This is a genomic window from Vibrio sp. B7 (assembly GCF_963888765.1).
Lineage (GTDB): Bacteria > Pseudomonadota > Gammaproteobacteria > Enterobacterales > Vibrionaceae > Vibrio > Vibrio anguillarum.
Window position 1 is genome coordinate 1 of the sequence record NZ_CAWPKR010000040.1, and the last position, 57671, is coordinate 57671.

Annotated in this window: 46 protein-coding genes and 1 pseudogene (1 of these 47 running past the window's edge); 27 read left to right on the top strand and 20 right to left on the bottom strand. The window is 45.8% G+C overall.

Features of this window, described 5'->3' with window-relative positions; genetic code table 11:
• A partial coding sequence (locus tag AACV32_RS16865; protein ID WP_170895494.1) for a transposase occupies window positions 1–195 on the top strand: 195 nt, incomplete at its 5' end.
• 90 nt (window positions 196–285) lie between these two features.
• On the opposite strand, the gene AACV32_RS16870 is transcribed toward AACV32_RS16865, so the two are convergent.
• Entirely contained in the window at window positions 286–465 is a 180-nt protein-coding gene (locus AACV32_RS16870) for a DUF3545 family protein (protein ID WP_010318284.1), read from the bottom strand.
• 710 nt (window positions 466–1175) lie between these two features.
• Between AACV32_RS16870 and AACV32_RS16875 the strand changes: the two genes are divergently transcribed.
• The 9 genes from AACV32_RS16875 to deoD all read left to right on the top strand — a co-directional run bounded on the left by AACV32_RS16875 (window position 1176) and on the right by deoD (window position 10804).
• On the top strand, window positions 1176–2600 hold the full coding sequence (locus AACV32_RS16875) for an alanine/glycine:cation symporter family protein (RefSeq protein ID WP_013856119.1): 1425 nt from the start codon (window positions 1176–1178) through the stop codon (window positions 2598–2600).
• A gap of 109 nt (window positions 2601–2709) precedes the next feature.
• Complete coding sequence (yaaA, locus tag AACV32_RS16880) at window positions 2710–3483, top strand: peroxide stress protein YaaA (RefSeq protein ID WP_026027382.1); 774 nt, start codon at window positions 2710–2712, stop codon at window positions 3481–3483.
• Between the two features lie 16 nt (window positions 3484–3499).
• Entirely contained in the window at window positions 3500–3631 is a 132-nt protein-coding gene (locus AACV32_RS16885) for a DUF5363 family protein (protein WP_170895495.1), read from the top strand.
• Window positions 3624–4412 carry a TatD family hydrolase gene (locus AACV32_RS16890; RefSeq protein WP_170895496.1) on the top strand — a complete coding sequence of 263 codons (789 nt, stop codon included), beginning with the start codon at window positions 3624–3626 and terminating at the stop codon, window positions 4410–4412. Before AACV32_RS16885 ends, AACV32_RS16890 begins: the two co-directional genes overlap by 8 nt.
• A 208-nt stretch (window positions 4413–4620) precedes the next feature.
• Window positions 4621–5880 (top strand): NupC/NupG family nucleoside CNT transporter, encoded by a 1260-nt coding sequence (locus tag AACV32_RS16895; RefSeq protein WP_170895497.1) that lies wholly within the window; start codon window positions 4621–4623, stop codon window positions 5878–5880.
• 646 nt (window positions 5881–6526) lie between these two features.
• Window positions 6527–7303 (top strand): deoxyribose-phosphate aldolase, encoded by a 777-nt coding sequence (gene deoC, locus AACV32_RS16900; protein WP_094145491.1) that lies wholly within the window; start codon window positions 6527–6529, stop codon window positions 7301–7303.
• Between the two features lie 95 nt (window positions 7304–7398).
• Window positions 7399–8760: a thymidine phosphorylase gene (deoA, locus tag AACV32_RS16905; protein WP_017046546.1), complete on the top strand. Its 1362-nt coding sequence runs from the start codon at window positions 7399–7401 to the stop codon at window positions 8758–8760.
• Between the two features lie 21 nt (window positions 8761–8781).
• A complete protein-coding gene (locus AACV32_RS16910; RefSeq protein WP_047691612.1) occupies window positions 8782–10005 on the top strand; it encodes a phosphopentomutase in 1224 nt (407 codons plus the stop codon).
• Between the two features lie 79 nt (window positions 10006–10084).
• Window positions 10085–10804: a purine-nucleoside phosphorylase gene (gene deoD / locus AACV32_RS16915; RefSeq protein WP_170895498.1), complete on the top strand. Its 720-nt coding sequence runs from the start codon at window positions 10085–10087 to the stop codon at window positions 10802–10804.
• A gap of 59 nt (window positions 10805–10863) precedes the next feature.
• Here deoD and AACV32_RS16920 read toward each other — a convergent pair whose 3' ends face one another.
• A complete protein-coding gene (locus AACV32_RS16920) occupies window positions 10864–11481 on the bottom strand; it encodes a YtjB family periplasmic protein (protein ID WP_026027378.1) in 618 nt (205 codons plus the stop codon).
• Between the two features lie 187 nt (window positions 11482–11668).
• On the opposite strand from AACV32_RS16920, the gene serB reads away from it, so the two are divergent.
• Complete coding sequence (gene serB / locus AACV32_RS16925; RefSeq protein ID WP_170895499.1) at window positions 11669–12649, top strand: phosphoserine phosphatase; 981 nt, start codon at window positions 11669–11671, stop codon at window positions 12647–12649.
• A gap of 102 nt (window positions 12650–12751) precedes the next feature.
• On the opposite strand, the gene AACV32_RS16930 is transcribed toward serB, so the two are convergent.
• Complete coding sequence (locus AACV32_RS16930) at window positions 12752–15097, bottom strand: PilZ domain-containing protein (RefSeq protein ID WP_017050439.1); 2346 nt, start codon at window positions 15095–15097, stop codon at window positions 12752–12754.
• A 191-nt stretch (window positions 15098–15288) separates the two neighbouring features.
• Here AACV32_RS16930 and radA point away from each other — a divergent pair, with 191 nt between their 5' ends.
• Both radA and fusA read left to right on the top strand, forming a co-directional pair.
• The gene (gene radA / locus AACV32_RS16935) at window positions 15289–16668 is read left to right on the top strand and encodes a DNA repair protein RadA (protein ID WP_013856131.1); all 1380 of its coding nucleotides are present in this window, start codon (window positions 15289–15291) and stop codon (window positions 16666–16668) included.
• Between the two features lie 162 nt (window positions 16669–16830).
• Window positions 16831–18924 (top strand): elongation factor G, encoded by a 2094-nt coding sequence (gene fusA, locus AACV32_RS16940; RefSeq protein WP_017043055.1) that lies wholly within the window; start codon window positions 16831–16833, stop codon window positions 18922–18924.
• Window positions 18925–19092: 168 nt separating this feature from the next.
• Here fusA and AACV32_RS16945 read toward each other — a convergent pair whose 3' ends face one another.
• The 5 genes from AACV32_RS16945 to AACV32_RS16965 all read right to left on the bottom strand — a co-directional run bounded on the left by AACV32_RS16945 (window position 19093) and on the right by AACV32_RS16965 (window position 25304).
• Window positions 19093–19305 carry a VF530 family protein gene (locus tag AACV32_RS16945; RefSeq protein ID WP_017046551.1) on the bottom strand — a complete coding sequence of 71 codons (213 nt, stop codon included), beginning with the start codon at window positions 19303–19305 and terminating at the stop codon, window positions 19093–19095.
• A gap of 154 nt (window positions 19306–19459) precedes the next feature.
• Window positions 19460–21148 carry an AMP-binding protein gene (locus tag AACV32_RS16950; protein ID WP_013856134.1) on the bottom strand — a complete coding sequence of 563 codons (1689 nt, stop codon included), beginning with the start codon at window positions 21146–21148 and terminating at the stop codon, window positions 19460–19462.
• Between the two features lie 176 nt (window positions 21149–21324).
• Window positions 21325–22473 carry an HD domain-containing phosphohydrolase gene (locus tag AACV32_RS16955; RefSeq protein ID WP_017046553.1) on the bottom strand — a complete coding sequence of 383 codons (1149 nt, stop codon included), beginning with the start codon at window positions 22471–22473 and terminating at the stop codon, window positions 21325–21327.
• A gap of 224 nt (window positions 22474–22697) precedes the next feature.
• Complete coding sequence (chrA, locus tag AACV32_RS16960; protein ID WP_170895500.1) at window positions 22698–23846, bottom strand: chromate efflux transporter; 1149 nt, start codon at window positions 23844–23846, stop codon at window positions 22698–22700.
• Between the two features lie 114 nt (window positions 23847–23960).
• Complete coding sequence (locus AACV32_RS16965; RefSeq protein WP_373568410.1) at window positions 23961–25304, bottom strand: MATE family efflux transporter; 1344 nt, start codon at window positions 25302–25304, stop codon at window positions 23961–23963.
• Between the two features lie 259 nt (window positions 25305–25563).
• Between AACV32_RS16965 and galE the strand changes: the two genes are divergently transcribed.
• From galE to galM, 4 genes and pseudogenes are all read left to right on the top strand, one after another.
• Window positions 25564–26577: a UDP-glucose 4-epimerase GalE gene (gene galE, locus AACV32_RS16970; protein WP_094144444.1), complete on the top strand. Its 1014-nt coding sequence runs from the start codon at window positions 25564–25566 to the stop codon at window positions 26575–26577.
• A gap of 53 nt (window positions 26578–26630) precedes the next feature.
• A complete protein-coding gene (locus AACV32_RS16975) occupies window positions 26631–27683 on the top strand; it encodes a UDP-glucose--hexose-1-phosphate uridylyltransferase (protein WP_170895501.1) in 1053 nt (350 codons plus the stop codon).
• A gap of 189 nt (window positions 27684–27872) precedes the next feature.
• A pseudogene (gene galK / locus AACV32_RS16980) lies at window positions 27873–29021 on the top strand (galactokinase); the annotation flags it as partial.
• Window positions 29022–29054: 33 nt separating this feature from the next.
• Window positions 29055–30089 carry a galactose-1-epimerase gene (galM, locus tag AACV32_RS16985; RefSeq protein ID WP_249339511.1) on the top strand — a complete coding sequence of 345 codons (1035 nt, stop codon included), beginning with the start codon at window positions 29055–29057 and terminating at the stop codon, window positions 30087–30089.
• 69 nt (window positions 30090–30158) lie between these two features.
• Here galM and AACV32_RS16990 read toward each other — a convergent pair whose 3' ends face one another.
• The 4 genes from AACV32_RS16990 to AACV32_RS17005 form a co-directional block, all read right to left on the bottom strand.
• Entirely contained in the window at window positions 30159–31157 is a 999-nt protein-coding gene (locus AACV32_RS16990; protein ID WP_026027964.1) for a substrate-binding domain-containing protein, read from the bottom strand.
• 156 nt (window positions 31158–31313) lie between these two features.
• Complete coding sequence (locus AACV32_RS16995; RefSeq protein ID WP_170895532.1) at window positions 31314–31865, bottom strand: gamma-glutamylcyclotransferase family protein; 552 nt, start codon at window positions 31863–31865, stop codon at window positions 31314–31316.
• A 10-nt stretch (window positions 31866–31875) separates the two neighbouring features.
• On the bottom strand, window positions 31876–32817 hold the full coding sequence (locus AACV32_RS17000) for a zinc transporter ZntB (RefSeq protein WP_170895503.1): 942 nt from the start codon (window positions 32815–32817) through the stop codon (window positions 31876–31878).
• A gap of 66 nt (window positions 32818–32883) precedes the next feature.
• Window positions 32884–34335, bottom strand: coding sequence for a RimK family protein (locus AACV32_RS17005; RefSeq protein ID WP_017046561.1), 1452 nt, complete (start codon window positions 34333–34335; stop codon window positions 32884–32886).
• Between the two features lie 70 nt (window positions 34336–34405).
• Here AACV32_RS17005 and AACV32_RS17010 point away from each other — a divergent pair, with 70 nt between their 5' ends.
• Together AACV32_RS17010 and AACV32_RS17015 are read left to right on the top strand one after the other, a co-directional pair.
• The gene (locus AACV32_RS17010) at window positions 34406–35521 is read left to right on the top strand and encodes a GNAT family N-acetyltransferase/peptidase C39 family protein (RefSeq protein WP_017050433.1); all 1116 of its coding nucleotides are present in this window, start codon (window positions 34406–34408) and stop codon (window positions 35519–35521) included.
• Window positions 35522–35700: 179 nt separating this feature from the next.
• Entirely contained in the window at window positions 35701–36885 is a 1185-nt protein-coding gene (locus tag AACV32_RS17015; protein WP_094500451.1) for an NnrS family protein, read from the top strand.
• A 120-nt stretch (window positions 36886–37005) separates the two neighbouring features.
• Here the strand turns inward: AACV32_RS17015 and dapD are convergent, their stop codons facing one another.
• From dapD to AACV32_RS17030, 3 genes are all read right to left on the bottom strand, one after another.
• On the bottom strand, window positions 37006–38037 hold the full coding sequence (gene dapD, locus AACV32_RS17020) for a 2,3,4,5-tetrahydropyridine-2,6-dicarboxylate N-succinyltransferase (RefSeq protein WP_013856147.1): 1032 nt from the start codon (window positions 38035–38037) through the stop codon (window positions 37006–37008).
• A gap of 248 nt (window positions 38038–38285) precedes the next feature.
• Window positions 38286–38585, bottom strand: coding sequence for a YebG family protein (locus tag AACV32_RS17025; protein WP_010318120.1), 300 nt, complete (start codon window positions 38583–38585; stop codon window positions 38286–38288).
• A gap of 97 nt (window positions 38586–38682) precedes the next feature.
• Window positions 38683–39576 (bottom strand): LysR family transcriptional regulator, encoded by an 894-nt coding sequence (locus AACV32_RS17030; protein WP_013856148.1) that lies wholly within the window; start codon window positions 39574–39576, stop codon window positions 38683–38685.
• A 117-nt stretch (window positions 39577–39693) separates the two neighbouring features.
• Here AACV32_RS17030 and AACV32_RS17035 point away from each other — a divergent pair, with 117 nt between their 5' ends.
• From AACV32_RS17035 to recD, 4 genes are all read left to right on the top strand, one after another.
• A complete protein-coding gene (locus AACV32_RS17035; RefSeq protein ID WP_013856149.1) occupies window positions 39694–40710 on the top strand; it encodes a TDT family transporter in 1017 nt (338 codons plus the stop codon).
• A gap of 98 nt (window positions 40711–40808) precedes the next feature.
• Complete coding sequence (gene recC / locus AACV32_RS17040; protein ID WP_170895504.1) at window positions 40809–44252, top strand: exodeoxyribonuclease V subunit gamma; 3444 nt, start codon at window positions 40809–40811, stop codon at window positions 44250–44252.
• Window positions 44253–44531: 279 nt separating this feature from the next.
• Entirely contained in the window at window positions 44532–48143 is a 3612-nt protein-coding gene (recB, locus tag AACV32_RS17045) for an exodeoxyribonuclease V subunit beta (protein ID WP_170895533.1), read from the top strand.
• On the top strand, window positions 48140–50266 hold the full coding sequence (recD, locus tag AACV32_RS17050) for an exodeoxyribonuclease V subunit alpha (RefSeq protein WP_170895505.1): 2127 nt from the start codon (window positions 48140–48142) through the stop codon (window positions 50264–50266). The genes recB and recD overlap by 4 nt, the downstream gene beginning before the upstream one ends.
• Window positions 50267–50380: 114 nt before the next feature.
• Here the strand turns inward: recD and AACV32_RS17055 are convergent, their stop codons facing one another.
• Entirely contained in the window at window positions 50381–50560 is a 180-nt protein-coding gene (locus AACV32_RS17055) for a hypothetical protein (RefSeq protein WP_013856153.1), read from the bottom strand.
• Between the two features lie 257 nt (window positions 50561–50817).
• Window positions 50818–52155: an amino-acid N-acetyltransferase gene (argA, locus tag AACV32_RS17060; protein ID WP_026027647.1), complete on the bottom strand. Its 1338-nt coding sequence runs from the start codon at window positions 52153–52155 to the stop codon at window positions 50818–50820.
• Window positions 52156–52306: 151 nt separating this feature from the next.
• Between argA and AACV32_RS17065 the strand changes: the two genes are divergently transcribed.
• The 4 genes from AACV32_RS17065 to csdE all read left to right on the top strand — a co-directional run bounded on the left by AACV32_RS17065 (window position 52307) and on the right by csdE (window position 55284).
• A complete protein-coding gene (locus tag AACV32_RS17065) occupies window positions 52307–52774 on the top strand; it encodes a DUF2850 domain-containing protein (protein ID WP_017046570.1) in 468 nt (155 codons plus the stop codon).
• Between the two features lie 69 nt (window positions 52775–52843).
• Window positions 52844–53947, top strand: a complete 1104-nt coding sequence (gene mltA, locus AACV32_RS17070; protein WP_170895506.1) for a murein transglycosylase A — start codon at window positions 52844–52846, stop codon at window positions 53945–53947.
• A 90-nt stretch (window positions 53948–54037) separates the two neighbouring features.
• Complete coding sequence (tcdA, locus tag AACV32_RS17075; RefSeq protein WP_017049732.1) at window positions 54038–54847, top strand: tRNA cyclic N6-threonylcarbamoyladenosine(37) synthase TcdA; 810 nt, start codon at window positions 54038–54040, stop codon at window positions 54845–54847.
• A gap of 5 nt (window positions 54848–54852) precedes the next feature.
• Window positions 54853–55284, top strand: a complete 432-nt coding sequence (csdE, locus tag AACV32_RS17080) for a cysteine desulfurase sulfur acceptor subunit CsdE (RefSeq protein ID WP_017047340.1) — start codon at window positions 54853–54855, stop codon at window positions 55282–55284.
• Window positions 55285–55316: 32 nt separating this feature from the next.
• On the opposite strand, the gene csdA is transcribed toward csdE, so the two are convergent.
• The 3 genes in view from csdA to panE are tightly spaced (each overlapping or abutting the next) and all read right to left on the bottom strand, a layout consistent with a single transcriptional unit that may run on beyond the window.
• A complete protein-coding gene (csdA, locus tag AACV32_RS17085) occupies window positions 55317–56528 on the bottom strand; it encodes a cysteine desulfurase CsdA (protein WP_170895507.1) in 1212 nt (403 codons plus the stop codon).
• Window positions 56528–57127 carry a DJ-1 family glyoxalase III gene (locus AACV32_RS17090; protein WP_064625831.1) on the bottom strand — a complete coding sequence of 200 codons (600 nt, stop codon included), beginning with the start codon at window positions 57125–57127 and terminating at the stop codon, window positions 56528–56530. The genes csdA and AACV32_RS17090 overlap by 1 nt, the downstream gene beginning before the upstream one ends.
• A protein-coding gene (panE, locus tag AACV32_RS17095; protein ID WP_170895508.1) for a 2-dehydropantoate 2-reductase crosses the window boundary here: on the bottom strand, window positions 57124–57671 show its 3' portion. Its footprint extends 343 nt past the window's final position; 548 of the gene's 891 nt are visible here — the last part of the coding sequence; the start codon falls outside the window, past its right edge — the gene reads right to left on this strand; its stop codon occupies window positions 57124–57126. The genes AACV32_RS17090 and panE overlap by 4 nt, the downstream gene beginning before the upstream one ends.

Sequence of the window (57671 nt, forward strand, 5' to 3'; positions counted from 1 at the left end):
GAATCCCTCAACAGCGTTATTAGAAAAGCGATTAAGAAGCGCAAGCTCTTCCCAACGGATGAATCAGCTAGAAAGGTGATCTACCTGGCTATCCGAGATGCTTCCAAGAAATGGACGATGCCGATCAAAAACTGGCGACAAGCTCTAAACCGCTTTATGATTATGTTCGAAGACCGACTCACTCAATACATGTAACCCTGACAGTTACACAGAATTATTTACAGGGTCCCAGTAATCTCTGCTGATTCAGTTAAACAAAAAGGCACTGTTGAAGTGCCTTTTTACTCAGAGTTTTATTTGATCAGCCTCGAAGCAGACATCCATCTCCATCAATTCTCTTTGTAACCGTTTTTGATCCTGAATCGCTTCAATTTCTCGCCACATTCTTTTGACTGGTTTAGTGCGACTAGAGCGGAGTTTTGTGATTTCCATTTCCAACATTTCGTCAAATTGCAAGCTTTCCATAAGCAACCTCTTGTTGTTGTTATTACGCCATGTCGTGCTCTCTAGATAGCACAGTTTTCGCTAGCCTAGCTATGATTTGTTTCTCATTTGTTTCCTTTTGATGAACCTTTTATTGGATTTTGACCAGAATTTCACAGTTTCAGTGGGATTCTTTAGTACAAAAAGGGAGCGGTTAAGCGACGCAAACGATTTTATTTGCATTTTGAAATGTTAAATAAATGTTGTTTTGAAAATTTACAATTGCCTGGTTGGTTGTTTTATGACCATTCAATAAAAAATTATCATAAATTTATGCAAGATTTAGTGGTGAAACTGATTAGCCCTTTATTCTCAAGGGGTGAGATTAAGTGAGTGCAACTGGGTTTTTATGGTTGTTTTTTATCTTTCAATGTTTCCAGTTTGGTTTTTTTTGGTTGCCAATTTGTTGATGTGTTGGTTTGTTAAATGTTAATTAAAGGTGATTTTATAGTGAAAAATAACATTTTAACTAAACTTGTTGCATATTGATTTTTGTTCTTTCAGGTTGCATTATCCGCCCGTCAAAAATACGTTGCCCCTTCAAAAGTTGAGACTCCTCACTTTTTGGACGAATAAAATGCATTGCATAATATCGATAAAAACATGCTGGTTAGAACGTTGACTCGCAGCATGTGCATTTTTTCGTGAAGCTTTTCGCTTAGGTCAGCGCTATCACTCTATGAGAGGTTCTTGTGACAGACTTAATCAATTTAATGAATGATTTACTTTGGGGATCCATCCTTGTTTATCTTTTAGTCGGTGTTGGTGTGTACTTCACCGTTCGCCTAGGATTCATTCAATTTCGCCATTTCGGCCACATGTTTAGTGTGTTGAAAAACAGCCGCAAAGCAGATAAAGCCGGTATTTCTTCTTTCCAAGCACTTTGTACTAGCCTTGCTGCGCGTGTTGGTACGGGAAACATGGCCGGTGTAGCCGTTGCTTTAACGGCGGGTGGTCCAGGCGCGATTTTCTGGATGTGGTTGATTGCTATGCTTGGTATGGCGACTTCATTTGCTGAAAGCACGTTGGCTCAGCTATACAAAACCCGTGACAAAGATGGTAACTACCGCGGTGGCCCTGCGTACTATATGGAAAAAGGCCTTGGTATGCGTTGGATGGGTGTCCTGTTTTCCATCTTCCTGATTATTGCTTTTGGCCTAGTATTCAATGCCGTTCAAGCTAATTCAATTGCAGGAGCTATGAAAAATGCTTTTGGATTTGATCCGCTGTATGTCGGTATCTTCATCGTTGCAATTTCGGCTTTCGTCATTTTTGGTGGTATCCGTAAAATTGCGCGTACCGCTGAGTTGATTGTACCTTTCATGGCATTAGCTTACTTAGCGATTGCGATGTTTGTCATGGTCACTAATATAGAAAAGCTACCAGCCGTATTAAGCCTTATTTTCAAAAGTGCATTTGGCCTTCAAGAAGCGGCCGCAGGCGGTTTAGGTTACGCGATTGCTCAAGCCATGATTAACGGCATCAAACGCGGTCTGTTTTCCAATGAAGCGGGTATGGGTTCAGCACCTAATGCAGCGGCTTCTGCAACGCCTTATCCGCCGCATCCTGCTTCTCAAGGTTACGTGCAAATGTTGGGTGTTTTTATTGATACGATTGTGATCTGTTCAGCAACCGTCGCCATTATTTTGATGTCGGGTGAATATGTACCGCACGGTGAAATTACCGGTATCGAGCTGACTCAGCGCGCATTAAGCTCACAAGTGGGCAGTTGGGGTGGGATTTTTGTTGCTTTTGCGATTTTCTTCTTCGCCTTTACTTCAATTATTGCCAACTACTCTTATGCCGAAACGAACCTGATTTTCTTAGAGCACAACAATAAGAAAGGGTTAACGTTGTTCCGTATTGTTTTCCTTGCCATGGTGATGTTTGGTTCATTGGCGACCTTGCCTACCGTATGGGCAATGGCGGATGTCTCGATGGGGTTAATGGCGATTGTTAACTTGGTGGCGATCATTCTGCTCTCTGGCATTGTGATTAAGCTCGCGAAAGATTATAACCGTCAGCTAGCCGCGGGTAAGGTTCCCACCTTCGATGCTAATGATTACCCTGAGTTAAAATCTCAGTTGGAAGATGGCATTTGGTACAACAACAAATAGCCTGTTATCGTTACTGACGATTAAATAGATTGAAAAAGCCATGCAGACACCGCATGGCTTTTTTTGTACTCTGTGAGTCATAAAATAAGAATAGAAAGGAAGGAATATCATGCTCATTGTTGTTTCCCCAGCCAAGACGTTAGATTACGAATCCCCGTTGGTGACAAGCAAATATACTCAGCCGGAGCTTATTGACCATTCAGCTCAGTTGATCGATGTTTGCCGTCAATTGACTCCTGCCGACATCTCAGCGTTGATGAAAGTGAGCGATAAAATCGCTGGGCTCAACGTGGCTCGCTTTGCGCAGTGGAGCCCAACCTTCACGTTGGATAATGCACGCCCCGCCATTTTGGCGTTTAAAGGGGATGTTTATACAGGATTTGAAGCAGAAACATTATCGGATGCCGGATTTGAACATGCACAACAGCATTTAAGAATGCTCTCTGGCTTGTATGGTGTACTGAAACCACTGGATCTGATGCAACCATACCGTTTAGAGATGGGCACGAGATTGGGTAACCCGAGGGGGACTAACCTGTACCAGTTTTGGGGGGATATCATTACCGATAAACTCAATCAAGCTCTGAAAGAGCAAGGCGATGATGTGTTGATTAATCTCGCTTCCAACGAGTATTTTAAAGCGGTTAATCCGAAAAAGCTTAAGGGGAGCATCATTACTCCGGTATTTAAGGATTGTAAGAAAGGGCAATACAAAGTCATTAGCTTCTATGCTAAGAAGGCTCGTGGCATGATGGCGCGCTACATTATCGATAAACAAATCTCTTCTGTAGAGCAATTGGCTCAGTTTGACAGTGCTGGCTACTATTTTGTAGAACAGGAGTCATCAGCAACTGAGTTGGTCTTTAAACGCGAAGAGCAGTGATGTAAGAGAGGCGGTTATGTGGCAGTGGTTGAAAAAGCAGGTTGCGCGTTATGATCGCTGGTGTGAGAACATGGGTTTAACACCAGATAAAAAACGTAGCTGTGTTCCTTATCGTCAAGATCCTGTTCAGAGTAAAGAACGTGAGTGAGAATAAGAAGCTGCGTTTATTTGATACGCATTGCCATCTCGATTTTCCTATCTTTGAGCGTGAGTTTGAACACCATTTACATTTAGCTCGCCAGCAGGGGGTTGAGAAAATAGTGATTCCCGCCGTTGGTCCAAGTAACTGGCAACGAGTGGCCGAGCTTGCTAACGGTTATCCTGAACTCTACTTTGCTCTCGGTTTCCATCCCTGTTTTTTATCAACCTCTTCCCCTGCGGATATCGACGAGCTTGAGCAAAAGTTACTTCAAAAACCAGCTCAATGCGTGGCTCTGGGGGAGTGTGGCTTAGATTTTGCGACTGATATTGCTCCCGCTTTGCAAGAAACAATGTTTGAAATGCAACTAGAGCTTGCGAAACGAGTCAGACTTCCATTGATATTACACAGCCGTAAAGCGCACAACCGCCTAATACAACTGTTAAAAAAGCATCAATTTAACCAAGGTGGAGTGCTGCATGCTTTTTCTGGCAGCGTTCAACAGGCAAACCAGTTTATTGAACTGGGTTTTAAGATTGGCGTGGGTGGTGTTATTACCTATCCAAGAGCCAACAAAACCCGTCTTACTATTGCGGCACTCCCCATCGAAAGTTTAGTGCTAGAAACAGATGCTCCTGATATGCCACTCAATGGTTTTCAAGGGCAAGCTAATCACCCACAAAAACTGCCGATTATCCTGCAAACGCTTGCGTTGCTGAAGAACCAATCAGAGCAAACGGTTGCTGATGTTTTGTGGAAAAACAGCCATTCTCTGTTCTTTCCGGTGTGAATAAATTCGAAATGAAATGTAGGTTTAATGATTCTAGTATCAGTAAATATTGAACGTGCTCACATAAATGAGTGAATGGGCAGTGAATCTTATAAGAAAGTGTGAGGCTGGCATTACTTTATCTTAGTGGTGATGAGTATAATCACCCCGCTTCATGAGCTCCATTTTATAACACGCCAACAATAACCTAATAAGGAAATCATAAACTATGAGCCTGTTTATGAGCCTAGTCGGTATGGCAGTTCTGCTAGGACTTGCAGTTCTACTGTCTGATAACCGCAAAGCTATCAATCTAAGAACAGTGGGTGGCGCTTTTGCTATCCAATTTATTATCGGTGGTTTCGTTCTTTACGTACCATGGGGTCGTGATCTCCTTGCAGGTTTCTCTGCGGGTGTTCAAAACGTCATCGACTTCGGTAAAGACGGTACTGGTTTTCTATTCGGCAGCCTAGTTAACTTTTCAGTTGACGGTATTGGCTTCATCTTTGCTTTCCAAGTTCTACCTACTCTAATCTTCTTCTCGGCACTTATCTCTGTGCTTTACTACATTGGCGTTATGCAATGGGTAATTAAGATTCTAGGTGGTGGTTTACAAAAAGCACTCGGTACCTCTCGTGCGGAATCGATGTCTGCTGCAGCCAACATTTTCGTAGGTCAAACAGAAGCGCCACTCGTGGTTCGTCCGTTTGTACCTAAAATGACTCAATCTGAGCTGTTTGCAGTAATGTGTGGTGGTTTGGCTTCAGTTGCGGGTGGTGTACTTGCTGGTTACGCATCGATGGGTGTACCGCTAGAGTACCTTGTTGCGGCCTCTTTCATGGCAGCACCGGGTGGTCTACTGTTTGCAAAAATCATCAAACCAGAAACCGATACTCCAGATGAAGAGCTGGGTAACGATATGGATGGCAATGATAAACCTGCCAACGTAATCGATGCTGCTGCTGGTGGTGCTTCTGTTGGTCTGCAACTTGCGCTGAACGTAGGTGCAATGCTACTTGCCTTCGTTGGTCTAATCGCGTTAGTTAACGGTATGCTTGGTGGTGTGGGTGGTTGGTTCGGTATGCCTGAACTGACTCTAGAACTACTGCTTGGTTGGCTTTTCTCTCCATTAGCATTCCTGATTGGTGTGCCATGGGAAGAAGCAACGCTCGCGGGCTCTTTCATCGGTCAAAAACTGGTTGTAAACGAATTTGTTGCTTATCTAAACTTCGTACCTTACGTGGGTGAGAACGCACAGCTCGTTGCTGCTACTGGTGCGGTGATGTCTGAGAAAACTCAAGCTATCATCTCATTTGCACTGTGTGGCTTCGCCAACCTTTCTTCTGTTGCGATTCTACTCGGTGGTTTAGGTGGTCTTGCTCCTAACCGTCGTCACGATATCGCGAAGATGGGTGTAAAAGCCGTTTGTGCTGGTACACTGTCTAACTTAATGGCAGCAACTATTGCTGGCTTCTTCCTTTCTTTCTAATTAAACAAGAGAAAGAGATATAGACGCCGTTTAACATCGCCCCGTAGCAAGAGATTGCTGCGGGGCTTTTTTGTTTTGGCGAAAGGAATACTTTGATTCACTCTTTAGTCGGGTGGTCAGTGTGTATCACCTCAAGCTCTCTTTTATAAGTTAGCTTTTAATGGATAGATCAGAGTTTATCGGTAAACGAGATTATCGTTGACGCTGATCTTTTTTGAGATACAAACCGTTTGCTCTATGAATGACGCTACAGTTTTGTAGTGAAAATCTATACTGTATCAGTGAGATTCATTTTCAATAGAAGAGTGAAGATATCAGCTAGCGCCAATCAATACATGGAGTATGATTTGACGCAAAGGCAGCCCGTTTTATCATGTCGTGTTGCTTTGATATGAATTAGATACGGGTATAAGTTACACACGGATATACGTTAGACACGGCGATGAGTGCAAATAAGTGGCATATCATGGTTGTGCCATAGGCCAAATTGGTACTGTGCGGTGACAGGGATAGCAATTGAAATGCAAGTGCATTTCGAGTCTTCAAGGAACCAAGTCCGTTCATTTGTGGCTAGCAAGCCATCTCGCTCTCAACACTGAGCGTGGTTTACTAGTGAACTATTTGAATATATTGATCGGAGATAGAAATGAGCGATTTAAAAGCAGCCGCACTACGTGCACTGAAATTGATGGATTTGACTACGCTAAACGATGATGACACGGATGCGAAAGTGATTGCCCTTTGTCATGATGCCAAAACGGCTGTAGGTAATACCGCTGCAATTTGTATTTACCCTCGCTTTATTCCTATTGCGAAGAAGACACTTCGCGAGCAAGGCACGCCAGAGATTCGTATCGCAACCGTTACCAACTTCCCACACGGTAATGATGATATTGAGATTGTCGTTGCGGAAACTAAAGCCGCCGTTGCGTATGGTGCTGATGAAGTCGACGTTGTGTTCCCTTACCGCGCATTAATCGCCGGTAATGAGCAAGTCGGTTTTGATCTTGTTAAGCAATGTAAAGCCGCGTGTGGTGACATTCTGCTTAAAGTGATCATCGAAACTGGTGAGCTAAAAGAAGAAGCATTAATCAAAAAAGCGTCTCAAATCTGTATTGAAGCGGGCGCTGATTTCATCAAAACCTCAACGGGCAAAGTCCCTGTGAATGCAACACCAGAATACGCACGTATGATGCTAGAAGTGATTCGCGATATGGGCGTTGCCAAAACTGTAGGCTTTAAACCTGCGGGCGGTGTACGCACAGCGCAAGATGCTGCATTGTATCTCGCGATGGCTGATGAGCTACTTGGCGCAGATTGGGCCGACAGCATGCACTACCGTTTTGGGGCTTCAAGCCTGCTAACCAATCTTTTGAATACATTAGAAGTAACAGACCAAAAAGCCGATCCAGCTGCGTATTAATTATGCGCTGAAGTAGGACTGATAATAATAAGTCTGACTCGTGGAGCTGAGCCATCATCTCCCGATTACCTCTTTACCTTACTGACCAAAGCATCATGCTTGGGAGGCAACTAATGTATTCAACTCAAACTTTTTTACCTCAAGAAATTATTCGCAAAAAGCGTGACGGCGAGATCCTCACCACCGAAGAAATTAACTTTTTTATTCAAGGTGTGGCGAATAATACCGTCTCCGAAGGCCAAATTGCGGCCTTTGCCATGACGATTTTCTTCAATGAAATGACTATGCCAGAGCGCATTGCACTGACGTGCGCTATGCGTGATTCTGGGATGGTGATCAACTGGGATGCGATGAACTTCGGTGGTCCTATCGTTGATAAACACTCAACTGGCGGCGTGGGCGATGTTACTTCGCTGATGCTTGGCCCCATGGTCGCAGCCTGCGGTGGTTTTGTTCCTATGATTTCAGGGCGCGGCCTTGGTCATACGGGCGGCACGCTGGATAAATTGGAGTCGATTCCCGGTTATAACATCACGCCAAGTAATGACGTATTTGGTCAAGTAACCAAAGAAGCGGGCGTTGCTATCATCGGCCAAACGGGTGATCTCGCGCCAGCGGATAAACGCGTATACGCCACACGTGACATTACCGCAACGGTCGACAATATTTCACTCATCACCGCCTCGATTCTTTCTAAAAAATTAGCCGCTGGGTTAGATTCCTTGGTGATGGATGTCAAAGTCGGTTCTGGCGCATTTATGCCGACTTACGAAGCTTCTGAAGAGTTGGCTAAATCTATCGTCGCAGTGGCTAACGGCGCAGGTACGAAAACCACGGCTATTTTGACGGATATGAACCAAGTGCTGGCCTCTTCGGCAGGTAATGCCCTTGAAGTGCGTGAAGCGGTACGCTTTTTAACTGGTGAATATCGCAACCCTCGCTTACTGGAAATTACCTTGGCCTCTTGCGTTGAGATGTTGTTGTTAGGCAATTTAGCAAAAGACAGCAATGATGCTCGTGCGAAACTGATGTCCGTTCTTAATAACGGAAAAGCGGCTGAATGCTTTGGCAAAATGGTCAAAGGGTTAGGCGGCCCCGCTGATTTTGTTGAAAATTACGATCACTATCTTGAAAAAACCGAGCTGGTTAAGCCCGTTTACGCTCTAGAAAGTGGCGTTGTATCGGCAATGGATACTCGCGCGATTGGCATGGCCGTGGTGGAGATGGGCGGTGGACGCCGCGTCGCAACTGACACTATTGATTACGCGGTTGGGTTTGACCAATTTATTCGCCTAGGTGAAGTTGCCGATAGCAGCAAGCCGTTGGCGGTGATCCATGCGCGTAATGAAGCGCAATGGCAACAAGCGGCCAAAGCATTACAAAGCGCCATTCAAATTGGCGGAGAATACACACCAACACCCGATGTCTACGGCCAAATTCGCGCAGAAGACGTATAAAAATATCGGTTGGAGAGAGCAATGAAAAGAGCATTTATTTTAGTATTAGATTCATTTGGTATCGGCGAAACCGCTGATGCACCACAATTTGGTGATGTTGGCGCTGACACTTTGGGCCACATCGCAGACCAATGTGCTAAAGGCGAAGCGAATAACGCGGATCGCCAGGGCCCATTGACGCTGCCAAACTTATCGAAACTGGGGCTTGCCATGGCGCATAAAGAGTCAACGGGGCGTTTTGCTCCGGGGCTTGATGCCAACGCTGATATTATCGGTGCGTACGGCCACGCAGCTGAGCTTTCATCAGGTAAAGATACTCCTTCGGGTCACTGGGAAATTGCTGGTGTTCCTGTGCTGTTTGAATGGGGTTATTTCAGCGATAAGCAAAATAGTTTCCCGAAAGAGCTGACAGATCGCATTATTGAACGCGCAGGTTTGGATGGTTTTCTTGGTAACTGCCATGCATCAGGCACTCAGGTTTTAGATGATTTGGGTGAAGAGCACATGAAAACGGGTAAACCGATTTTCTATACCTCAGCTGACTCAGTGTTCCAAATTGCTTGTCACGAAGAGACGTTCGGTCTTGATCGTTTGTTAGAACTTTGCCAGATCGCACGTGAAGAATTGGCGGATTACAACATTGGCCGCGTGATTGCGCGCCCGTTCATTGGCCCGAAAGCGGGAGAATTTGCTCGCACTGGCAACCGTCGTGATTTATCCGTTGAGCCGCCAGCGGCGACCGTGCTGCAAAAATTGGTTGATGAGAAGCAAGGTAACGTGGTTTCTATTGGTAAAATTGCTGATATTTACGCCTACTGCGGCATCACTCATAAAGTCAAAGCGACAGGCATCCCGGCTTTATTTGATGCAACACTAGAACAAATCAAACAAGCGAAAGATAACACTATCGTCTTCACTAACTTCGTTGATTTTGATTCCGCTTATGGTCATCGCCGTGATGTAGCGGGCTACGCTGCGGCACTGGAGTACTTTGACAAGCGTCTGCCACAAGTGCTTGAGTTAATGGAAGAGGACGATGTGCTTATTCTTACGGCGGATCATGGTTGCGATCCAACTTGGCCGGGCACGGATCATACGCGTGAGCACATTCCAGTGCTAGTTTATGGTCACAAAGTGGCACCCGGTTCGTTGGGCCGTCGCGAGACGTTTGCTGATATTGGCCAGTCACTGGCGCACTATTTCGGTACGTCTGCGATGGATTACGGCACCAATTTCTTACAGTAAGCGTAGCGATTCACTTTTTGAGGATGAATAGAGAGATCTCTCTCTATTCTTTGGTCAATTTAGATAAAGGATACTTTTAATGGCAACTCCACATATTAATGCTGAAATGGGCGCATTTGCAGACGTCGTTTTAATGCCGGGTGACCCGCTTCGTGCCAAATACATCGCAGAAACTTTCCTGGATGATGTGGTACAAGTGTGTGATGTGCGTAACATGTTTGGTTATACAGGCACGTACAAAGGTCGCAAAATTTCGGTAATGGGCCACGGCATGGGGATTCCTTCATGCTCAATTTATGTGACGGAACTTATCAAAGATTTTAGCGTGAAAAAAGTGATCCGTGTTGGAAGTTGTGGTGCGGTCAGCAACGATATCAAAGTGCGTGATGTTGTGATTGGCATGGGTGCTTGTACTGATTCCAAAGTTAACCGTATCCGTTTTAAAGACCACGACTTTGCTGCGATTGCCGATTACAAAATGGTTAAAGCCGCAGAAGAAGCGGCTACGGCGCGTGGTATTAACGTGAAAGTGGGTAACTTGTTCTCCGCAGAGCTTTTCTACACGCCAGATCCAGAGATGTTCGATGTGATGGATAAATACGGCATTGTTGGTGTAGAAATGGAAGCGGCAGGAATCTACGGCGTAGCGGCGGAATATGGCGCAAAAGCACTGACGATTTGCACTGTCTCTGATCACATCAAAACTGGCGAACAAACGACGTCAGAAGAGCGTCAAAACACTTTCAATGAAATGATTGAAATTGCGTTAGATTCAGTATTGATTGGCGACGCTCAATAATCTTCTTTTATAAAAAAATCTCAGTGTCGCAACTGAGGTTTTTTTATTTACAAAGCCTGCTAGGTCATATCATCCACATTCTGTAGCAGCAGGTTCTCTCCACCACTCTTTGGCTTTCGGCGCAGCAGTAGCAGTGTGAGCAATACACCGCTGACAAAGCTGGTTAGCAGCATGAGATACATGTAGCGATCACTTTTACGATAGTGGTGATCTGAAATTGCGGTGACGCGGCCAGTTTCAAAAGTAATGCGGATAAAACCAATGATACTGCTTTCATGATAGACAGGCTCAACCAGTTGCTGACGGCCAATGCTGGCCGTGCGCAGTGGTGTATCCAATCCTAATACTTCGCGTACGCTTAACGCGTTATCGCTGGCGGCTAATTTGACCCCTTCGGAATCATAAATGGTGGCATCAAACACCAGTTTGTCTTGAGCTAACTGGTTGGTGAGGGCTAGCAGGCGCTCTTGATCTTGCTCTGATATCATGCTGCCCGCAGATAATGATGCCTGTGAAATCAAAACCTTAGTTAATGTTTCTAGTTGGTTAGCCTGAATTCGTTCGTTACCTTTACTGATCACAACGCTGTTTTTTACGGTAAAGAAGAACATGCCTGCTAATAAAATGACGGTAAGCACACGAATTGCGACGCGAAATGAAAATAAAGAGCCGTCCATAACCCACCTGATTGGATAAATAAAAACTTTACTCATATTGAGACTTGCGTTTTTAAATTGCAATAGGGTAACGTCAGGGGCATACACCCATTTATTGATACTCGAGCATTGAATCGAGTTGATCCCTTTTTGCTTATGGTGCGTTTAAGCAGGCTGAAGGAAAAGGATTGATTAAGGAATGATAAACATGGATGCCCTCAAAACATTGCCGATCAAAAGGCACACAACGCTGCTCAACCGCTTGCCTGAAACTCGTTTCTCTTCACAATTTGACAAAGAAAAAGCAAGTTGGATTGTTTTTGCACCTTATCTCTCCACTCAACATTTTGATGATATTGACTTTTTTACCGGTTACTACAACGCTGTCCTCGATATGTGGAAAGTGGGGCATTATGAAGTGGCGTTGATGTCAGGTGAGCTGACAACAGAGCACGAGAAAATTTTACAAGGGCTCGAAATTGATTATGCCCGTTTGTGTGAAGTACCAGACCTTTCTAAACCGGGTTTGATTGTGATGGATATGGACTCCACGGCGATTCAAATTGAATGTATTGATGAGATAGCTAAGTTAGCGGGTGTCGGAGAGGAGGTGGCCGAAGTCACTGAGCGAGCGATGCAAGGTGAATTGGATTTTGAGCAAAGCTTGCGTCAGCGGGTTGGAAAGCTTGCTGGTGCCGATGAGTCGATTCTTGAAGCGGTTCGCTCTACATTACCCATGATGCCCGATTTACGTGAACTGGTAGCAACACTGCATGCATTGGGGTGGAAAACGGCGATTGCATCCGGTGGCTTTACCTATTTTTCAGATTATTTAAAAAGCGAACTGCAACTTGATCATGCGCAATCCAATACGTTGGAAATTGTTGATGGCAAGCTTACTGGTCAAGTACTAGGTGATGTCGTTTCGGCACAAACCAAAGCCGATATTTTGGTTGAGTTAGCACAACGTTATGAGATTGAATTGCACAATACTGTCGCGGTTGGCGATGGGGCGAATGATTTAGTTATGATGGCTGCAGCGGGGTTAGGCGTTGCTTATCATGCTAAACCTAAAGTTGAAGAAAAAGCACAAGCGGCGGTCCGTTTTGCAGGCCTTGGTGGCGTGCTCTGTATTCTCTCTGCCTCATTGGTGAAGCAGCAAAAACTCAGTTGGAAAGTGAAGCCTTAAGTAAAGCTCAACAGCAAGAGATAAGAGAGTGAGCGATGCCCACTCTCTCTTTTACCCACTCTCTCTTTTACCCACACTCTCTTTTACAAAAGTCAGTCGCTTTTACAAGGTCAGCTCTAAGCGAATCAATACTTCTTCTGTAATATCGATCACCTCTCCATAACCAATGATTGAGGTGATCTCTTTTTCTAGCGTACGAGCGTGATGAAGACTAATTTGTGCCAACTCATTGAGATCACTGCGCAGCAGCGTAGTGATTGGGTCAAAGACGGGTGCACTGCAAATCCTCAAGATGTAAATTTCACCCATGTGCTGCGCTTTTTGAATGAAATCAATACGCTCTTTAGTGTTTTCAAAATCACTTAATAATTTCGATTGGATTGATTGAATACGCGTGCCAAATTTGATTGCCGCAATATAAACGTCGTGATATTGCGGTATCGCTCCTTCAATGCGCCGCATCGGTTTAGCCAGTAGCGTATTGGTGTGGCCTTTGAATATTGGCTCTAACGTGATGCGATTTTCTTGGCCTAATTTAGCCAGTAACACAAGATGAGGCGGCAAGGGGTAATTTACGCCAATCACTTTAGGGCGTAAATTTGCACCGTGTTTATCAACGAAAATTGGCGAACTTATCATCTTATCAAGCAAAATGTTGTGCAACCCTTCCAGCAAGTTATGACTTGGTAGTACTTCTTCTTTCTGTAACAACTTATCTTGATTGTTTTCTATAATGCTATTGAAAAAAGCGATTGTTTTGATGGTATGTATATTTTCTTCTATCACCAATTGTAGACGCCGACCTTCGGGCCCAATTCGAATGACATTATAGGGAAGGCTATGCAGTGGCAGCTTTTTGTCGTAAAGCTGTAATTCGTGGTAATTGATGGTGACGTTATCGCCTGCTTTCACTGGTAGTGGTGTATCAACAATAATACTTAAACCACGTTTAGATAAATCAACCGTATGGCCAGCCGCATTTACTCCAGAGTCTGAGGTGATGGTTAGCGGTGTCTTGAATTGGTAACGAGGCTCTTTTCTACGCGAGCGAGCATCAAAATAAATGCCTGTAGGTTGACCAATGATCTGCCTTGGATGACGAAATTTATTGAGTTCGCTATTGGGTAAATTGGGTTTGTCAGTCAATAGGTAATCTTTTGCCGAATCCTCATCGCCAATTTCTTGTAAAACGCCACAGTGCGTTAAGTGGCTTGAGCGATCTGACAATTCATGGGCATGAACCGCAAGTTCTTGACGCTCTTCATCCGAGAGTTCAAAGACAAATAAGCGAAACGCTTTCCAACTTTGTCGACGAGCACCAACATGCCAAAACATTTTTCTTTGTTCACGGTTGGCCTCTGGCATCATCATTGAAAAAAAGAGCGTTTTTTCCTGATGTTCATGCTTAAAAGCATAAAGCACATTATTGCTACCCCGCATCCCCGGCTTGGTTAACTGTTCCATCCGCTCTTTATTGAATAACGAACCGAGTGCTTGTTGATTACGCTCGTCGTGCCAGTATTGCCAGATCGGTTGGTTATTTTCAGTCAGCAGCACCAACTTCAATTCACTGCCACTAAAAAACACTGGTAAGTTACAGGTGTGTTTTAAATAGGTGTGCTCGTAACCACGGGTTCGAGCTCGGATTAGTTTATCTTGGTTATCGTGGCGCGCTTTTTGAGTGTTATTTTGCAGCGATTCAGTAATCACTTTTTCGATGATGTTAGTGTCGGAAAGTTTTAGTGTACGCAGAAATTTCACGGCATCGTTATCGTAAGACTCATCAATACCTAAAATACGATATTCAATGGCGTGGTGCAGTCCAACCACTTCTGACGTTTTGTTGAGTTCGGAAAAATAGACTTTGATCACCTCACCGAGCTTGTAGTTAAAAGCGGCGGGAACTTTAAATTTTGCACCCGAAACGGATAGATCAACACTGAGGCCATTGACCAACTGTTTACTAGGTAGGTGAATTTCAACTTGTGAGGTGACTTTTAAGCGATTTTCTTGACGCTTGAGATCATAACCAAGCTTAATTGGCTCAGCCTCAAAAAACGTACTGCCACCACCGTCTTTTTGTGGGTTTTGGGCACCACGTTGTTGCATCACGCGGAAGTTGTTTGGCGTATTGTTTAATGCTTCCCATACACCTTCCGTATACGCACCAAATTTTTTGACCCCTTTATGGTATGCGTTAAAGGCCACATCGTCGAACCAATGTTTGCGGCCATCTAATTCATATTCGCGGCATTCCCCTTGTACCCGACCTCGCAAGTCTATGCTTTTAACACAAGGAGCCATGATGCGATTGAGCTCCATTTTGACCAGTAATTTCGCTGACGGGGATTCATCTTCTGTCATTTGAGAAAGAAGATGTTCAAAATCAGATGAACGGTAAGCTGGGATCAAACGCTCTGCGATTGATAGAATTTCAGATTGCTGCATACTTTTCTGTTAGAGTGTCCGTCTTAAAGATTAATCGGCATCGTTATCATAATCTTTAGTTATCTGTTGCGAAGGTTCAACCTTTATTTAAACGTAAATCAACCTATATCACTTCATGATTACTTAACAGTTTAATCTTTAAGCTTGAAAAGTATAGGTTACCAACAAGAAACAGGAATTGTTGAGGAAGCATGGCAAAAGCAAAACGCGCCTATGTATGTAATGATTGCGGCGCAGATTTTCCGCGTTGGCAAGGTCAATGTAGTGCTTGTGGTGCATGGAATACTATCACCGAAGTACGCTTGGCAGCATCGCCGCAGGTTGCACGTAATGAGCGACTAGGTGGTTACGCTGGGGCGGTAACGGAATCACAAGTCCAAGTACTGTCGGATATTAATCTGCAGGAAGTCCCACGGTTTTCTAGCGGCTTTAAAGAGTTGGACCGTGTATTGGGTGGTGGTGTCGTACCCGGCGCGGCGATTTTAATCGGTGGTAACCCTGGCGCTGGGAAATCGACTTTATTGCTGCAAACCATGTGTCAGCTCGCGGCGTCAATGCCTGCTTTGTATGTCACGGGTGAAGAATCGCTTCAGCAAGTCGCGATGCGAGCCTCTCGTCTTGGTTTACCTAAAGATAAGCTTAAAATGCTGTCGGAAACCAATGTAGATCGAATTTGCCAAATCGCTGAAAAAGAGCAGCCCCGCATCATGGTCATAGACTCAATTCAAGTGATGCATGTGGCCGACGTCCAATCCTCTCCCGGTACGGTGGCACAAGTGCGCGAGTCTGCGACAACGCTTACACGCTACGCTAAGCAAAATAACGTTGCCGTATTTTTAGTCGGACACGTTACTAAAGACGGTTCTTTGGCTGGTCCAAAAGTGCTAGAGCATATTATTGACTGCTCGGTATTGCTCGACGGAGGGACTGATAGTCGTTTTCGTACATTGCGCAGTCACAAGAACCGATTTGGTGCGGTCAATGAACTCGGCGTTTTTGCCATGACGGGACAGGGCTTGCGTGAAGTGAGTAATCCTTCTGCCATTTTCCTTTCGCGAGGCGAAGAAGATACTTCGGGAAGTTCGGTGATGGTCGTATGGGAAGGAACTCGTCCACTACTAGTGGAGATCCAAGCACTGGTTGACTATTCACAATTAGCGAACCCAAGGCGGGTCGCCGTTGGGCTTGAGCAAAATCGCTTATCTTTATTGTTAGCAGTGCTTCACAAGCACGGTGGCTTACAAATGTCCGATCAAGATGTGTTTGTTAATGTGGTTGGTGGCGTTAAAGTGACGGAAACAAGCGCCGATTTAGCTCTTCTGATGGCACTGCTTTCAAGCTTCAGAGATAAACCACTTGCTAAAGATGTTGTCGTGTTTGGCGAAGTCGGTTTGGCCGGAGAAATTCGCCCAGTACCTAGTGGTCAAGAGCGATTAAATGAAGCATTTAAACATGGTTTTAAGAAAGCAATTATTCCGATGGCGAATATGCCTAAAGGTGGAATACCTGGCATGCAATTGCACGGTGTGAAGAAATTATCTGAAGCAATTGAAGCATTTGATGAGTTATAAATCTTAATTAAACTCGCCTCTTTTACGGTTATGACCTATATTTCACCGACAGTTCGTAACCGTACTATATTTTTTTTCAAGCAAGCGTATGCAAGGGTATCAGTCTTGACAGATTGTGATATACTCTGCGCGCACTTTATACCTTATTAACAGAGTAAGACAATGGCAGATTTATCAAAATACAGAAACATTGGTATTTTCGCGCACGTTGATGCCGGTAAAACCACTACCACTGAGCGTATTCTTAAGCTTACTGGTAAAATCCACCGTACAGGTGAAGTACACGATGGCGCTTCTACCATGGATTTCATGGATCAAGAAGCTGAACGCGGTATCACAATTCAATCAGCAGCGACGACTTGTTTCTGGAAAGATCACCGTTTTAACGTTATCGATACTCCTGGGCACGTTGACTTCACAGTTGAAGTTTACCGTTCTCTGAAAGTTCTTGATGGCGGTGTTGGTGTATTCTGTGGTTCTGGCGGTGTTGAACCTCAGTCAGAAACTAACTGGCGTTACGCGAACGATTCAGAAGTAGCTCGTCTGATCTTCGTAAACAAACTAGACCGTATGGGTGCAGACTTCTTCCGCGTTGTAGGACAAGTGAAGAAAGTTCTTGGCGCAAACCCACTTGTTATGACTCTTCCAATTGGTCGTGAAGACGAATTCGTTGGCGTTGTTGACGTATTAAACCGTCAAGCTTACGTTTGGGATGATTCAGGTCAGCCAGAAAACTACGAAATCAAAGAAATTCCAGCAGACATGGTAGAGCAAGTTGAAGAATACCGTGAAATGCTAATCGAAACTGCAGTAGAGCAAGACGACGAGCTAATGATGGCTTATATGGAAGGCGAAGAGCCAACTATTGAGCAACTAAAAGCTTGTATCCGTAAGGGTACTCGTGAATTAGCGTTCTTCCCTACATTCTGTGGTTCAGCATTCAAAAACAAAGGCATGCAACTTCTACTAGATGCCGTTGTTGATTATCTTCCAGCTCCAGCTGAAGTTGTACCTCAAGATCTGACTGATCCTGAAACAGGTGAGCCTACTGGTAAAGTTGCAACAGTTTCTGTTGACGAACCATTCCGCGCACTTGCATTCAAGATCATGGATGACCGTTTTGGTGCCCTAACGTTTATCCGTATTTATTCTGGTAAACTGAAGAAAGGTGACACCATTCTTAACAGTGCTACTGGTAAGACTGAGCGTATTGGCCGTATGGTTGAGATGCACGCGAACGATCGTAACGAACTTGATTCCGCTCAAGCGGGTGATATCATCGCTATCGTTGGTATGAAAAACGTGAAAACTGGTCACACTCTATGTGATCCTAAACACGAATGTACTCTTGAGCCAATGATTTTCCCAACGCCTGTAATCTCTATCGCTGTTGCTCCTAAAGACAAAGGCGGTTCTGAGAAGTTAGGTATTGCGCTAGGTAAAATGGTTTCAGAAGATCCATCATTCCAAGTTGAGTCTGATGAAGAAACTGGCGAAACCATTCTAAAAGGTATGGGTGAACTTCACCTAGATATCAAAGTTGATATCCTTAAGCGTACACACGGCATTGATCTTATTGTTGGTGCTCCTCAAGTTGCTTACCGTGAAACTATCACTAAAGCAATTGAAGACAGCTATACGCATAAGAAACAGTCTGGTGGTTCTGGTCAGTTCGGTAAGATCGACTACCGTATCAAACCAGGTGAGCCAAATTCAGGTTTCACGTTCAAATCAGTAGTTGTTGGTGGTAACGTACCTAAAGAATTCTGGCCTGCGGTAGAGAAAGGCTTTAAGTCTATGATGGACCAAGGTGTTCTTGCTGGGTTCCCTGTACTAGACGTTGAAGTTGAACTGTTCGACGGTGGCTTCCACGCAGTTGACTCATCTGCAATCGCATTTGAAATCGCAGCGAAAGGTGCATTCCGTCAATCTATGCCTAAAGCTGGCGCTCAACTTCTAGAGCCAATTATGCACGTTGACGTGTTTACTCCAGAAGATCACGTTGGTGATGTTATCGGTGACCTTAACCGTCGTCGTGGCATGATTAAAGATCAAGAAGCTGGCGTAACAGGTGTACGTATTAAAGCGAACGTTCCTCTATCTGAAATGTTTGGTTATATCGGTCACCTACGTACAATGACATCTGGTCGTGGTCAGTTCTCTATGGAGTTCTCACACTACGCTGCATGTCCTGCAAACGTTGCAGAGCAAGTTATTGCTGACGTTAAAGCACGTAAAGAAGCAGATAAGAAGTAATTCTTAAAAGCTAAGCTGAACGTAAAAAGCCCCACCAGTGAAAGCTGGTGGGGCTTTTTTATGTAACAACGAAATAGAAAAGGGCATAAAAACCGATAAAAGCAGAACCGATAAAAGTGGAAACTGCCGGGTGAAGGTAGTTTATACCACTCAATTCATATCGTTTAGTTAGCCCTTAAGGTTGATATAGATTTCTTCCACTTTAATACGTGCCCATTCAGTTTTACGTAAAAACTTCAAGCTTGATTTAATACTCGGATCCTTTTTAAAGCAGTTAATATTGACCATATAGCTGAGCTCTTCCCAGCCATAGTATTCAACGAGCTCCGTGAGTAGTTTTTCTAAAGTGACCCCATGCAGCGGGTTATTATCTTGTGTCATGATCCAATTATTCAATGGCGTTATTTAAGCTAAGTATAGCAGGCACAGGAGTTAAATTAGGACAAAATATTAGGCAATATAGGAGGTTGTTAGTGTGAAAACTTGGTGTATTGGCAGGTTAGAGGCTAAGTCCAACCTGCTCAATTAGAATGGATTACTCTTCCCAAACAACCAGTTGTCCTTTTGGCCAATTGTGCCCCATTTCATGATATTTCTGTTCTAATACATGCCGCTTGATTTTTAAGGTAGGAGTGAGGACACCATTTTCGATTGACCATGGCTCCTTTATCATTAGCACGCCTTTGATTTGCTCATGCGATTCCAATTCCTCATTCATCCGCTTAATGACTTTTTGAGTAGTACGCTCATAACGAACGCGATCAAAATGAGGGAAATTATGTGGAACAACTAGCAAAATAGGGGCGGGAAGCCCTAAGCCAATCAGACACATCATCTCGACTCGAGTGTATTCGAACAGTTTATTTTCGATAGGTACGGGAGCCACAAACTTGCCTTTGGCTGTTTTAAAGGTGTCCTTTTTGCGCCCTTGAATGGTGAGATAACCTTCAGCATCAATAAAACCGATATCGCCAGTATGTAGCCATCCTTCTTTATCAAATGACTCTTGAGTTGCAATGTCATTTTTATAATAGCCAGAAAATAGTCCTTGGCCACGCACCATAATCTCATGATCATTATTAGCGATTTTAAGTTCGATTCCTGGGCCTGCTCGTCCAACCGACCCCAATTTGTCGGCTCTAAACGGGTAGTTCAGGGTGCTATAAGCAAAAGATTCTGTCATGCCCCAAGCTTCGGTAATGTTCAGCCCAATTTGGTGATACCACTCTAATAACGCCGGTGATACAGGAGCCGAGCCACAACCAAGCACACGTGCTTGATCAAGCCCTAAGCCATCAGCAAGTTTCTTCTTAATCAGCGTGCTTACAAAAGGGATCTTTAGCAGAAAATTGAGCTTTTTCTGCGGTAATTTGTCTTGAATGCGTTGCTGAAATAGAGTCCATAACCTTGGTACTGAGATAAAGAGCGTCGGGCGCTGCATTTTGACATCTTCAATAAAGGTGTCTAATGATTCAGGGAAAGCCGTTTGTACCCCACCCATGATGGAAGAGCCAAAAATATAAACACGTTCAGTAATATGAGCCAAAGGGAGGTAGGAAAATAAACGGTCGTTTTCTTGAATTCCAATGTGGTTTATAAGTTGTTGAGCTGACCAGCTAAATGCACCGTAGGTCAGCATAGCCCCTTTCGGCAAGCCCGACGTACCCGATGTATAGACTAAAGACATCAACTTATTGTCATGATGTACAGGGCGTTCTGTGCTTGGCGGATAGTGCTCAATCAATTTTGTAAACAGGTGATCGCAAGTGGGAGCTGAATCATAGGGTAGCGCAATACTGATGATATCTGGTAAATGGCTCAATACTTGTTGGGTGGCTTGTCCGTTATCGAGTTTACCCACAATGACTATTTTTGTTTCGCTATGGGTGAGGCAGTATTCGATGGTATCGGCGCCAGCCGTTGGAAAAATGGGAACACTGACAAAGTCGCCGAGCATCATTGCGAGATCACACACAAACCATTCAGCGCAGTTTTTGGAAATGAGTGCAATTTTATCTTGGGGTTTTGCCCCTAGCGCTTGTAGCGCCGAGGCGAGCCTGAGTGCTTTATCGGCGACTTCAGCATAGGTGTATTCAACAAATTTTCGGTTAATAATTTGTCTTAAATAAACTTGGTTGGGGCGTTCCGCTGCCCATTTCAAGATCATTTCATTCGGTGGTGGGAGAGCACAAGTTGCTTTGCTTAACTCGTTAGGCTGAATCATTCTCTAACTCCATGTTATTGGCAAAAATATTATTATTCTTATGTTAATGTTTTGTTAACTTTAGCATGGTGGAATGGTTAGGTAAAAGAAGATTGTAGTTACTAAACGTTAAAGTTGCGCGCTGGATTCACTTTCTTATTTTGACACTATTAACTCAGAGTGACGTTTATTTCTGTTCAGTTGAATCTATCCTTCGGGTCGATTTCTGGGTGAATATCAATCACATGTTTTAAGTAATCTTGATGATAGCGAAGGGCATTGACACAGTGTTTATCAAGCTTGCCGCTCACGACCATTTTTTCCAGTTCGAGAAGGGCAAAAGGAACAGACCAAGCTTGTTTGTATGGACGATGGCTTGTTAAGGCATCAAAGACGTTGGCAACAGCAATAATGCGTGCCGATATCGGGATATTGTCTTGCATTAGGCCGTAAGGATAGCCACTGCCATCCAAAAACTCATGATGATAAGCGACGATCTCTTTTAATATGGATATGCAAGGGTGATCAGGTGTACCTATGTCATCAATAATTTGATTAATGATTTCAATCCCTTTTTCTATGTGGCTATACAGTTGAGCACGCTCTGGTTTATCTAATGTATTTGGGTTAAGTAATAAGCTTGTCGGTAGGGCAAGTTTGCCTATGTCGTGATAGCGCGAAAACTGGATGATGTTATCAATGGTTTCATCATCCAGTTGATAAATGTCAGCAACTTCCGTAGCGATGACTTTGGCATAACAGCTAATACGTTCTTTATGCTCTTTCGATTCCAGTTGATGCTCTGGGGAGCGTGCTTGAGTCAAATTTACAGTCTCTAAAATAGTGTGGACTAGGTCGTATTCAGAGCAAACTGCAAAGCGAATCATCTCAATAAAAGGTTCTACATTCTGTTTTACTTGTTCGGTAAACAAATGGCTTTGACACGAGTTGAGGAAAATAAAGCCAATAAATGCTTGTTGATGGTAAGTCGGAATTGCCAGTGATGAACAATAACCTTGTTCAATTAGCCAGCGAGTATGAGGATAGTCTGGCTTCAATTGGATTGGGATATTTTCAACGCTACGACTCTGGCCGTTTTGTGCGCATTGCTTAAGGACTGGAAGCTCAGCAAGTGGAAACTCGTAATGTATAAGCTCACCCCCGTGAAAGGTGCTGTCGGCGTAGGTTTTCAAATTATCATGGTGATGGTCGTATAGCGCAAAAGAGATACGGTCAATCTCTGGGACTTTGACTTGCATTCGTTGGTGTATGTTAGCCAGTTGCTTATTGAGTGGACCAACATGTGGAAAATAGGCGTGCTCGCAACCTTTGCTATGCGTATCCATCGCGTGTTCCTCTGCGCTACAGGGTCTCCAAGGTTGAAATGGAGAAGCTCTTCTAATTGATAAGTTTAGAACAGATAAGCGATGCGTGCGTGAAATTTAAATAAAAAATGGGTTATATAACCAAGCAATATGAGGTGGTACTGGAAAGCCATTGGATGACGCTGGGTCACTAGATAAATACGGCTATTTGACGCCATGTTTAGTCACAAGGCGTATAGCCGATTTTAGCTTAATCCAAGCGCAATGCCACTGAGCGTAAAGAATATAACCAGCCAGACAATAGGCAGTTTGAGCTGTTTTAGCAGGTAAAAACCGATCAGAACAATCGCCATGTCTAAATTGTTGCTGACCGAGCTTGTAAATACAGGGTGATATAAGGCTGAGAGCAGCAAACCAACGACGGCGGCGTTAACACCGTTGATTGCTCCTGATACTGATCGATAGTTTGCTAAGGCTTGCCAATTTTTAAGCACGCCGAGCAGTAACAAAAAACCCGGCAAAAAGACGGCAATGGTCGCCAGCGTTGCGCCTAAGATTGGCGCTTGTGGTAGTAGAGCGTAGCCAATGTAAGTGGCGAAGGTAAACATTGGACCAGGAACCGCTTGTGCTGCGGCATATCCTGTTAAAAACAGATCTGGGTCAAGCGCGTCGCCAACCAAATTTTGCAGTAATGGAAGTACGACATGCCCACCGCCAAACACTAAGCTACCCGCTTGATAAAAGTGGTTAAATAGAGCGATTTCAGGCATTAAGTGGGCGGAAAAAGGCAAACCGACTAGTAAGCCAATAAAGAGAGCGAAAGGGACGAAAGCGGGGACAAATGAACGTTCAGTGGCTAAATCTTGACTAGGGAGCCATTTCACTCCGATCAGCGCTGCCCCAATGAGAACTCCGATTTGCGTTCCAATACTGGGTGTAACAATCAGCATCACAGCGGTGGCCACACACAACCCAACGGTTAAGCGATTCTTACAGAAGTTTTTATACATTCCCCATGTGGCATCCGCGACAACCACAACGGCTAGCAGTTTTAAGCCGTGAATCACGTTTTGAAATAAGGGGGTTTGTAGTAATTGGCTGCTGGCGATGGCAAGGACAACCATGATCAAAACCGAAGGGAGTGTAAAACCAGCAAAAGCGGCGCATCCACCCAATAAGCCACCACGATGGTATCCTAGTGCAAACCCAACTTGGCTTGAACCTGGCCCTGGCAAAAACTGACTTAAGGCAACGATCTGTGCGTATTCTTTATCTTCAATCCATTTTAATTTTTCAACGAATGTATTGCGGAAATAACCAATGTGAGCGGCTGGCCCGCCAAAGCTTATCCACCCAAGCAGAAAAAAAGTTTTGAAAATAGTAAACATGTGCATAAGCACTCTTAAAGAGACGTTGTTTCGCTACTTTAAAAGGATGTTTGAGCAGATTCAAATTTAATCCTTAACCATTTGTAAACCGCAGAAAAACGATAAACAGACTGGCATGGGTTAACTGAGTTTAAACTTAGTCCAAACCTTAGATCGCCAACGCCTAAACATGATGATTCCTCTGAACCATTCATCCACCGAAATGGCCACCCATGCACCCATAACTCCCCATCCCCAATGTAGGCCAAATAAGTAAGTTAAACCTGCGCCAAAAGTCCACATGCTTAATATGCCCATCTGCACTGGAAAGCGAATGTCTCCTGCGCCTTTGAGTGCGGCAATAAAAATTAGGTTAAACGTGCGCCCGGCTTCCATTGCAATGGAGCCAGCAATTAACCCTGCGACCAAGGCCGTTATCTCAGGATCAGAAGTGAAGAGGGCGATGATGTCAGCGCGCAGTAGATAAATTGAGATCGTCAATGTGCTGGAGACGAGAAAGCCAACCACAAAATATTGTTGTACTTTAGTCAGAATCTCATCCACCCAACCTTTACCAATGTAGTAGCTAGTTTGAATTTGCCCGGCTTGCCCAAGAGCCACTGAGAATGCAAAGGCGAGACGGGCAATATTTTGCGCATAAGTAAACGCGGCCAATGAAGCCGTGCCCATTTTTACAACGAAAAAAATCACCGTCAGTTGCATCATGTTATAGGAAAGAATCTCTCCCGCATTCATCATGCCGATCTTGATGATCTTCTGGTATAGCGGCTTCGGGATGATTTTCCACTCTTTCACCGGTAGTGATATGTGGTAGTACTTAACGGTGTAGTACAGCAAAATAGTGCTGACAATTTGGCTGAACACTGTTGATATCGCAACCCCTTGTACACCGTAGACGGGCAGTCCAAAGGGTTGAAAAATAGCAATATAGTTACCGATGATATTCAATAATCCGGCAAATAAATTAATGAACATCGGCGCTTTGGAGTAGCCGTTACTGCGCAAAATCGTCGCCAGTACAATGCCGATGGTAACGTTTACTGTAAAGCTTCCACTGATAACCAGATATTCATAGCCATATTGTGCAACCTGCGCTTCTAGGCCGTAGGCATTCATGACTGAATTAGCGCTCAAATAAGCGGCTAAACTGAGCGATGAGCCAATGATTAATCCAAGCAGTAAACTGGCCACCCCAACATGTGCCGATTCACTTTGGCGGCCAGAGCCATTGTATTGCCCAATTAGGATCCCTGTACCACTGCTGACCATCATTGAGACAATCAGCAAGAAAAAATTGATTTGAGTGATAACCCCAACCGCTGATACAGCCTTGTCTGAATAACTACTCAGCATAAATACATCACTGGTGTTAATCGCCGTCCGTAATAAAATCTCAATAAAGATCGGCCAAGTCAAAGTGACGATATTCATTCGGTTATTCAGTTCTACACGGCTTTGGGGCATGGGCTAAAACTCAGCAAGGTAAGTCGAACTAGAGAAGATGATGGTGCAAGGTGGTGGGCTGCAAAATATCTCACTAGAGCCTACCTGTGCGTATTGTATACGTAATTTAAATAAAATCAGTTAAGTGAAGGGAATTGTTTTAGAGTTTTCGTGGAAACGTTTACATTGTGGTGTTTTGATCACAGATTGAAAGCGAGTAAGGCTGTTAGACTTTTTCAAGAGCGAGAATCAACCTCTATCGGTATCCCAATAGGAGAGTATGGTGAAAGTATTAGTGACGGGCGGTATGGGCTATATCGGAAGTCATACCTGTGTACAAATGATACAAGCGGGTATCGACCCCATTATCGTTGACAACTTATCTAACGCGAAGATTGAAGTATTAAGCCGTATCCATGCACTGACAGATAAAACGCCCGTGTTTTATCATGGTGATATCCGTGATGAGGCCTTTCTCGATAAGGTATTTTCTGAACATAATATTGATGCTGTGATTCATTTCGCAGGTTTAAAAGCCGTCGGTGAATCCGTGATAAAACCGCTCGAATATTATGACAATAACGTCAATGGTTCGTTGGTGCTAGCGCGCAGTATGCGTAAAGCTGGAGTGAAAAGTATTGTATTCAGTTCATCGGCGACAGTGTATGGCGATCCTGAAATCGTGCCGATAACTGAAGATTCTCCAACCGGATCAACCACCAATCCTTACGGTCGTAGCAAATATATGGTTGAGCAGTGCCTGTCGGATTTAGTGGTTGCTGAGCCAGATTGGAGTGTGACCTTACTGCGTTACTTCAACCCTGTGGGGGCTCACCCTTCGGGCACTATGGGCGAAGACCCGCAAGGTGTGCCGAATAATCTGATGCCGTTTATTGCCCAAGTTGCGGTAGGGCGCCGCGAGAAGTTATCCATATTTGGTAGCGACTACCCCACACCGGATGGTACGGGTGTGCGTGATTACATTCATGTGATGGATCTAGCCGATGGCCATTTGGCCGCTTTAAATACGGTTGCGATGAAAGCGGGAAGGCATATTTACAACCTTGGATCGGGTAACGGATCGAGTGTGTTAGAGATAGTTTCAGCCTTTGCTCAAGCAAGTGGTGTTCCTATTGCTTATGAGATTTGCCCACGACGCCCGGGTGATATTGCCGAGTGTTGGGCTAGTACCACAAAAGCGGAGCGAGATCTGGCTTGGAAGGCGACGCGCAGTATCAATGAAATGGCTGCTGATACATGGCATTGGCAATCCAATAACCCGCAAGGGTACTAGTTTTATCCGGCGTGACGCGTCGGACTATCAAATAGCATAATTGAGTAAGCAATATGTCGAATGTTGAATTTAACCCAGTGGATCATCCACATCGTCGCTACAACCCACTCTCGGGGCAGTGGATTTTAGTCTCACCACATCGCGCTAAACGCCCTTGGAGTGGGGCTGATGAAAAGCCAGCGGTAGATGAACTGCCAAGTTATGATCAGAAGTGTTTTCTTTGTCCGACAAACGAGCGTATTTCTGGTGATGTCAACCCAGACTACCAAGGTACGTACGTATTCAACAACGACTTCGCAGCACTGATGGTAGATTCGCCAGATGCATCGGAGTCCGATAGCCCTCTATTCAAAACTCAAGGTGTGCGTGGTTTGAGCCGAGTGATTTGTTTCTCTCCAGATCACAGTAAAACTCTGCCAGAGTTACCCGTGGGCAACATTCGCAGCGTGATTGATACGTGGAACGATCAAATCGAAGAGTTAGGTAAAGAGTACGTTTGGGTGCAAGCATTTGAGAACAAAGGCGAAACCATGGGTTGTTCCCAGCCTCACCCACACGGCCAAATTTGGGCTAATAGCTTCTTACCCAATGAAATTGAACGCAAGGAGCACAACCTAAAAGCGTATTACCGACAACAGGGTAGTAACCTGCTGGTGGATTATGTGCAAGCTGAGCTGAAAGATGGCTCACGCATTGTGCTGGAAACAGAGCATTGGGTGGCTGTTGTGCCTTACTGGGCTGCATGGCCATTTGAAACCATGTTGCTGCCAAAAACGCATATCCGTCGCATGAGTGAGTTGAGTGATGCGCAACGTGACGATCTCGCCGTTGCGATTAAAAAACTGACCAGCCGTTACGACAACCTGTTCCAATGTTCTTTCCCTTATTCTATGGGCTGGCATTACGCGCCTTTCTTTGAAGAGGGTACGAACATTGACCATTGGCAACTGCATGCACTGTTCTACCCACCGCTGCTGCGCAGTGCCTCGATTCGTAAGTTTATGGTGGGTTATGAAATGTTGGCTGAAAGCCAACGAGATTTAACCGCAGAACAAGCGGCGCAGCGTCTGCGCGAGCTAAGTGATGTTCACTACAAAGAGCAGTAACGTCATCTGTGCAGTTGTAGCCTTGTTGCTGCGTAAACGCACCCTAAGAACATAGGTAATCTATGTTCATTGGCTGAATTTACTTATCACCTCGCTGCACCTCCAACGACTTGGGCTTAACAAAGTTTTTTTCATAGCGCTAAGTGGTTAATGAGAAATGAAAACCAGTTTATGAGTTTAGGAATGCAAATGTTTGATTTAATCCAAAATGTGAGAGCGTCTTTTGAGCAAGTGTTGGGCTACGCGCCTAGTCATATCATCCAAGCGCCAGGCCGTGTAAATTTGATTGGTGAGCACACCGACTATAACGACGGTTTTGTGCTCCCCTGCGCAATTAACTATCAAACCGTGGTAGCGGCTGCCAAGCGTGAAGATAATTTAGTCCGCATCGTATCTGTTGATTATGGCAATGCACTTGATGAGTTTGACCTCACCCAAGAGATTACTTTCCAACAAGACAAAATGTGGGCGAACTACATTCGCGGCGTGGTGAAATGTTTGCTTGCGCGTGGGTACTCGTTTACTGGGGCGGATATTACTGTCAGCGGTAATGTTCCACAGGGAGCGGGGCTTAGCTCTTCGGCTGCGCTTGAGGTCGTGATCGGTCAAACCTTTAAAGAACTTTATCAACTGGATATTTCTCAAGCGGAAATTGCACTAAATGGTCAACAGGCCGAGAACGAATTTGTCGGCTGTAATTGCGGTATTATGGATCAAATGATTTCGGCGCAAGGTCGTGAAAACCACGCGCTACTTTTAGATTGCCGTAGCCTAGAAACACAAGCGGTTTCAATGCCAGAAGAGATGGCAGTCGTGATCGTCAACTCCAATAAAAAACGCGGCTTGGTGGATAGCGAATACAACACCCGCCGTCAGCAGTGTGAAGAGGCTGCGCGTATTTTTGGCGTCAAAGCGCTGCGTGATGTAAGCATTGAACAGTTTAACCAAAAAGTTTCTGAGCTTGATGAGTTGGTGGCTAAACGTGCTCGTCACATCATTACTGAAAATGACCGTACTGTTGAAGCGGCCCAAGCGCTGCGAGCCCACGACATGAAGCGCATGGGCGAGCTGATGGCTCAATCGCACGCATCGATGCGTGATGATTTTGAAATTACGGTCAAAGAGATTGATACCTTGGTTGATATCATCAAAGAGGTGATTGGTGACCAAGGCGGTGTGCGTATGACTGGGGGCGGCTTTGGTGGCTGTATTGTGGCACTTGTCCCACCGACATTGGTTGATGCAGTGAAAGCGGCTGTCGATGAGAAATATGAAGTGGCGACTGGCCTCAAAGCGTCGATTTACGTCTGCCAAGCAAAAGAGGGCGCTGGTCTAGTGGCGGCTTGCTGCACATCTTCACTTGTTCACACTATGACTCAGCAAGTAGCCTATGATGGCCGCCCGGCACAACTTGTCAGTTTGACTAACCGCATTGGTAGCCGCGTAGTATTAATGGATATTGGTGCAACATGGCTCAGTTGTGAGTTGGCGCTTAAGGATGGGGAACGCAGAGAAGTTCTGCTGGGTGTTTCCACCATGAGCGACTTCCAGAAACAACAAAGCTATATGGGCGTCACTGTGGGACGTTATGCCAACCGGATCGCTAAAGGCCAATTTGAATTAAATGATCAACGCTATCAAGTGACGACCAACCAAGCTGGAAATAGTTTGCATGGCGGTCTTGAAGGGTTAGATCAGCGTCGTTGGACTATTGCTCACAAAAGTGCTCAACAAGTGACGTTTTCAATCCATTCATCGGATGGTGACCAAGGTTTTCCCGGTAATGTTGACATTGCCGTGAGCTATGAACTGAACGATCAGAATCAATTGATCCTCCGCTATTTAGCGACCACAGATAAACCAACGCCGCTTAATTTAACCAACCACGCCTATTTTAATTTGCTAGGCGCAGAGAGTGATCATACGATTTTAGATCATTCACTCTTTATAAAAGCCGATCAATTTTTACCCACAGATCCACATGGAATCCCATTGTCAGGGCCAAAATCTGTCATCGACACGGGCTTTGATTTTCGCGTTGCAAAATCAATAGGTCGTGACTTACTCAAAGATGAGCAGCAACAAGCAAGCAAAGGGTATGACCACAGTTATTTATTGCCCGACAAAACTGATTTAACCGTGTGCGCCGCGCAACTGAAGTCACCAGATGCAAAGGTAACCATGAGCGTATTTACGACTAAGCCAGCCATACAACTTTATAGTGGAAACTGGCTATCGGGGACGCCCAATCGGCGAGGTGGGGTTTATCAAGGCTATGCGGGGGTCGCATTAGAAACTCAATACTTGCCGGATGCTCCCAATCATGCCGAATGGCAGCAACCCAGCTGTATTACTCTGCCAGGGCAAGAATATACTCATACTACCATTTACCAATTTGACGTTTAAGGTGGGTGCGTCGCTTAGATGTTGAGTATTGATGCCCAAAGTGGCGAGTGAAAGTGTAACCTGAGTGCGTCAGATTTTTTCTACCGAATCTCGACGCACCAAAGTCGGTGAGAAAATCATCGGTTCTTTTTCTATCGTTTCGCCACGGGCTAATTGGAGTGCCAGTTTAGCGGCTTTTTCAGCCATCATCTCGATTGGGTAGCGGATGGTGGTCAGCCTTGGGCGAATGTAGCGTGCGATCAACGCATCATCAAAGCCGATCACTGAAATTTGCTCAGGGCTTTTTACACCATTCTCCTCAAGCACATTTAACGCGCCCGCTGCCATATTGTCGTTGTAGGCGACCACGGCAGTCATGTCGATCGAACGGATCAGCAAGTGAGTCATCGCTTGCTCGCCACCTTCGCTGTGTGGTTCGGCCAACTCGATGTAATTAGGAGCGATCTCAATACCGTGATCTTTCAACGCGGCTTGATAACCAGCTACGCGATCTGTAGCGTCTTCAATCGAATGAGAAGAGCCAATACAAGCGATTTTTTTATGACCGTGGCGGATCAAAAACTCAGTCGCCAAATAAGCACCTTTGTAGTTATCCAATGAGATGCAGCGGTTAGCCAGTTGCGGGATATGACGGTTGATCAATACCATCGATTTCACTTCGGCGGCGTAGTCGATCAATTCTTGATCCGATAAACCTTTCGAGTGAATCACCAAAGCGTCACAACGGCTGTTGATCAACAGTTCAATCGCTTGGCGCTCTTCTTCAGCACGGTGATAACCATTGCCAATCAACAGATGCTTGCCATTGTCATGAGCCACATTATCGACCGCTTTCACGAGCATGCCAAAAAAAGGATCGGAAACGTCACTGACTAGCACACCTATGGTGTCGGTACTTTGGCTGACTAAAGCTCGTGCGGCGGCGTTAGGCCGATAGCCAAGTAAACTCATTGCGGCGGTGACCGCTTCAATCGATGTTTTACTCGCTTTAGGGGATTTATTGATGACTCGTGAAACCGTTGCCACTGACACACCGGCTTCGCGAGCTACATCTTTTATGGTAGCCATATTACACCTCTTGCTATTGCTCGCTGTATTTAACAATGGTGGTGTAAATAAGGCAAACGAACAATGCAATCAATGTGATAATTACGACTTTCTATACAGGTAAATCAAGGCTTCTAATTAATGTAAACGTTTAAAATTGGAATAAAAGCTAATGCGCTAACGGACCGTAGCAATCAGCTTATCAATGATCGCATGATGACAGGGTTTTACCCCTGCTAAATTACCGTATTTCGGCGCGAGGCGATCGTTAATCAGCGGATGTTGCCAGCCAACCGTGTGCTCAACAAAATGGCGCGCAAAGGTTTCTGAAAACTCTAAACAACCAGCCAGCACGGTATCGACATAGGTTTGTACAATAGGGCTTCGCTCGCAGGGAGGCTCTGGTGCCTCTTTGACATAAACCCAAATCGGCCATTGGAGGTTAAAAGCGTCATTACTCTCGATTTGATTGGTGTTGAGGGGGACTCGCTCATAACCACGTTCTCGACGGTCAAATTCTGCCAAAGCGGTTTCATCGATCTCCAGCAGTACGCCGTTGACTTGCCCTTGTCCTTCATTCACCACCAAAGGTGACAATATGTAGCTCTCATCAATTTTTCCCCAGTAACGAACTAAACCATGCGCGACCACGGGAATCGCTCTTCCTGTTTGCCCTGTTAACTGGCGAGAAGCGGAGTTGATCAAGCTGCCATAACCAAAAATATACATCATCAGTGAATTACGACTCCTTATTGAAAAAACGTAACCGATGCAAAATCCAAAACTCTAAACCAAAAATACCAACCAGTGCGATGCAAAAGAGAGCAAAAGCAACGGGGGATTCAGTGCCGGGAATACCGCCGACATTAACCCCAAGTAAGCCAGTTAAAAAGCTTGTTGGTAGAAAGATCGCCGCAATCACCGAGAATAAATAGGTGTTTTGGTTCATCTTCTCTGCATGATATTGACGTAATTCCCCTTTGATCAGTTCGAGCTCACCAAGGTAAAAATCGAGGGTTTCATTAATGCGCGTGATGGTGTTAACGCTGTGGCGCAGACGCAAGTTTTTATCATTTGCCAGCGAGACTTGGGAATCACTGAAATCATCGATGGCGTATTGCTGAGGTTTGATAAAACGTTTGATTTTGAGCAGCGCTTTATGCGTCTGCATCAGCTCGTCACTGAGTTCAATTTCGTTATCGTATTGGGTGATTTTCGCTTCAATGCTGTTTAAGTAGTTATCGATGTTTTTGTTTAAACCATCAATGATCTGCACGAGTACATCTGAAAGAGTTTGCGGGCCTTGCCCGGCCTGCAGTAGGTCACGGATTACATTGACGGCTTTTGACGGGATTTTTCGGGTTGAAAACAGCGCGCCATTGAAATAGAGAATGCGTACGCTCAACATATCTTCCGGGTTGGCGTTGTCGTTCATGTTGACGCCACGCAAAATCAGTAAAAAGTTATCATCATCGTATTGCTCAAACAGTGGGCGAGTGTCCTCTGCTAAGAGGCTGTCGACAATTGAAGTGGGGATCTGATACTGCAGCAACCACTCTTTTAAACCGTGAATATCGCGTTGGCAGTGATACCAATTCCCAGCTTCAATCAGTGAAGCACTATTGAGTTTTTGCTGCGGAGCGGATGCAGAAAAATGCCACTGGTCGATCAAAAATTCCATGAATATCCTTATCACTTGCTCCTCAATGACTCAGCATTGAGGAGCAGTAGATTATACCAATTGAGATCAGAAGCCGCGCATTTGAATACGGCGCAGAAACTCAGTCATGATCCTATCGTAAAGAAGATCGCCTAAAAACGCATCCTCAACTTGGTGATCAATACTAGGGTTATCATTCACTTCAATTACATAAACTTGGCCATCAATCTCTTTCAAGTCAACGCCGTACAGGCCACTGCCGATAAGGTTTGACGCTTTTAAGGCAACATCAACCACGTTTTTAGGTACTTGTTTTAAATCCAAGGTTTCAAAGCCGCCAGAAGAGACTCGGCCACTGTTGTGGTGTTGATAAATTTGCCAGTGGCCGCGGCTCATCATGTATTTGCAGGCGAAGATGGCTTGGCGGTTCATTACACCGATGCGCCAGTCAAAGTCAGTTGGCATGAAGGCTTGTGCCAAAATCAGAGCACTTTTTTCAAACAGTGCGCCGGCTTCGCGTTCCAGCTCTTGCTCGTCGCGTACTTTGACCACGCCACGTGAAAATGCGCCATCTGGAATTTTTAATACCATGGGAAAGCTCAATTCCTGCATGACATTGCTTTTCCATTGCTCATCAAAACTTTGCAAAATCACGCCTTTTGGCGCAGGCACTTTATTGCGTTGCAACAACTCAGTTAAGAACACTTTATTGGTGCATTTCATGATCGATTCAGAATCATCCATCACCACTAAGCCCATTTTCTCAGCCGTTTTTGCAAAGCGGTAAGTGTAATTACTGATGTTCGTGGTGGCGCGAATAAACAAGCCATCAAATTCACCCAAACGCGATAAGTCATCCGGTGAAATGGTTTCTAGGTTAACCCCTAAACGGTTTGCGGCGCGGCGAAAACGTTTTAATGCTGAGGGATCAGAAGGTGGCATTTTCTCTTCTTCGTCCACTAGCATGGCAATATCGTAACGGTATTTTTTCTCTTGCTTTGGTTTACGCCAAACTTTGGTTGAAAACAGCTCTAATGATTCGACGAAGAAATCTTGCTCTTGGTCGTTCAAATCTTGGAATGGGAAAGGACCAATTTTGCTGATTTGCCACTGCCCTTGAACGCGGTTCATTTCCAACTCAATAACGGGCACCATAAACTGTTCAAACAGACGGCGAGCCAGTTTATCCAAGCCTTTTTCTGCGGTGCGGCCAAAATAAATTTTGCACTGTATAAAATCGGTTTGGGCGCACAGCTTATTGAGTTTCAATAAGCCAGAAGAGAGTAAAAAGGGTTGATTGATGTCGTTGATCGCCATCACTCGAGGGATAACGCGGTGGCCGCGTGCCTCTGCCATCAGCGAGCAGTAATAGCCGCTGCTCATGTAGCCATAATCGCGACACAGGTTGACCACTTGCAGACTGCGATGAGTATGGGTGCCATTACTGTTGAGGTATTGGTCTACACTTACCACTTGCTCTGAGGGGAAATATTGTTGCCAGTCACTGGACTGGTCGGTCACGATCAAAAGGTTTGCCATTGCTATTCTTTTCCTTAATCAATAGGAATAATATTGAGCCGCAATCTTGCCAACCACTTAAGGACGTCGTATGGACTTTCGTCTTGCGAAAAGTGCTGATCTCACTGCTCTTAATGCGTTAGAACAACAGCTGTTTGACGGAGATAAAATCTCTCCACGTCAAATGAAGCGTTTTTTACATTCCAACCAAGCGGTGTTGTTTGTGGCCGATACCGGCACAGAGCTGGCTGGATATGCATTGCTACTATTTCATCAAGGTACACAGCTATCAAGGTTGTATTCGATTGCCGTAAAACCTGATTTCAGAGGCCGGAGGATTGCTCAAAATTTGGTCGAGCAATGCGAGCGTGCTGCTCTTGATCAAGGTGCCACTACATTACGATTAGAAGTGCGTGAAGACAATACGGCAGCGATAAATTTATATGAAAAAATGGGCTATAAAACCCTGAAATTTCTTATCCATTATTACGATGATTTGTGTAATGGACGCCGGATGCAAAAACGCTTGTCGCCACAAGGGCCTAAGGTGCAATTGCCAATGCCACTTTATGTTCAGACTACGCCATTTACTTGCGGTGCGGCATGCTTGCTGATGAGCTTTTCTTGCTTGTCTAAATCGTTTGAGCCGAGTCGCACCGCTGAGCTGCAACTGTGGCGAGAAGCGACAACGATTTTTATGGCGGCAGGGCACGGTGGGTGCAGCGGCCAAGGGTTGGCATTGGCTGCTAGTCGACGCGGTTATCATGTGGAGCTGTGGAGCCAATCCAAAAGCACGCCTTTTATTGATAGCGTGCGAGATGCCAATAAAAAACAAGTTATCGAATTGGTTCATCTTGATTTTTGTGAGCAGCTTACTCATCAGGATGTGGCGATGATTGATGCACCACCGAGTCAAGAGCAACTGGAAGCGTGGGTGACGGAAGGGGCATGTGTGCTGCTACTCATCAGCACTTATCGTTTCGATGGTAAGAAAGAGCCGCATTGGATCGTACTCAGTGGTATGAGCGATAAATTCTTCTTCATTCACGATCCACATGCAGAAACAGAAGCGGATGCGATGGCTTCGGCCTTCATTCCGGTCGGCAAAAAAGCGCTGTCACAAATCATTGGTTTTGGTAAACAAAAACAGACGGCTTGTGTGGTGATTAGCTCGAACAGCAGTGCCATGCGTGTAACTACGGGTTAGGATAGAGTTTAAGTGAATTCATTGAGTCATAATGACTGTTTTTTATTGAGTTGTTATGACTCTTTTTTTGAGTGATATTTCTTATTTTATTGTTTTTATTGGGCGTTTTTATTGGCTTGAATTATGCGTATGGTGTTGGTCGTCTGTCATTATATCCACCACCGCCGTAAGAGGTCACAGTGCTCAATATTACCGATATAAAAGTAGAACAACGCATACCCGCTTGGTTGCGCCTTGGTTTTCGTCCCTTTTTCCTACTTGGTAGCGTATATGCCGTTTTAGCGGTGACGTTATGGGTCTGGATGTTTCAAACCGGTCAGCCATCGGCATTGCAAGTTCCTGCGCTGTGGTGGCATGTACATGAAATGCTGTTTGGTTTTGCTATGGCAATTGTGGTCGGTTTTCTATTGACTGCCGTACAGAACTGGACTGGCATTAATGGCACGAAACATTATCGCTTAGCCGTGTTAGTCGCCTTGTGGCTAGCGCCTCGAATCTTATTGTGGACGCCGACACCTTTGTGGGTCATCTCTTCTGTCGAAGCGCTTTTTTTGGCGGCTTCGGCCTATGAAATTGGCCGCCGAGTAGTGCAAGCGAAAGGCTGGAAAAATCTCTTTTTTGTACCGCTGTTTCTTTTAGCGATCGGCGCGAACTTTGCGAGTTATGCCACCATCAAAGGAATGCCGCCCTTTAGCTCGGCGGCGGTATGGCAGGCGATGTTGTGGTGGTTCACATTGTTGCTATCGGTCATGGGAGCACGCGTGATCCCTTTCTTCAGCGCAAGGCGTTTTAACTTTGAAAAAGCACAGCCATGGGTATGGCTCGATTGGTTAGCCAATGCACCCATTGCGGCCTTGTTTATTTTGAGTTTCTTCCCGCTGACGATGGTGCAGATTGGTCAGCCTATCATGTTACTGGCTGGATTAGCGCAGTGGGTACGTTGGATGCGTTGGAAACCATGGCTAACATTGAGTGAGCCTCTGGTTTGGTCGCTGCACGCTGCGTATGCCTGCATTCCTTTGAGCTTATTACTGCGCGGGTTGATTGATGATGTATATGTCACTCATAACCTGATCCATCTCTTTGCTATTGGAGCCATCTCAGGCTTGATTTTGTCGATGATTGCACGCGTGACCATGGGGCATACCGGCAGGGCGATTTATCAAGGGCCTAAAATGAGTATTGCGTTTGCGGCTTTGATGATGTCGGCATTGGTACGCAGCCTCGGTGTAGCGTTTTTTCCAGCACAACTCTTTTTGATGGTGAATATCAGTGCCGCACTCTGGATATTGGCTTTTACTCTGTTTGTGTGGAAATTCGGCACGATGTTACTTACGCCGAGAGTCGATGGCCACCCGGGATAACGGTTTGGCTCGTAACGTGGAAGTAGCAAAATAAAAAAGTAGAAAGTAGCCTAGCAGTAGAAAGCGCGCAAAAGAAAAAGGCTTGGCACATCGCCAAGCCGTTTTATCAGAAAAACTGGATCAGTTATGGCTGTGCAGCATGCTGTTCAGTTCAACGGCTGATTTATTGGCTAAACACTCAATTTGACCTGTGATCGAGTTGCGACGGAAAAGTAGATCCGATACACCAGCTAAATCACGTGCTTTAACGATCTCCACTTCTTGGCCTTGGTTATCGAGCATACGCACTTTAGTACCAGCAGTTACATATAAACCTGATTCTATCGTGCAGCGATCGCCGAGTGGGAAACCTAAGCCTGCATTTGCGCCAAGCAGTGAGTTTTCACCGATAGAGACCACGACCTTACCGCCGCCAGAAAGCGTACCCATGATAGAAGCGCCACCGCCGATGTCCGATCCATTACCAACAACTACACCAGCAGAAATACGCCCTTCAACCATGCTCACGCCTGTTGTACCAGCGTTGAAGTTGATAAAACCTTCATGCATCACAGTGGTACCTTCGCCCACGTGCGCGCCAAGGCGAACGCGCGAGGTATCCGCAATACGGATGCCCGCTGGGACAATGTAATCAACCATTTTCGGGAATTTATCGACACAATCTACCGTTAAAGCACGGCCTGCAAGGCGAGCTTCAATTTGACGATCCGCTAGTTCAGGTAGGTCGATAGGGCCTTCATTGGTCCATGCGATGTTGTGCAGCAGGCCAAAAATACCATCAAGCACAGTACCGTGTGGTTTCACTAAACGGTGTGAAATCAGTTGTAGCTTCAAAAAACCTTCAGCGACCGATTGAGGCTGTTGGTCGGAAGCTAAAATAACCAGCACCAGTGGTTGTGAGGCGTTAGCGGCCTTATCGGCAAAACTGGCATTGTTAGCCTGATCATGTCGAGCAAATATCGCGGCGAGTTGGGCGCTTTGCTCAGTTGAGATGTCGATATACTGGTTGCCTTCGCCATAACCAGAGACTTGAGCAAGCTCGCTTACTAGTGCGTCACTTGGGTTGAGAATTGGCGCTGGAAAAAACGCTTCAATAATTTTTCCATCACGGTTTTTGGTTGCCGTGCCAAAGGCAAGTGCAAAGTAAGCCATTTTGATATCTCCATGTTGTCACTATTGATGCGCTCGCCAGCGTAGGTTGAGCATCATTGCGGCGCACTCGATTTATCAAGCATCATAAAGAGTGAGGCAGGGGGAGGAAAGGGCAAAAGAGGAGAAAGTCCGTAAAACGATACCTTTTGTCTTTTTAGCGATATATTTCTTTAGACAGAAATATAAAACCGCTGACGAAGCAGCGGTCTTTTCACGTTCTATTATCTTAAGTTAAGCGTTTAATCGCCTTAAGCTGCATCTTCTTCTGGTGCTTCGTCTTTTACCGCTTTGGCTTTTTTAGGCTTAGCCGGTGCAGGCTTGCGCTTTGCGCCAAGTGCGTAAAGCACTTCTTCTTTGTTTTGAGCTAAGAACATCGCCAAAGCTTCTTGCTTGGCTTCATCTTCTAGCAACTCACTTTTCCCTAACAGTTCGAAAAGCTCATCTGCCATATCGAGCATTTTGTCATAAGCGTCAGCGTCTGCTTTAGAGGTAAAAGTCATCTTTTCTTCTCCGTTGCGTTCCACCACGTACTTGACGATTACAGCCATGGTTAATCCTCTAACTTAGTCATTAATTCTACTGGCTGTTTATACAGTTTTTAAACCATGAAGTCTAGGTGAGCAGGAAAAAGTGAGAGGTGGATGGCTACTCTTTGTTCCATTGATAACAAAATTCAATAAAGTGTTTGAGCAGTGGGCTTTGGTATTTTTCTTTATGCACCAATAGCCAGAAACGACGTTTCATGTCCAGAGGAACATCGAGTCTTTTAACCCGGCCATCTTGCAGTGCTGAATGCGCAGCAAGGGTGGATAAACAACCCAAACCTAACCCTGCCGAAACACTGTTGATTAAGGCTTCAGTGGTATTCAATTCAAAGGCTTCATGCCACTGCTCAAGTCGTGGTGCGATAGCCCGTAAGAAAAACTCTCGCGAGCCAGAACCCGCTTCGCGCAATACCCATTGGCTCTGTTCGAAATCATTGAGGGTGAGCTGATTTATCATTGTGAGCGGATGTTCGGGTGCGCAAATAATACACATTTCATCGTGTGAAAAAGGCGTTGAAATCAGCTCTGGGTGCAGTGTTTTTCCTTCAATCAACGCAAGATCCAGTTCGTAATCGACCAACTTTTGGCAAATCAGCGCCGAGTTGGAAATAAACAAACTTTGCGAGATGTGTTGGGTTTGCTGGCGAAATTGACTGAGTAGATAAGGCGCAACATGGTTGCCAATCGTATCACTGGTACCAATGCGCAATTGGCCTGCGAGGGTTTGCTCACTGTCAAACAGTTGGTTGATGTTGCTCGCACGGCTTAGCAGTTCATCGGCGAGCGGCAACAGTTTTTGTCCCTCTTGATTGAGGATTAAACGGTTATTGACCCTATCGAACAGCGCATGCCCAAGCTGTTTTTCCAGTTCAGACAGTGACATGCTCACGGCCGCTTTTGACAAAAACAGCGCCTCTGCAGCTTGGGTCAAGGTTTTGTGTTGCGTAATCGAAGTGAATACTTTCAATTGCTTAAGAGAAATATTGGCAGCCATAATTTTGTTTAATTAATCTGAACGTGTGTTCTATATATTTAGATATATCAGAACAAAAGGCAAGCGTATGATAGCGACATTGAACAACTACTTTGTTAGTTCTGATGAGAGGTCAATATGATTCGAGCAGCAAAAGCGAAAGTTATGGGTGCGCCAACCCCTATGGCGGGTTTAGCTCTAGGCATCGCAAGCTTGGGTTGGAGTTGGGAAAACTTTGCACCATTACAAGGTTATGGCCAATTAAGTGGGGCCGTTATTGCCAGCGTGTTGCTGGTGGTTCTTGCGTTTAAATTTCTCTTTCATGGCCACTTATTACGCCAAGATCTCGCTCATCCGGTCGTGGGCAGTGTTGTGCCTACTTTTGCGATGGGCACAATGGTGGTTTCCAATTCATTAGGCCATTTTTACCCAATGGCTGGTGATGCGTTATGGCTATTTGCTGTGGGTTTACACATCATCTTCTTGGTTAGTTTTTTGTACCATCGTGCGCAGTCTTTTGAACTTCACCACATGGTGCCAAGTTGGTTCGTTCCACCTGTGGGTATTATTGTGGCCGACGTGGCGTTTTCTGGAAACCCAGCACTTGCACCAATCGCAAATGCAACCATGATGTTCGGTTTAGTCGCTTATGCGGTGATGCTGCCGATGATGATTTACCGTTTCATGTTCACGCATGAAGTTCCAGATGCAGCAAAACCAACCATGGCTATTTTGGCGGCACCAGCGAGCCTCTCATTGGCTGGTTACTTAACTGTCACGGCTAACCCATCGCCAGTGATCATCGGCATTTTATTTGGTATTGCCGTGTTAATGACAACGATTATCTACTTAGCTTTCTTTAAATTATTACGTTTGCCTTTTAGCCCAGGCTACGCAGCGTTTACCTTCCCAATGGTGATTGGTGCAACGGCGCTATTTAAACTCACACATTGGATGGAAACCGTTGGGGTGAGTGCTGAGTATGTACAGCAAGTGCATTGGTTGGCTGGGTTAGAGTTGATTGTGGCAACTATTGTGGTGGGTTATGTTGCTATTCGTTACTTAAATTTCTATCAACCTCATCGCGTGCTACTCAGCAGCATGAATGAGCTAGAAGAGCAAGATGAACACGCATTGAACTGTGAAATGAAATAGCCTGCAGTTTAGGCAATTCAAAACATAAAATTCTCAAGTATAGAATGCACTTATGCTAATCTCAGTCCTTATTGTGACAAGGAAAGCGTGAGTGTATTTTGTTTACTGTCTACCATTCTAATAAAGTCGATACCTTAAAGATCCTACTCGTGCATTTGATCAAAAGTGCACCGTTAGCCAACCCCTTTGAGAAAGAGCAGATCTTGGTGCAAAGCCCGGGGATGTCGCAATGGCTCAAAATGGCCTTAGCGAAAGAGCTCGGTGTGGCGGCGAACCTTGAGTTTCCTCTACCGGCGACCTTTATCTGGGACATGTTCACTAAAGTGCTACCTGATGTACCTAAGCGCAGCGCTTTTAACAAAGAAGCGATGACGTGGAAACTGATGCATCTGTTGCCAACCTTGCTCACGCTCGACCCCTTTGCTCCTCTGCAGCGTTATCTTGAACAGGATGATGACCATTCCAAGCTCTATCAGTTGGCCGAGAAAATTGCCGATATTTTTGATGGTTATTTAGTCTACCGCCCCGATTGGATTGCCAAGTGGGAGGCGGGCGATGATGTGAGCGAGATTGGTGATGAGCACCCATGGCAGCCGATATTATGGCAAGCCTTATATCAATACACGCTAGATCAAGGCCAGTCGCACTACCATCGTGCCAATCTCTATCAAAGTTTTATTGATCAGCTTGCGCGTGGCTCGGTTGATTTAACCAAACTGCCCAAACGTTTGTTTATTTTCGGTATTTCATCACTGCCGCCTCGTTATATGGATGCACTCAAAGCGTTGGGCGAGCAGATTGATGTTCACTTGATGTTTACCAACCCTTGTCAGCATTATTGGGGCGATCTTCGAGATAGAAAAACGCTCGCCAGACTGCACAGTCAGCAACGTAAAACGTTCGCCTTACAAGGTGATGAGATTCAGTTTGAAGGGCAACGCTCGCCGCTTAAAGGTGACATTGAAGCTAACCTCGTGGATGAATTGCATACCGAAGCTGCGGTTGGCAATGAGTTATTAGCCTCGATGGGGAAACTTGGGCGCGATAATCTTTTTTTACTCTCCCAAACGGAAAATGAAGAGCACGAATTTTTTATTGATCTGCCACGCGATAACTTATTGCATCAGTTGCAGGCCGACATCTTACATTTGCAAGAGCATCGAGATGATAGTCAACTGGACAGTAGCGACCACAAACAAGTGATTGCTTTGGATGATCCATCGCTCACTCTTCATGCTTGCCATAGCCCGATGCGAGAAGTGGAAGTGTTGCACGATCAATTGTTGGCAATGTTTGATGCTGACCCTGAACTGAAACCGCGCGATATTATTGTGATGGTGGCGGACATCAATGCTTACAGCCCAGCCATTGCGGCAGTATTTGGTAACGCGCCGGGTGAGCGCTTTATTCCTTACTCCATTTCAGACCGTACGGCAGATCAAGAGAGCCCGATCTTAGCGGCATTTATGCAATTAGTGCATTTACCCGATTCTCGCTGCCTAGCGTCAGAGTTATTAGAGCTGCTTGAAACTCCTGCGATGATGGCAAAATTTGAGCTTAATGAGCAAGACTTTGCGCAAGCTAAATTGTGGGTAGAAGAGTCAGGCATTCGCTGGGGGCTTAATGCTAGCACCGCGCAACAATTTGAGTTGCCGCAGACCGAGCAAAATACTTGGCAATTCGGGATTGAGCGCATGTTACTTGGTTATGCCATGCCTGCCTCAGCAGGTTTATTTACGCAAGGCGAAGTGACGCTCGCGCCTTATAATGAAGTGCAAGGCATGAACGCTGAGTTGGCGGGTAAATTAGCGCACTTTATTCAGCAAGTGAGCCATTACCGCGAGCAGTTAGCGCAAACCCAAAGCGTGGACGAGTGGCGCCGCTTGCTCGGTGAGATGCTTGGCGCTTTTTTCAAGGTTGAGCTGGAAGGGGAGCTCGCACTCAAGTCGATTCGCGACACCTTGTCGCAGTTAAAAGATCAACTGGCCGAGGCCGATTATGAGCAAGCACTTGCGCCAAGTATTATTACTCAATATTTGCAAAACAAATTGTCAGGTACGCGCATCAGCCAGCGTTTTCTGGCGGGACAAGTCAATTTCTGTACTTTAATGCCAATGCGTTCCATCCCTTTTAAAACCGTTTGTTTACTAGGAATGAACGATGGCGTTTACCCGCGCACTATGCCAGCCGAAGGGTTTGATTTGATGAACGGTCGCACCCGCGCTGGCGATCGCTCGCGGCGTGATGATGACCGCTATTTGTTCTTAGAAGCGATGCTCTCGGCGCAGCAAACCTTGTACATCAGCTACGTTGGACGCTCAATTCAAGATAATACCGAACGCGTTCCTTCGGTGTTGGTCTCTGAGCTTTTAGAGTATTGCCAACAAAATTACTGTTTGGTCGGGGATGAAGCGCTTGGCAGCGATCAATCGGCCAAAAATTTAGCCTGTGCTTTAACGACCACTCACGCCATGGTGCCTTTTAGCCCTAATGCTTTTTTGAGTAAAACCGGTAGCTATGCCAAAGAGTGGCTACCTGCCGCCAGTCGGCAAGGGCGAGCCAGTGGTGAGTTTAATCTCGCCCTGAGCGATTATTTACAAGGGGCGATCTTTCCTGTCAGTTTAGATCTGGTTGAGCTGCAACGGTTTTGGCGTTTGCCTGTGCAATATTTCTTTAACCGTCGCCTTAAAGTGACGTTCGAGCCTCCGTTACCGGTAATGGAAGATGATGAACCTTTTGTCTTAAATGGCTTAGAGAGCTACCAGTTACGCGATGAACTGCTAGAGTTGCTGCTTGATCAACCCAATTCACCGCATGCCCTTGAGAGATTCATCGACCAGCAGCGCGCGCAAGGAAAGTTACCGATTGGTGCTTTTGGATCCTTGGAATTTGAAACTAATCGCGTGCAAGCACAAGAATTGGCGCAAAGAATCGCTTTCTTATGCCATTCGCCACTTGATGACCAAGAGATCGATCTGCGATTTGAATTGTTTGGTGAAGGCAAAAACGTACAACTGACGGGGTGGCTGACTAAGCGCTATCAATCCGGTTTAGTGCGCTACCGCAGTGGTTCGATTCGCGCGCAGGACTATTTAGCTGCGTGGATTGATCATCTCTCACTAGCGGCGATGGGCGAAAGTCAACCTACTCATTTGATGGGCTACGATCGTAAAGAAGGTGTGCAGCATTTTATTTATCCGCCCATGCCCGATACCGAACAAGCCAAAGCGTTGCTCGCAGAACTGGTGGGTTTGTTTTATCAAGGTATGACAGCGCCGCTCGCTTACTTTCCAAAAACCGCGTTAGCCTGTGTGGAAGCTGGCTTCAGCCGTGGTCAATGGGTTGATGATCGCGATAAATCGCTCAAGAAAATGGCCGATAGCTTTAATGAAAGTTACATGAGCCACGGTGAAGGAAGCAATGTTTACATCGCGCGTATTTGGCCGCAGTGGAATGAAGCCTTAGCTGAGCAGGTGCGTTTATTGGCCACGTTGGTGATGCAAAGGCCACGATTGTGGGTTCAAGTGGCGCAGGATGTTTAGCGATGGATAACTGCTTGGAAAGTAGAGTGGCCGCCAGTCAATCATTATTGTGTAGGGCGTTTTCTGTACGGCCACAGGTCAGAGGGACCATGATTTGGTTGGTTCGCATCATCGTGAGATTTACGAAACACGTGGCGCGGATAGTAAAGGCTGCCCGTTTGGCGAACCGTGAGAAAGATCTCACAACGTCTTAATTTATAAACTTATTTTGATTATTCATACCATTATTCAAGCGCGATCACATTCGCTTGCGTATTCAAAGGCTAACTGTTTATGAGTATGACCCCGGCTACGGTCACAACACCATTAAATACCCTTACGTTCCCGCTGCACGGTGCAAGGCTTATCGAAGCGTCGGCGGGCACAGGTAAAACCTTCACCATTGCAGGTTTGTATTTACGCCTGTTACTTGGGCATGGTGATGCAAAGTCACGTCATCAAGTGCCACTGACGGTCGATCAAATTCTAGTGGTTACCTTTACTGAAGCTGCCACTGCTGAGCTTCGCGACCGTATTCGGCGGCGCATTCATGAGGCGCGTATCGCTTTTTCGCGCGGTTTCAGTGATGACCCTGTTATCAAACCGCTACTTGATCAAACCAGTCATCACAAGCAAGCGGCGCAAATATTACTGCAAGCGGAACGGCAGATGGATGAAGCGGCAGTCTATACCATTCACGGCTTTTGCCAGCGTATGCTCACCCAAAATGCGTTTGAATCGGGCAGCCGTTTTAATAACGAATTTGTGACCGATGAAAGTCATCTAAAAGCGCAAGTGGTCGCGGATTATTGGCGTCGTCAGTTCTATCCGTTGTCGATTCAGCTTGCTGCGGAAGTGCGCCGTTTATGGTCATCACCAGCGGCGCTGCTTGAAAAAATCAGTGGCTATTTAACTGGCTCGGCGCTAACGCTCTCTGTTGAAGCGATGAGTGGCGATTTAAGTGCGCTTTATCAATCGTGTCTGTCACGCATAGAGTCGCTAAAAAAGCAGTGGCTTGATTCATGCGATGATTTACCGCCATGCATTGAAGCTTCAGATTTGCATGCAGCAACCAAGAAAGCGTTGCTGAAACGGCTAGAAGGGTTAGCGTTGTGGGCGAACAACCCACAGCATGAATTGAACCTACCGAGCGAATTACAAGAGTTTGCACAAAGCGCGTTGGAGGCTAAGTCGAAAAAAGGTCAACCCCCGCAACATGCGCTGTTCACGACCATTGAGCTCTTTTTGCAACAACCCATCAGCTTAGAAGCGCCGCTGCTGGCGCACGCTATTACTCATTGCCGAGCCATGCTTGCCAAAGCGAAAGCACAAAAGCAGTGGTTATCGTTTGATGATTTGCTCACTCAGCTTTCTGCCGCGATAGATAATGATGAGCTGGGCATACTGACTGAGCGGATTCGCAGCCTTTACCCCGTTGCGATGATCGATGAATTCCAAGATACCGATCCGCTGCAATACAGTATTTTTAGCCGCATTTATCTGCCTAAGGCTGAATGCGGTTTGTTTATGATTGGCGACCCAAAACAAGCGATTTACGCGTTTCGTGGTGCAGACATTTTTACCTACATCAAAGCGCGTAAACAGGTGGGCGCACACTACACCTTGGGGACCAACTGGCGTTCTAGCGCGAATATGGTCAATGCCGTCAATCAGATTTTTAGTACGCCTGATAGTGCTTTTATCTACGACCAAGACATTCCCTTTTTACCCGTTGAAGCCAGCCCAAATGCGCAGCAGCGTCAATGGTGGCTTAACGGAACCGTGCAAGCAGCGCTCACCTATTGGCTGCAAGAAACGCAAGACAGCCCGTTGCCAAAAGGCGAATACCTGCAATGCATGGCCAAAGCGTGCGCCAGCCAAATTCAGAGTATTTTGAGCGCCGCGCAGCATCAACAAGCGTACTTTGATACTGCTAAAGGGCAAAAGAGCGTGCAAGCCGGTGACATCGCGGTCTTAGTACGGACGGGTAATGAAGGTCGTATGGTGAAAGAGGCGCTCGCCACGCAAGGCATTGCTAGTGTTTATCTCTCGAACCGCGATAGTGTTTTTAGCAGCGAGGTAGCACAAGATGTACAGCGTCTATTGCAAGCAGTACTGACTCCTGAACATGATCGCGCCTTGCGGGCTTGTTTGGCCTCACCACTTTTCGCTTTAGATGCTGCCAGCTTGGATGATTTAAACAACGACGAATCGGTATGGGAAAACGCGGTTAACGAATTTAAACAGTATCGCCAATTGTGGCTTGAGCGCGGCGTGCTTCCTATGTTGCGCAGTGTGATGAGCAAACGTCACATCGCTGAACGTTGGTTGGAAGAGCCGCAAGGTGAGCGCTCACTGACCGATTTTATGCACATCGGTGAGCTACTACAGCAAGCGCGACAAGAGATTGATAGCGATCACGGTTTACTGCGTTGGCTGGCACAAGCTATCAGTGACGCCGAGCATGGCCTAGGGGGCCGTGATGATCAAATTCAACGTTTGGAATCCGAACGCAACCTAGTGCAGATCGTCACTATTCACAAATCGAAAGGTTTGGAATACGACTTAGTGTTTCTGCCGTTTGTGGTCAGCTATCGCGAGGCAAGTGAAGGCAAATATCATGATGCCGTGAATGAGGAAACTGTGCTGGATATTACCGCCAGTGAAGCTTCTCTCAAGCAAGCAGATAAAGAGCGGCTTGCGGAAGATCTGCGCTTGATTTATGTAGCGCTGACTCGTGCTGTGTATGGCTGTTTTATCGGCATTGCGCCGCTGCGTAATGGCCGCTCCACCAAAGAGCCAACCGGTGTGCATTTAAGTGCCATTGGCTATCTGCTGCAAAATGGTCAAGCCGCAGGTATTGCCGATCTTAACGCTGCGTTGCACGCTCAATCCAATCAATACATTCGTGTTTCTGAGCCACCAGCCGAGCAACCAGAGCCGTTTAAAGCGTTGAGCGTCGATACGCCGGTATTGAGTACCAAAACACTGCAAGCGCAGATTGACCGTTTTTGGCGAATGACCAGCTATTCTGGGTTGGTAAAACAAGGTGTGAAACACGCTAGCCACGACGCGAGTTTAGAAGTCTCAGGCTTTGATATCGACTCTGCTGATGAGCAAGCGGAAGCTTTACTGGTTGAGCCAGAACGTTCCATTTTCACTTTTCCACGCGGTGCAACGCCCGGTACTTTTTTGCATTCTCTCTTTGAAGAGGTAGAGTTTACTGAGCCTGCTAGCAGCGATGCTAACCAAAAAGTGATACTTGATTTACTGGTGCGAGAACAAATCGATATTGAATGGTTACCAGTATTACAAACGCTGGTCGATACTGTGTTACAGACACCTTTAGATGGCAAAACGTTGCGTTTGAACCAAAAAACCGCCACTCAGCGCTTGGTTGAAATGGAATTTCTATTACCGATAGAAGTACTGAGCGCTCCTGCATTGAACCGTGTCATTCAACGCCATGATCCACTGTCGGCTAAAGCTGGAGATCTTGGTTTTTACACTGTGCAGGGCATGCTGAAGGGCTTTATTGATTTGCTGTTTGAGCATCAAGGAAAGTATTACGTGCTGGACTGGAAGTCGAATCATTTGGGGGATGATGTTAGCGCCTATCATGGCGAGCGTTTGAAAGCGGCGATGGCAGAGCATCGCTATGATTTACAATATCAACTCTACGCATTGGCGCTGCATCGATTCTTACGCAGTCGTCTAGCAAACTATGACTACCATCGCCATTTTGGCGGAGTCTATTATCTCTTTTTACGCGGCATGGATGGCGAGTCTGAGCATGGGATTTTCTCAACCAAACCGAGTTTTGAACTGCTTGATGAGATGGACAGATTGATTGATGGAGAAACCGTAGATACTCGCGCGACCGATGCAGGGCAAATGGAGTTAGATTTATGAGCAGTACGCTAATGACAACGCTTAAGCAGTTAGCGGAAAAAGGCGCTATGCGTCAGTTAGATTACCAATTCGCGCGTTTTATCGAACAAAAAAGCCAGCAGCAACTTGGCGCTGAACATAGCCAAGCGCTCGGATTTATTGCCGCGGTGGTCAGTGCTGAATTGGCCAAGGGACATATCTGCTTACCTTTAGTGGACGCTTCAACGGCGCAGGGTGTCGACCTCGCAGCTAAGTTAGGCTTGTTTGGTGAGGCTGCATTGGCGGTCAATCAGCACCTATTGGCGATTGATTGGCCTTGGCTACTCAACCGTTCAGACTTAGTCGGACAACAAGGGGAAGCGGTGCCTTTAATGTTTGATGGGCAACGTTTATATCTACACCGTTACTGGCATTATGAAGTTACCTTAGCACAGCGTTTAATCAGCTTTGGGACGCCCATGAGCCTAAAGCCTACTGATGTCCAAAAGCTAAAATTGCTGCTCGATACACTGTTTGCGCGTCAATACCACTTTCTGCTCCATGCGCTTCGCCAATTGCCAGAGACAGCCAATGCATCAGCACGCCAGCAACAAGTGTGTGATTTTCTGGATGTGGTCAACGCCGATGAACTTGATTGGAATGAGATTGATCAAGTCATTAGCCAAGCGCGTACGGCGAAAGAACTCGAGGCATTAGAGACGCTGATCCCGCAAAGCGTTTGCATCAACTGGCAAAAAGTCGCAGCGGCAGTGGCACTGACACGCCGCTTTGCCGTGATTTCTGGCGGGCCGGGAACCGGTAAAACCACCACGGTTACCAAATTACTAGCCGCTTTGATTACCCAAGCCCAACAGCAAGGTGAGACGCCCACCATTAAATTGGTGGCACCAACGGGTAAAGCTGCGGCACGTTTAACGGAATCGATCGGTAAAGCGGTGGCTGAACTGGCGGTTGAGCCGGCGTTGAAAGCGGCGATTCCCACCGAGTCGAGCACACTTCACCGTTTATTGGGCGTCATACCTAACAGTGTTGAGTTTCGTCACCATCAGCGTAACCCGCTGCATTTGGATATATTGGTGGTTGATGAAGCATCGATGGTCGATTTACCGATGATGGTCAAGTTAATCGAGGCATTACCCAAACACGCGCGCTTGATTTTACTGGGTGATAAAGACCAACTCGCGTCAGTCGAAGCGGGCGCTGTGCTGGGGGACATTTGTTCATTTTTAACCTTAGGCTACAGCCGAGCGCACAGCGAGTACCTAGCTAAGTTAACAGGCTATCAAACACTGATTGCTCATTCACACCCTAACGCAACCCCGATTTCAGATAGCTTATGCATGCTGCAAAAAAGCTACCGCTTTGATGTCCGATCAGGCATTGGTCAATTAGCGAAAGCGATTAATGCTGGGCAAGTGGCTATGGTGGATGAGGTATTAAAACGTAATTATGCTGATATTACGCACCACTCACTCAGTAGTGAAAGCTATAACCTAATGCTGAAAACCTTAGTCAAGGAGTATGGTCGTTATCTCACGCGCATCGAGAGTTCTGGTGCTTATGCTTCGGAAACTCAAGCTCAAAAAGCCAAAGCTGTATTGGATTGCTTTAATCAATGCCGTTTGCTTTGCGCTATTCGTGAAGGGGATTTTGGGGTAAGTGGTTTGAATCAACGTATTGAACGTGCGCTGGTCGCACGTAAGTTGATTAAGACTCAAGATGAGATTTGGTATCACGGCCGACCCGTGATGGTGGCGCGTAATGATCATGGGCTGGGTTTGTATAATGGTGATATCGGCATATGCATGCTTGATACGAGCGAGCAAGAACCGCGTTTGAAAGTGTATTTTGAGCTGCCAGATGGTAGCGTGAAAGCCATTTTACCAAGCCGCGTACCAGAGCACGAAACAGCCTATGCGATGACCATCCATAAATCACAAGGCAGTGAGTTTGATCTAACGCTGATGATTTTACCGCCTGATTTTAGCCCGATATTGACCAGAGAGCTTATCTATACTGGCATTACGCGCGCCAAGAAGCAGCTGATGCTTTTTGCTGACATGGGAACGATGAAACGAGGGCTCAAGATAAAAACGCAGCGAGCCAGCGGCTTAGTTACGAGATTAGACAAGAGACTAGTGTAAATCAGCAACTAGGATAAACGAGTTTGAGCAGTCCCCACACAGTTTGAAGTTTACATGGTATATTGAATTCATTCCGTTGTTTGGGGGAAGCTCAATTAATGATTTGGTGTGTTGCTATGCGAAAGCATGAGTAAAAGAGATGTTTCTGATTTTATAACGATCTTGCGAGCTGAGTATAAAGACTCGTAGCTTGTCGTTAACGGGAAATACGCAATGCACATGTTGGCCTTCAAGGAATTGGTTATCAGCCATATCCCAAAAGCTTTGAAGTGAGTTACAAATAACAGTTTTCATAGAATTTTTGCTCTTAAGTACGTGTCGTAGTAAAAGCAATCCGTGCAAGCCGACCTACTGGTATCTGACCAATCGGTATAAAGCCAAGTTCCTGTGTTGTTCATTAAATGTACATCATTAATGATGTTGGCGGATTCTACACATAATATTAAGTTAAATAAAGCGCTTATTTTGTATACAAAATAATGAAAACGTTTGCACTTGATCAAAGATAAACTATTCACCATAACTTAACGAATAAATACAATATCCTGACGTTAGAGCGTCAGGACTAAAATTTTTGAACGGCGTTGATAGTTGTACAAACTCTGTTTAGTTATCGGTAACGATTCCACACCGACTTCATAAAAACCTTGCTCTCTAAACCAATGTAAACTGTGCGTTGTCAAAACAAAGAGGCGATCTAAACGCATCGATTTTGCTTGTTGCTTCATGTGATTGAGTAACAATAAACCGCGGTTGCCGTCCCGATACTCCTGGTGAATAGCGACACACGCCATTTCTGCCATGCCCTCTTCTGGGTAAGGGTAAAGCGCGGCGCAACCAATCAATAAGCCATCTTTATCAATAATCGTGAATTTGTGGATCTCTTGCTCTAACTGCTCACGTGAACGCCGTACTAATATTCCTTGTTCTTCTAACGGGCGGATTAAATCGAAAATTCCGCCGATATCATCGATCTGTGCCTGACGGACTTGTTCGGCACTTGCCATGACAATCTGAGTACCGATCCCGTCAAAAGAGAACAACTCTTGGATCAAAGCACCATCTTGTTTGTAACTGACTAAGTGACTACGTGGCACACCTGCACGGCACGCTGAAACGGCGGCACGCAGAAAGCGTGAGGTACCTGAGCTATTATCCTGAACTTGGTCGGTATCTGCTTCAATACGCTGCATTATCCGTTCAACATCAGATGGAAACAGTTCAGCAATCGCGTTGCCTTGCTCATCGATAATTCCTTGCTCTGAGCAAAAACCGATCAGCTTATCTGCTTTTAGGCGTATTGCGACTTGTGTGGCTACTTCTTCAGAGAGCAAATTAAAACATTCGCCAGTGACGGAACTCGCAATGGGCCCCAGTAGCACGATCGAACCTTGGTCAAGCATACGGTTGATGCCTTCAATATCAATACGGCGAATGCGGCCACTGTGGCAATAATCGACACCATCATCTATACCTAATGGTTGAGAGATAACAAAATTGCCACTAACGATATTGAGCTGAGTACCAGCCATTGGTGTGTTATTTAAGCTCATTGAAAGGCGTGCTGTGATAGCGAGTTGGAGCTGCCCCGCGGCTTGCATGACTAAGCTGAGCGCTTCCTCATCAGTGACCCGAATGCCTTTGTGATAAGGAGTGGAGCAATGATGTGTCGCCAGAATTTGATTGATTTGTGGGCGAGCACCGTGCACCAAAACAATTTTGACACCAAGGCTATGCAGCAGTGCGAGATCGCTGATGATATTAGCGAAATTTTTATCGGCAATCGCTTCACCGCCGAGCATGATCACCATGGTTTTACCACGGTGAGCGTTAACATAGGGAGCAGATTGTCTAAATCCTTTAACGAGAGCTGTACTGCGAATTTTCACTCTGAGAGCACCTTGGTGTTTAAATATGTTCAAATAATGACTTTTTATTCACGTGTCGGCAAGTGGTTTTTTGAGTTTGGTGCAATTATTCAATCGCCGATTTTATCTCTGATTTAGGACACGTTAGACTGCTTGCCAATAAAGGCGAAATATGGCCAAAACCAACGAGTTGAGTCGCATGAAAATGACAAAAAACGTAGGCCTTACGGCTACGCCTCAGTTCACAAACTTGCGAAGACGTAAGTACATTGAACGAGGCTTGATGCTGGTTGTGATGATTGGCTTGCTTTCCGTAGCGTCGCTATACGGTGATCTCTTTACTCGGTTGGAAAACTATTTTTCGCCAAAGGATGAGGTGTATGGGGTTTGGGTTGAGCAGTATGTTGCCCCTTATTCAGCCAAACGAATTGAATTGGGGAAAGCAGGCGTGATCAGTAGTGGCCGAGTACTCACCACTTCATTTGAGTTTGATGGTCATTTTTTAGAATACCAAATTGGTAATACGAGCTATCGTTACAAAATGCGTGATGATAGCAATACTGAAATGACGCAAATGTCGTCGTCGCACTACAATCCAACCTTCCGATTGTCAGGAAAATACCAAAAAAACCTCCGTTAACAATTCGCTGATTGCGGTTTAGGCGCGAGTTTGTCATGCTTTTAGCAACTCAAATAACGGATAACTTCTGTGATTAAGCAAATTTTTCCTCTTGCGGCAGTACTGCTGCTGTTTGGTTGTGCGCAACCGACCGACCGTGCTCAGCAATATTTGGATGGTGATTTCTCTAAAGCGCTCAACAAAGTAGACACGGTGCAGTCCAATACGCCACGTGACTTTACGCAATTTTCCAAACAGAGCGAACAAGTGGTGACTCGCTCGGCGTCGATGGCAGCGATTTATCAACCTTTGTATCAACAGATCTGTGAATGGATTTTGCAAAGTGGTGATCCACAAGATTTGGCGAATTTTGGAATACAAGCGGCGCAGCTTGGTGGTGGCGATAAAAAAGGTAATGTGCTTTTCACTGGCTATTTTTCTCCGGTAATGGAGCTTCGCCATCAACCGGATGAAATATTCAAATATCCCGTATTTGGTTTGCCTGAATGTTCGGCCGATTGCCCAACGCGTGCGCAAATTTATGATGGTGCGTTAGCTGAAAAAGGGCTTGAGTTAGGTTATGCGGCGAACCTGATTGACCCTTTCATTATGGAGGTGCAAGGCAGTGGTTTTGTGCATTTTGAAGATGACGATACGCTTGAGTACTTCGCTTACGCGGGTAAGAATAACAAAGCCTACATCAGTATTGGCAAAGTCTTGATTGAACGAGGTGAAGTGACACGAGAGAAAATGTCACTCAAAGCGATCAAGGAATGGGTGCTAGCCAATGATGAACCGACGGTAAGAGAGCTGCTAGAGCAAAATCCTTCCTATGTCTTTTTTGCGCCCAAAGCTGCAGCCCCCGTCACTGGCTCTGCCGGTATTCCACTCCTGCCGATGGCCTCGGTGGCCGGAGATCGTTCCATCTTTCCAATGGGCACACCTATTTTAGCAGAAGTGCCGCTGCTCAATGCCGATGGTACATGGAGTGGCGCTCATCAGTTGAGAATGTTGATTGTGCTAGATACGGGCGGCGCGGTAAAAGATAACCACCTCGATCTGTACCATGGCATGGGCGAGCGCGCCGGAACGGAAGCTGGGCATTACAAACATTTTGGTCGCGTTTGGAAACTGGGGTTAGAAAACTCAGCCACACAAGCGCCTTGGGCATTGCCGCCTGAAAAGCTACAATAGTGACACAGGTTTCGACCTAGACTTTTAAATAAAGAGTGCGTATAAATCGCACTCTTTATTTTTCTATCGCTTTCAATCGGACTTTTAATTATGCGTGAACTCGATACCCCCGCTTCAGATAGCTACAACCAACGCTTCGGAGGCACTCGTCGCCTTTATGGAAATCGTGAGGTTGAAATACTGCGTGCTGCGCATGTGTGTGTGATTGGTATCGGTGGCGTTGGCTCGTGGGCAGTCGAAGCATTGGCGCGCACCGGCATTGGCGAGTTAACGCTGATTGATATGGACGATGTGTGCGTCACCAACATCAACCGTCAAATCCATGCGATGAGCGGTACGGTTGGGCAAAGTAAGATTGAAGTGATGGCCGAGCGGGTTAAGCTCATCAACCCTGAGTGTGTGGTGCACTTAATTGATGACTTTATCACGCCAGATAACCAGCACCGCTATTTGAGTCAAACGTTCGATTACGTGCTTGATGCGATAGACAGTTTGAAAGCGAAAGCTTCACTACTGGCTTATTGCCGTAGCAATAAAATTAAAGTGATTACCGTCGGTGGTGCGGGTGGTCAAGTTGACCCAACTCAAATCAAGGTCGCGGATTTAACCAAAACGATTCAAGACCCATTGGCAAAAAAACTCAAAGATACACTTCGTCATCGCCATAATTTCCCTGTAAACCCTGCGCGTAAGTTTGGTATTGATTGCGTGTTCTCGACAGAGCAGCTCAAATATCCGCAAGCCGATGGCAGTGTGTGCGCGGTGAAATCAACCGCAGAAGGGCCAAAGCGGATGGATTGCGCCAGCGGATTTGGCGCTGCGACGGTTGTTACCGCAACCTTTGGTTTTGTTGCCGTAGCGCGCATTGTTGAAAAGTTAATTCAGAAACATAAGGTGTAACGTTAATGACTCCTTTTCCTGCCTCCCCCTTTGGTCGTGAGATTAGCGCTGATGACATTGTGGCGACCATGCAAAATTTTACTGGCTGGGAAGATCGCTATCGACAAGTGATCCTGTGGGGGAAGTTATTGCCCACGATGCCTGATGCTTTGAAATCGCAGCAAGTCAGTGTTGCAGGCTGCGAGAGTCAAGTATGGTTAGTGGGGCTGGAGCACCAAGGAATATGGTCTTTCTGTGCCGATTCGGATGCGCGGATTGTGCGTGGTTTAATTGCTTTAGTCCTTGCTGCGTACAACGGCAAGACCTACGCACAAATTCAAGCGTTTGATGTGGATGCTTATTTTGAAAAAATAGGCTTGATTGCCCATTTAAGTCCTTCACGTGGTAATGGCCTTAAAGCCATTGTCGATAAGATAAAAAATATCGATCCAAGCTGAGCATCTCCCCCTTTTTATGAAAGGGGGAATTATTACAGCATATCAACCGCTTTAGTGATGGCGGCGATCAACTGTTCAACCTCTTGTTCGGTATTGTAAATACCAAACGAAATTCTCACGCTGCCAGTTAACCCGAGCGCATCCATTAATGGGTGAGCGCAGTGATGGCCAGAGCGAACCGCGATGCCTTGCTGATCGAGTAAGGTGGCTATGTCTTGATGATGAACGCCATCCATCACAAAACTGAGAATACTGGCATTCGGTTGATAGCCGATTACGCGAATATCATCGAGCTGTTGCAGGGCTTGATAAGTGCGTGCTTGCAATCTATGCAGGTGAGTTTCTACGGCCATTCGATTGCAGTTTTGTAACCATTCGATTGCTTTGGCAAGGGCTATCGCCCCGGCGACATTCGGTGTGCCTGCTTCAAATTTCCCCGGCAGTTCGGCAAATGTTGTACCTTCAAACGACACTTTTTCTACCATCTTGCCGCCGCCATGCCATGGAGGCATTGTTTCAAGCAGCGCTAATTTTCCGTACAGAACACCAATGCCAGCGGGAGCGTAAAGCTTGTGCCCAGAAAAGAGATAAAAATCGGCGTCGAGTTCGCGCACGTTGACAGTTTCATGCACAATTCCTTGCGCGCCATCAATCACGACCACCGCGCCGACTTGGTGCGCTAGTTTAATTACAGTTTCAATCGGTTGGCGCGTGCCCGTCACGTTGGTGGTATGGGCTAGGGCGACAATTTTGGTTTTATTCGATAGCCGTGCTTGAAAAGCCTCAAGATCAAAGTGGCACTCTGGCGTGATGGGGACTTTGACGACGCTTGCTCCGGTTTGAGCCGCGACGATTTGCCAAGGCACTATATTGGCGTGGTGTTCCATTTCACTGACTAGAATCTCATCACCGGCTTGCAATGTATTACGTGCGTAAGTCTGCGCGATCAGGTTGATCGCTTCGGTCGCTCCGCGAGTCCAAATAATCTCTTTACGAGATGATGCGCCAATAAATTGAGCCATAGTGTCACGCGCCGCTTCAAAATCGTTGGTCGCTTTTGCTGTTAAGCGATGGCTACCACGATGTACATTGGCATTTTGCGTACTGTAGTAATGGCTAATGGCATCTATCACCACTTGCGGCTTTTGCGTGGTAGCGGCGCTGTCTAGATAAATCAGAGTTTCGCCATCCACGGCTTGATTGAGTGCGGGGAATTGATCGCGAATGGTCTGCACGTCAAACATTATTGCTCACCTAACTTGTGATAATTCAATGCTGCCAGTGTCACCATTGGCTGTGCAACTGACCATGCGTGTGCTTTACCTGAGAGTGATATGATGATCTCCATCGCGAACTCAAGTGCTGTTCCCGGCCCTTGGCTGGTGATTAATTGATGGTTTGTATCGATGGTTACGCGTTGATCTCGCCATAAATCAGTGGGGATATGATCGCGAAAAGCCGGGTGCCCTGTCATGATCGCTTGCGGGAAAAGCTGATGATGTTGCAAAACTAAGGCTGGCGTGGCACAAATAGCCGCCAACCATCGACCATGGTTATGCTGTTGCTTGAGCATTTCGATTAGCACTGGATTGTCACGAAAGATCTCAGCGCCTCCAACGCCACCGGGCAGCGCAATCACGTCAAACTCTTCATCGATCACATCCAGCAGTTTACAGTCTGCGGTTAATGTCACTCCGCGTGAGGCTTTCATCATCAATTGCCCGTCGAGATTAGCGCTGGCAACCACGACTTGATAGCCAGCTCTGACCATCATATCAATCACGGTGATCGCTTCCATCTCTTCGCAGCCTGTTGCTATCGGGACTAAAATTCGTTTACTCATTGGCTTTTCCAGCTGTGTTCTATCTGTTGAATAGCGTGATATAACTTACTATTTTCTGGTGTTGCGAGCTGATGTTGCTCTGCTTTCTTCAGTAAATAGCCCGTAATAAAGTCTATCTCAGTCTTACGTTGATAGAAAATATCTTGATGCATTGACGAATAATTCTCTGCTGTGGCTTGAACCACCTGCTTAACCTTAGCAAGCAGTGATGATTGAGTGATCGCAAAGCCTTCAGCGCTCATGATATCGGCGACTTCTGCAACAATATTTTCCAGCGGCCGTTGGAAGCGTTCATCGGCTAACTCACCATTGCGACATTGCTCTAACGCGGTGAGCGGGTTAATCGTGCAGTTAATTGCAAGCTTATGCCACAGAGCTTCTTCAATCGTGTTATTCCACATTACGTCTGGCAATGCATGCTGAAGTACATCCACTAGAAATTGACACTGCTTGCCTTGGGCGTTGTAAGCCCCTAATTGAGTTACGCCTTTGCCAGTATGCAACACTTGGTTCATTGACGGCTTGAGTGCACCGTGCGTGGTGG

Coding starts and splice junctions, on each gene's coding strand:
- AACV32_RS16870 (WP_010318284.1), bottom strand. CDS start 465: ATGGAAAGCTTGCAATTTGACGAAATGTTGGAAATGGAAATCACAAAA.
- yaaA (WP_026027382.1), top strand. CDS start 2,710: ATGCTCATTGTTGTTTCCCCAGCCAAGACGTTAGATTACGAATCCCCG.
- AACV32_RS16885 (WP_170895495.1), top strand. CDS start 3,500: ATGTGGCAGTGGTTGAAAAAGCAGGTTGCGCGTTATGATCGCTGGTGT.
- AACV32_RS16895 (WP_170895497.1), top strand. CDS start 4,621: ATGAGCCTGTTTATGAGCCTAGTCGGTATGGCAGTTCTGCTAGGACTT.
- deoC (WP_094145491.1), top strand. CDS start 6,527: ATGAGCGATTTAAAAGCAGCCGCACTACGTGCACTGAAATTGATGGAT.
- deoA (WP_017046546.1), top strand. CDS start 7,399: ATGCTTGGGAGGCAACTAATGTATTCAACTCAAACTTTTTTACCTCAA.
- AACV32_RS16910 (WP_047691612.1), top strand. CDS start 8,782: ATGAAAAGAGCATTTATTTTAGTATTAGATTCATTTGGTATCGGCGAA.
- deoD (WP_170895498.1), top strand. CDS start 10,085: ATGGCAACTCCACATATTAATGCTGAAATGGGCGCATTTGCAGACGTC.
- AACV32_RS16920 (WP_026027378.1), bottom strand. CDS start 11,481: ATGGACGGCTCTTTATTTTCATTTCGCGTCGCAATTCGTGTGCTTACC.
- serB (WP_170895499.1), top strand. CDS start 11,669: ATGGATGCCCTCAAAACATTGCCGATCAAAAGGCACACAACGCTGCTC.
- AACV32_RS16930 (WP_017050439.1), bottom strand. CDS start 15,097: ATGCAGCAATCTGAAATTCTATCAATCGCAGAGCGTTTGATCCCAGCT.
- radA (WP_013856131.1), top strand. CDS start 15,289: ATGGCAAAAGCAAAACGCGCCTATGTATGTAATGATTGCGGCGCAGAT.
- fusA (WP_017043055.1), top strand. CDS start 16,831: ATGGCAGATTTATCAAAATACAGAAACATTGGTATTTTCGCGCACGTT.
- AACV32_RS16945 (WP_017046551.1), bottom strand. CDS start 19,305: ATGACACAAGATAATAACCCGCTGCATGGGGTCACTTTAGAAAAACTA.
- AACV32_RS16950 (WP_013856134.1), bottom strand. CDS start 21,148: ATGATTCAGCCTAACGAGTTAAGCAAAGCAACTTGTGCTCTCCCACCA.
- AACV32_RS16955 (WP_017046553.1), bottom strand. CDS start 22,473: ATGGATACGCATAGCAAAGGTTGCGAGCACGCCTATTTTCCACATGTT.
- chrA (WP_170895500.1), bottom strand. CDS start 23,846: ATGCACATGTTTACTATTTTCAAAACTTTTTTTCTGCTTGGGTGGATA.
- AACV32_RS16965 (WP_373568410.1), bottom strand. CDS start 25,304: ATGCCCCAAAGCCGTGTAGAACTGAATAACCGAATGAATATCGTCACT.
- galE (WP_094144444.1), top strand. CDS start 25,564: ATGGTGAAAGTATTAGTGACGGGCGGTATGGGCTATATCGGAAGTCAT.
- AACV32_RS16975 (WP_170895501.1), top strand. CDS start 26,631: ATGTCGAATGTTGAATTTAACCCAGTGGATCATCCACATCGTCGCTAC.
- galM (WP_249339511.1), top strand. CDS start 29,055: ATGACTCAGCAAGTAGCCTATGATGGCCGCCCGGCACAACTTGTCAGT.
- AACV32_RS16990 (WP_026027964.1), bottom strand. CDS start 31,157: ATGGCTACCATAAAAGATGTAGCTCGCGAAGCCGGTGTGTCAGTGGCA.
- AACV32_RS16995 (WP_170895532.1), bottom strand. CDS start 31,865: ATGTATATTTTTGGTTATGGCAGCTTGATCAACTCCGCTTCTCGCCAG.
- AACV32_RS17000 (WP_170895503.1), bottom strand. CDS start 32,817: ATGGAATTTTTGATCGACCAGTGGCATTTTTCTGCATCCGCTCCGCAG.
- AACV32_RS17005 (WP_017046561.1), bottom strand. CDS start 34,335: ATGGCAAACCTTTTGATCGTGACCGACCAGTCCAGTGACTGGCAACAA.
- AACV32_RS17010 (WP_017050433.1), top strand. CDS start 34,406: ATGGACTTTCGTCTTGCGAAAAGTGCTGATCTCACTGCTCTTAATGCG.
- dapD (WP_013856147.1), bottom strand. CDS start 38,037: ATGGCTTACTTTGCACTTGCCTTTGGCACGGCAACCAAAAACCGTGAT.
- AACV32_RS17025 (WP_010318120.1), bottom strand. CDS start 38,585: ATGGCTGTAATCGTCAAGTACGTGGTGGAACGCAACGGAGAAGAAAAG.
- AACV32_RS17030 (WP_013856148.1), bottom strand. CDS start 39,576: ATGGCTGCCAATATTTCTCTTAAGCAATTGAAAGTATTCACTTCGATT.
- AACV32_RS17035 (WP_013856149.1), top strand. CDS start 39,694: ATGATTCGAGCAGCAAAAGCGAAAGTTATGGGTGCGCCAACCCCTATG.
- recB (WP_170895533.1), top strand. CDS start 44,532: ATGACCCCGGCTACGGTCACAACACCATTAAATACCCTTACGTTCCCG.
- recD (WP_170895505.1), top strand. CDS start 48,140: ATGAGCAGTACGCTAATGACAACGCTTAAGCAGTTAGCGGAAAAAGGC.
- AACV32_RS17055 (WP_013856153.1), bottom strand. CDS start 50,560: ATGAAAACTGTTATTTGTAACTCACTTCAAAGCTTTTGGGATATGGCT.
- AACV32_RS17065 (WP_017046570.1), top strand. CDS start 52,307: ATGGCCAAAACCAACGAGTTGAGTCGCATGAAAATGACAAAAAACGTA.
- tcdA (WP_017049732.1), top strand. CDS start 54,038: ATGCGTGAACTCGATACCCCCGCTTCAGATAGCTACAACCAACGCTTC.
- csdE (WP_017047340.1), top strand. CDS start 54,853: ATGACTCCTTTTCCTGCCTCCCCCTTTGGTCGTGAGATTAGCGCTGAT.
- csdA (WP_170895507.1), bottom strand. CDS start 56,528: ATGTTTGACGTGCAGACCATTCGCGATCAATTCCCCGCACTCAATCAA.
- AACV32_RS17090 (WP_064625831.1), bottom strand. CDS start 57,127: ATGAGTAAACGAATTTTAGTCCCGATAGCAACAGGCTGCGAAGAGATG.